This is a genomic window from Weissella minor, from assembly GCF_001437425.1.
In the GTDB taxonomy this organism is placed as follows: Bacteria; Bacillota; Bacilli; order Lactobacillales; family Lactobacillaceae; genus Weissella; species Weissella minor.
Map to the genome: position 1 here is coordinate 277,534 of NZ_JQCD01000024.1, position 57,671 is coordinate 335,204.

The window sequence follows — 57,671 nt, forward strand, 5'->3', positions numbered from 1 at the left end:
GCTGGTCTTCGAGTTAATGCGCGGGATGAATGTGCCATTCGAAGTCGCAAGTACGATGGCGGTAAATATTATTATCTTTGGTAAGATATTCTACCTATTTAACATCAGAACATCGAAGTTAGCGTTTGATAAAACGGTCTTGTTCTCAAATCCAATGGCGTATGTCTCAATTGGTTTGATGATCATTTTCCAATTAATCTTTACGTATGTACCGTTTATGAATGGTATTTTCTCAACTGCTGGCTTAGATTTGCCGCAATGGGGAATTGTTCTGATTGCAAGCCTGCCTGTGCTAATTGTGGCAGAGTTAAATAAAATGTACTTACAACGTAAACAACAAATAGCAACAAATTAAAAAAAGCAGCTATGATGTCAGACATCATGGCTGCTTTTTTAGCGGCATTATGGGGTAGTCACAATTAATTTTCCTTGTACATGGCCAGCGTCCAGTAAATGGTGTGCTGCCACAATATCAGCTAATTCAAAAGTTTGTCCAACAGGAAAACGTAAATGAGCTTGATTGATGAGACTGAACATCTCATCTAGCCAACTTTGATTAATATCGGTCGATTGAAAATTGGTTAAATAAGAACCCCAAGGAATATTGAACGCAGAAAAAGTATCAGTTTCCCAGGTATCGGCCAATTCACCAGTGACGACCATGTAGCCATCACCTTGCTTTAAGTGCGAAAGGGAGTCATTTAAAGTTTGATCTCCGACAAAATCGATAATTGCATCAAAGGTAGCCGCCGTTTGAAGCTCACCATTTTGATCCAGAATGGGTTCATCAGCACCTTGCGCCGTTAGGTAGTCGAAACTCTTTTCAGAACGCGTCGACGCGTAAACAGTTGTATCCATTGCCTTTAAGAGCTGAACAGCAGCGACACCGACATTGCTTGTCGCACCGCGTACCAAGACAGTTTGACCAGATTGCACCTTTGCCGTCTTGATGGAACCCATAGCCGTGTACCCACTTTCAGGAATGGTCGCTAGTTGTGCCCAGTCCGCTTCAACAGGTAATTGATAGATTTGCGCATTAGGGACGAGGGCATATTCTTCATAGCTACCATCGAATTGACGACCTAATTCACCCATTAAGGTCATGACTTTTTCGCCGACAACCAGTTCTGGAGTGGAAGATTCGTAGATTTCGCCGACAGCCTCAATGCCGATGACCCGAGGGAATTGAACGCTTGGCGAACCGCCTTGTCGTGTAATTGATTCAGCATGATTTAAGCCAAAGGCTTTGATATGAATGACACTCCAACCAGATGTTGCCTTTGGGAGTGCCCGTTCTTGGATAGATAATACGTCAGGACCACCAGCGTGGTCAATCACAGCAGCTTTCATAATAAGCCTCCTCTAATAGTAGGTGTAAATATATGTTAAAAGATACGCGTAATGGCTGGTGAATGCAATTTGTTCTTTTTAAAAGAATAACCGTTCATTTAAAATGGAAAGTGAATGTTTGTTCATAAAAAGAAATATTCTTTGAATTTGTCACTATTTTGTTGCCTTTAAAGCAGATAGACAGGTTACAATGAAGATAGCGTCAGTAAAATGGGAGGATGTAACAATGAATAATAATGAAATTACATTACCAGATGGATGGACATTGGTAATTTTAAACAAAACTGTCACCCAATCAGATATTACGAAATTATCAGATGATAACGCCTATGAGATTGGTATTCATACGGGTGATCCTTCGGAAGTACCGAACTTTAGCATTCAAATTAATGTCTGGCCGGATAATATTGAAATTATTAATATTAACTCAATTCAAAAAGTTAGTAAGTTAGCCATTAAGGCGCAACAACGAATTGAAATTACATTGGCTTAAGTTAAGTAGATTTTAAATAGTAATTACAAAAAGTAAGGAGTATACTAGAGCTATACTTTAGAAAAGAGGTAAACTGATGCGTATTTTAGTCATTGGTGGAAATGGTATGCTAGGGCACAGTGTCGTTGAAAAGCTACGTGCCTTAGGACATGAGGTTGTAGTTGGTGGCCGTCATAATGCTGATGTTGATGTCGATATTTCATCACCTGAAAGTATTCGTGAGATGTATGAAGCAGTTCCAAATTTGGATCATGTGATTTCGACGGCAGGTCAAACAACGGCAATGCCCCTTGCTGATATGAAACCAGAAGATAACGATTTGTCTGTTCAAAGTAAGTTACTTGGACAAGTTAATTTAGTATTAATTGGTCAACATTATTTGAAAGATAATGGTAGCTTTACGTTAACGACAGGCGTAAAGAAAGATGATCCGATTGCGGGTGGTGCTTCAGCGGCCATGGCAAATGGCGGTATCACTGCTTTTGTTAAGTCAGCTGCCATTGATTTAGAGCGTGGGTTACGGATTAACTCAATTAGTCCAAATATTGTTGAAGAGAGTTTTGAACAACAAAAAGAGATTTTTATGGGCTTTACCCCCGTTCCTTTGTCAAAAGTGTCAGATGCGTTTGTTAAGAGTGTCGTAGGCAAGCAAACTGGTCAAGAATATAAAATTTATTCATAATAATATAGAAAGCTTCTATCCATCCTTGATGAGATAGAAGCTTTTTTTGTTTTATATCGGGGGTTGAACGTTTCAAATGCGCCGAAACATACTGCTTAAAAAAAATTTAAAATGAAAGCGTTTTTAACGTGGACATTTTAAGTCCACGTATGTATAATTTTATTTTGAACTTAGAAATAATAAACAAAGGAAGCTCGAGCAAATGAAATTCAAAGAAAGTTTTGAAGGTGCTATCTGCATTGTGCTGTTACTAGCCAATGATCGTTACCCAGGCAAAATTAGTAGTAATGAAATTAGCACGATTATGCATAGTTCGAATGCTTATACGAAGAAAATATTAGCGAACTTGGTCCGAGGTAATGTGATTGCATCAGATACAGGTAAAAATGGTGGTTATTATCTATTGAAAGATATGGATCAACTATCATTACTTGATATCTATCATGCCACTGAAGGTAGTGATAAAAGTTATCATCCAAAGCATATGGCGGATAACTTTTTAGAAGGAGCGAATGATATCAGGGCTAAAGAGTACGAAGTAGCGCATTTTATGGAGGACGCTGAAAATGAGTATCTACAAATTTTGGATACTTATAAGTTAAGTCGATTAGTAAATGAAAAATCAGTGGAGGCGCTATTATGATTAAAGCAGAATTAGCAAAAATCAATAAAAATAAGCTCATCAAAATTGCGATGGTGATCATTATGCTGATTCCCGCAATTTATTCTGTGACTTTTTTGCGTTCAATGTGGGATCCATATGGGAACTTAGATAAACTACCAGTTGCGGTTGTTAATGAAGATAAAACCGTTAAAGTAAAAGATGATAAAGTCAATATTGGTAAAGATATGACGAAAAATCTTTTAAAGAATGATAGTTTGAAATTCGAAGAAGTTGATAGTGAACATGAAGCAAATCAAAAGTTAAATGATGGTAAGTATTATTTGGAAATTGTTATCCCAAAGAATTTCACAAAAGATTCAATGACTTTGATGGATGATAATCCAAAGAAAATGAACATTCAGTATAAAACAAGTGCTGGAAATAACTTTATCGGAGCTAAAGTTGGTGAAGGTGCCATTACTCAGGTGAAGGATGAGGTGCAAAGCCAAGTCACAAAGACTTATGCACAAACATTGTTGGGTGCTTTCAAAGATGCCGGAAAAGGTATGAAGGAAGCCTCAAAAGGTTCTGCAAAATTAGGTGACGGACTTGATTCGGCTTCAAAGGGTTCTAAAGATTTAGCAAATGGTGCTAATCAATTAGGCTCTGGTGCTGGTGAATTAGGTAATGGCCTTGGACAATATACCGGTGCTGTTGGTCAATTGAACCAAGGTGGTCAAGAACTAGCCGGTGGTCTTGGACAATATACTGGTGCGGTTGGTCAATTGAATCAAGGTGGTCAACAATTAGCTGGTGGCTTAGGGCAATATACTGGTGCGGTTGGTCAATTGAATCAAGGTGGTCAACAATTAGCCGGTGGCTTAGGACAATACACGGGTGCTGTTGGTCAATTGAATCAAGGTGGTCAAAAGGTAGCCGGTGGCTTGAATGAACTAGATGGTAAGAGTGGTCAATTACAGGCGGGTGCTAATCAATTAGCCGGTGGTTTATCAGAAATTAATGGTAAAGGTAGTGATCTACAAGGTGGTGCTAAACAAGTCGCTAATGGGGTTTCTTCATTAAATGAAGGTAGCCAGTCACTTGCTAGTGGTTTAGGTCAGTATACTAACGGTGTTTCAAAATTGGTTGATGGTAGCAACAGCTTGAATCAAGGCGTTCAAGATTATACCAAGGGTGTTAGCCAGGCCCAAGCAGGAAGTGCTGATCTTCAAAAGTCATTAAATGATTTGAATAGCGCGGTTAATGGTGATGATGCCAAAAGTCTTAAGAGCGCAGCGGCTGCATACAAAGAACAAGTTGATAAGTTATCACAAGCTGGTGGTGCAAATGCAGACGTCAGTGCTAACTTGAAGTCAATGGCTTCTCAAATTGAAAGTTTAGCTGGATTGGAATCAGCTGATAATTTGACAGACAGTCAAAAACAAACGTTATCGACAAATGTGAAAGGTTTGCAAGACAACTTGAATAGTGTGCAATCACAATTGTCAGGTGCATCTTCACAAAATTCAAACTTGTCACAATTGGCATCAGGATATGACCAATTATATGCAGGCATGACTTCTGCCTTTGGAAATGTTGCAGGATTAGCTGATGGTGCCGGTAAAGTGAATGGTGGTTTGACTGCATTACAACAAAAGAACGATTCTTTGACTTCTGGAAGCCAACAATTAGCAAGTGGATTATCTGACTTGGATACAAAGAGCAGCGATCTAAATGCTGGTGCCAACAATTTGGTTGGTGGTACATCTAAGTTGAATGAAGGTAGCCAATCACTTGTTAGTGGTCTTGGACAATATACAAATGGTGTCTCAAAGCTAAACCAAGGTGGGCAACAAGTTGCTAGTGGTCTTGGTTCATATACAGGTGCTGTTGGTCAATTGAACCAAGGTGGTCAGCAACTTGCTGGTGGCCTATCAGAATTAAATGGTAAGGGTGGCCAATTACAGTCAGGTGCTAACCAATTGACTGGTGGTTTGTCAGAATTAAATGGTAAGAGTGGCCAACTACAGTCAGGTGCTAACCAATTGACTGGTGGTTTGTCAGATTTGAATGGTAAGAGCGGTCAACTACAATCAGGTGCTAATCAACTTGCTGGTGGCCTAACTGAACTTAACAGTAAGGGTGCCGAAATCTATAATGCAGCTGAAATGTTAGCAAATGGTGGTAACCAGCTTAGTGCCGGGGCCCTAAAGTTGAATGTTGGCCTTGTTGATGCAACAAAGGGTGCTGATGAATTGTCAAAGAAGCTCGGCGATGGTGCTAATGAAACGAACCAAATTAAGGACAATAAGAAGACCTTTGATATGTTCGGAACACCAATCAAATTGCATGCTTCTGATAGTACGAACACCAAGACAAATGGATATGGTATGGCCCCATACATGTTATCAGTCTATCTTTACGTTGGAATGATTACATTGATGGCTGTGTTAGATATCTTTACACCAGCCATTGTCCCACCAAAGAATGGATTCTCATGGTGGATCAGTAAGATGATGATGCCATTGTTACTTTCAATTGGTGCGGCATTTGTTGTTTGGTTGTCTTCAATCTTCTTGATTGGAATTCACCCAACAGAACCAGGCAAGATGTTGTTTATCTTGATTCTGGCATCGATTACGGATATGGCAATCTTATTCTTGCTGACAGCCGTCTTAGGTAAGTTTGGAACCTTCATTGCGTTAATCTTGATGGTGCTACAATTGGCGGCATCAGGTGGAACGTATCCAATGGAGTTAACGACGCCATTCTATCGTGCAATTCATCCATTCATGCCAATGACTTACTCGATTGAAGGCTTACGTGCCACAATTTCAACGGGTAATAGCATTGTGCAACCAGCGATTGTGTTAATTAGTATTACACTTGTACTATTTGGCTTAACATGGTTATTCTTTGAATCACAAATGAAGAAGCGTTTTAGCTTTAAACACACTGAAAATTAATTAATTTTCGAATATCAGTTATGCAAAATTGCATGGCTGATATTTTTTTGCAATATTTCAGGTATGTTTTGATATTGAATTGAAATGATTATGGAATAAATGATATTTTAGTGACATTATTGGGTAGTTAAATTAATAATCTATGATATAATATATGCAATTAGTTCTAGTAATATAACTAATTAATACAATTAATGTGGAGGTTCTTTCGTTTATGAAGCCATTACTATTGGTAGGTAAGGAAAATGCGACAACGTTATTAACTAAGTATTATGGTGATGCGATTACTGAAAAGTCAGCACCCCGAGTTCGTGCCCGAGAAGTATTTGAGGCAATAGAGAAGATTCCAGATTATTCGATTGTGTTGGTATATCAAGATGACAACGGTGATTATAAGACCGTTGTTAAGAATATTACTGAAAAATTTGACCGTTTGATTAAAACGGCATTTTCAGGAAATTCAAATGAATTTGTGAATAACCTCATTGGTGTTGGAAAATTACTTGATCCTGACAATGCAGATATTTACGAGTTGTTTAAATTAGAAGTATAAATTACGTTATTTATTAGGAGGGTTTTATGTATCCAGATCTTAAAGGAAAGACAGCTGTCGTTACTGGTGGTACGACAGGTCTTGGTTTAGCAATTGTTGGTCGTTATCTAGAAGAAGGTATGAATGTTGTTGCTGATTACGTCGGTGAATTAAAAGTCACTGATGATCTTAAAGCTTTGCAAGATAAGTATGAAAATACATTGATTGTTTTCCAAGCTGACGTAACTAGTGAGGAAGAAATTGATGCTTTATCTAAGGAAGCCACAGATAAGTTTGGTGGACTTGATGTTTGGGTTAATAATGCCGGAATTGAAAAACCATTCCCAACTGCTGAAATGCCTTACGACGAATGGCAAAAAGTGATTAATGTTAACTTGAACGGAACTTTCTTGGGAACACGTGCTGCTTTGCGTGCCTTTGAAAAGAACTTCAATAAGGGAAGCATTATCAACATGTCATCTGTTCACCAACAAATTCCATGGCCAACATTTGCCCACTATGCTGCAAGTAAGGGTGCTTCAAAGCTATTTACTGAAACAGTTGCGTTGGAATATGCTGAAAAGGGTATTCGTGTGAATAACATCTGTCCAGGTGCCATTGACACACCAATTAATGCTGAAAAGTTTGCTGATCCAATTCAACGCATGCAAACGCAAAGCATGGTACCAATGGGTGAAATTGGGGAACCTAGCTATGTGTCTGATGCTGCAGCTTTCTTGGCTTCAGAGCAAGCACATTACATTACTGGAAGTTCACTCTTCGTGGATGGTGGTATGAAGCTATACCCATCATTCCAACACGGTGCTGGTTAAACAAAATATTGAAAAAGCAGACACTTTTGTGTCTGCTTTTTTTGTTTTTAAGCGGATTGAACGCGAAATTCAAAAAAAAATTAAGGCACGAATGCTTAATTTATACGGAAAGGTAACGCTTTCATGGTTTTACTAACCAAAATAAAGTAACACTATAGCAATAAACGGTGTTATAATTGTTATAATTTTGAAACATTAAAGATAAAAATGATTGCTTTTGAATATGAGAGGGATAAAAATTGAAAAAACATCGACAGTTTTGGATGTTTATCGGACAGACATTATTTTATTTTGCTGTTCTGTTAATTTTATTATACCTATATGGGTATTCTAGCCACGGCCAAGGTGGCTTCATTTATAACGAATTTTAAACGTACCGAGGAAATTGGGGATTTATGAGAATGAAAATTGAAAATATGATTGCGACAGTTGATAACTATGCCACAACCCAAGGAGATCACATTGTTTATGATGTACAGGGGGTACAGCATACTTATCGTGACTTAAAGCATGATTCAGATGCACTGGCTGCAGCAATTGATGCGCTCGACTTACCGGAGAAGGCACCAATTATGGTCTTCACAGGTCAAGATTATGAAGCTTTAGCAACTTTTGTTGGTGCTGTTAAATCAGGACATGCGTACATTCCGGTTGATATTAATTCAGCTGATGAGCGTCTAACGTCTATTTTGGAGATTGCTAAACCAGCAGCGGTCATTGCAGTTGATCCATTGCCAATTACGATTGATGCCGTCCCAGTTATTACACCTGAACAATTACGTACGATTATGCAAGATGATGTTGATTATGAATTGACGCATCCTGTGTTAGATGATGATAATTATTATATTATTTTTACATCAGGTACAACTGGTAAGCCTAAGGGAGTTCAGATTTCACATCGAAATCTATTATCTTATACAAATTGGATGCTTTCAGCTGAAGCCTTTGATGTACCAAATCAACCTAAAATGTTAGCACAACCACCATATTCATTCGATTTATCAGTCATGTATTGGGCACCAACGCTTGCCTTGGGTGGAACATTATATGCGTTGCCTCGTCCGGTTGTTGAGAATTTTAAGGCCTTGTTTGAAGTGCTACCAACCTTAGATATTGAAGTTTGGACGTCAACACCATCATTTGCTGATATGGCGATGCTTTCAGATGAGTTTGATGAAGCGCATATGCCAACATTAAAGTATTTCTACTTTGATGGTGAAGAGCTAACGGTCTCAACGGCCCAAAAATTACATGCGCGTTTTCCACACGCTCGCATTGTGAATGCGTACGGACCAACGGAAGCGACAGTTGCTCTATCAGCTGTTGCGATTACAGATGAAATGCTGGAAAATGCAGAACGGCTACCAATTGGCTATCCAAAGCCAGATTCACCAACCTATGTCATTGATGAAGATCAAAATATTGTGCCAACGGGTGAAGCAGGAGAAATTATCGTATCTGGACCTGGTGTTTCTAAGGGGTATTTGAATAATCCAGAGAAAACTGAAGCAGCATTCTTTGAATTTAATGGATTACCTGCATACCACACGGGTGATTTTGGATCGATGGATGAAGATTCACTCTTACATTATGGTGGCCGGATGGATTTCCAAATTAAATTCAATGGATACCGCATTGAATTAGAAGAAGTTTCACATATCTTGAGCTTATCAGACATGGTTGAAACAGCAGTAGCGGTACCGCGTTACAATGACCAACATAAAGTGCAACAATTGTTGGCGTTTGTGGTACCTAAAGCTGGCTTACTTGACACATATGAGAAGCCTTTGCTATTAACAAAGGCCATTAAAGAAACTCTGAAGAATGATATGATGCCGTATATGATGCCTTCACGTTTTCTTTATCGTGAAGACTTGCCGATGACACCAAATGGAAAGATTGATATTAAAGCGCTCATTGCTGAGGTGAACCCAGCATGACGCAATGGTTAGAAAATTTGCCGAATTGGCAACCGTATGGTGATCCAACTTATTTTGGATATCTATTATTAGGATTAATACCTATTGTGATTGGCTTATTATACGGAAGACGCTTTCAAGTATATGAGGCGCTGTTCTCATTTACTTTTATCTTATTAATGTTCTCAGGCTCAAAATGGGTGCAGTTTTATGCATTAATTGGCTATATTGTTTGGCAGCTCATGCTAATTTTTGGTTATCAACATTACCGAAAAAAAGCTGATCAAGGTTGGGTCTTTTACAGCGCCATTTTCTTATCAATTTTGCCCTTGATTTTGGTTAAAATTCATCCAGTATTTAATCATGGGAAAATGTCAATTATTGGATTTTTAGGGATTTCGTACCTAACCTTCAAGGTTGTTGCGATGTTAATGGAAATGCGCGATGATGTGCTAAAAGATTTACGCGTTTGGCCAGTTACGCGCTTCTTGCTCTTTATGCCAACTTTGTCTTCAGGACCAATTGATCGGTATCGTCGATTTGAAGCAGACTATACCACAGCACCTGAACGCTCGGTCTATTTAGATTATTTGCAGAGCGCCACATGGAATATCATGTTGGGATTTTTCTACAAATTTATTGTTGCTTATTATATTAATTTATATTTATTGATACCGTTTAAACATGCTGCATTGAGTCAAGGTGGGTTGTTCAATCTACCAACTATTGGTGTTATGTATGCTTATGGTTTCTATTTATTCTTTGATTTTGCGGGCTATTCATTATTTGCGATTGCCATTTCGAAGTTTATGGGAATTAATACACCAATCAACTTTAATAAGCCATTCTTGGCAAAGAACTTAAAAGAGTTCTGGAATCGTTGGCATATGACTTTGAGTTTCTGGTTCCGAGACTATGTCTTCATGCGCTTCGTGCTTATGATGACGCGACATAAGGTTTTTAAGAATCGAAATGTTACTGCTGGTGTTGCCTATATGGTTAATATGCTATTGATGGGATTCTGGCATGGTTTGACTTGGTTCTATATTTTATATGGATTCTTGCATGCACTCGGATTGATTGTTAATGATTGGTGGCTCCGTCAAAAGAAACAGAAAAATCGTGCGCGTAAGAAGGCTGGATTAGAGCCGTTGCCAAGCAATTGGTTTACGAACGCGGTCGCAATATTTATTACTTTTAATTTCACAATGTTCACCTTCCTAGTATTTTCAGGATTCTTGAATCAATTGTGGCATCACTAAATGAACTTATGTAACTTATTGAAATGAAAGAGGAAGATAAAATGACTGAAGATATGAACGTACAAGCAGAAGTAATTGCAATTATTGATGATTTATTCATGGAAGATGTTTCTGACATGATGGATGAAGACTTATTCGATGCCGGCGTACTAGACTCAATGGCTGTTGTTGAGTTAGTTGTGGCACTAGAAAATAAGTTTGCTATTAAAGTTCCAGTATCAGAAATGGGACGTGATGATTGGAATACAGCGGACAAGATTGTTGAAGGGGTAAAGGAATTACGGAATGCGTAAGCGACTATGGTTAATATTTGGGCCGGTTATTTGTGCGGTGGCCTTGATATTGATCACAATTTTGTTGGCTAATCCAAATCCAAAATCTAACTATGATGTTGAAAAGAAGGCGGCAGTGGCAACGACACCGCAGGTATTCAAGAGTGGTGTGTTGAAACGCCAGGCTCTGTCTGATTCAGACCATCGCTTTGTGCCATTTTTTGGTTCAAGTGAGTGGAAACGAATGGACAGTATGCATCCATCGGTTTTAGCTGAGGGCTATCAACGAAGTTATCGACCATTTTTAATTGGTCAAGCGGGTGCAACATCGCTAGCTCAATATTTTGGTATGCAACAGATTACTGACCAATTACAAGACAAACAGGCCGTTTTTGTGATTTCACCACAATGGTTTGTAAAAGATGCGCAAAAGCAAAAAGCACTACCTATGTTTTATAGTAAGGCGCAAGGCTTAGATTTCTTACAAAATCAAACGGGAACGGATGCTGATCGCTATGTTGCACGACGCTTTGTTCAGGTTAACCCAAAAGATTCATTAACAGGTATGATGACTAAGGTGGCCGATGGTAAAACACTAAGCAAAACGGATAACGCGAAAATAAAGTCATATTTGCATGTCAGCAATAAAGAAGATGCATTTTTTAGTACATGGAAAACTGCTGATACCTATGACAAGAAAATCGCACCTAAAGCTGAAAAATTACCACAACCTTATAATCAAAAAGTCTTATCACAGCTAGCAACTAAGACGGCACAGAAGGATACCAGTAATAATCCGTATCATATTAAAAATTCATTTTATACGAAGCGAATTAAAAGCCACGAAGCTAAGCTAGCCGGTTCGCAAAAGAATTTTAATTATGTGCAATCACGTGAATATAATGATTTCCAAGCGGTATTGAATCAATTTGCTGAATCAAATACAGATGTGATGTTCGTGATTCCACCGGTTAATAAAAAATGGGCTGAGTACACTGGTTTGAATGAACAAATGTATCAAAAGTCAGTTGAAAAAATGAAATTCCAATTGTCGTCACAAGGCTTTAATCAGGTGGCAGATTTGTCTAAAAATGGGAATAAGCCCTATTATATGGAGGATACTGTCCATCTAGGTTGGAATGGTTGGCTGAATTTTGATCAACATGTAAATCGTTTTCTAACGACCAAGCAAAAGGCACCTAATTATAAAATTAATAATCAATTTTTAGATAACCAATGGGCGATGTATGAACCAAAGGCTAAAGATGATTTTAGTAAGTTTAAATAAGTAGATGAGCACGGTAAACTGAATAGTTTTACCGTGCTTTTTTAGGAGGCAGATATGGCTATTTCAAATGAAGCAACAATACTCCATGAAAAATTACAGGCAATGCATTATCGTGAACAACTCATGCAGACTTTTAGTAATAATTTAGAATTACCTGAAAATCAACGTGCTAAATCTACAAACTTTCCAAGGAGAGTGCAACAACGCATGTACCAAGAGGATGGTTATGATGTTTTAACAGTTTGGTTGGACGATAAACCGGTTAAAGGTGATTTAATGGTGCTTCACGGCGGAGCTTTTATTATGCCAATATCACCTGCTTTCAATCAATTAGTCGTGCAATTTTTAAAATGTGGTTATCGCGTGTGCTTACCAGAGTATCCATTAGCCCCAACTGCTCTAAGTCATTCTCGAGCGTGGCTACTAAAGGTATACCGGAAGTGGTTTAAACAAAGCGAGGGGGCTCATTTTCTGTTTGGGGAATCGGCTGGTGCTAATTTGGCACTCAGATTATTGCTTGACCTTGAGCGATCAGAGCAGCCTTGTGCCACAGAACTGTTATCTATTTGTCCTGATTTGAGTTTTACGGCTAGTCCTGAAGCGATTGCGAACGATCTAATTTTAGATGCAAACATTATGCGCACATTACAAGGACATGCTGCTGTAGCTGATTTTGATTTTAAAACGCTTGATGAAAGCCAATTTGTCGGTTCAGTTCACTTTGATACTGGCGGTAATGAATGTAATGTTCCTGCGGTGAAACAACTAACGCAGCAATTAGCGTATAATGAAAAAAACGACATCACGGTAACAATCTCTGAAGGGATGATTCATGATTTTATGCTATGGCAAATGTTGCCAGAAGCAAAAGCAGCAATTAAAGCTGTTGATGTTTTTTTTCAAAAAAATCAAACTGACAAGTAAGTGATTGATGTTGGAAATAAGAGGCATAGGTGATGAAAGAAAAATTATTTGAATTTTCCTACAAAATTCGCAGCTGGACATTTACCGAATTAGTTCGTGAAACCGTTGAACGTCTATTCCCATTTGCCTTAATCGGTAGTGTGTTAACAGCATTTAGAAAAACGGTGCTGGATGATTACGGCTTTATTAATAATGTATTTGATGTCCCGAGCTGGTGGAAAAATTATGAGTTTGTGGATCAGTATATGAAAAGCTTTAGTCATTTGACACTGGGCATTTTAGGGGTTTTGGCAGCATTTTTTATGGCTGAATTAACGCTCAAAGCGACAAAGCATCCGGATTATCTGGCTGGCTTAACAGCTGCAATTGGTTATCTGTTACTATTTACGCCACAAGGTTTTACGAATGGAAAGGTACAGTTGTCGGCCTTGTCGAAATATACAGGGATGAGTGGTTTATTACTGGGTATCTTATTTGGTTATTTGATTGGGCGTTTATTCTTACGTTTTGTTGTACCTAAGTATGAAGGTAACCAAAAAAATATTGGCATATCAGTGATGGGGATTGTATTAGCCCTGGCCTTGCTCGTTAATATTGGGATAAGTCAACTCTATCAATCAACACTGACAACTGATTTTTTGACTAATATCAGTGACATGGTTAGTACCGGTAGTCTTAAAATGACGGTACTAGGGACATTTCTGACCACAACATTGCGCTGGTTGGGCTTACGTGGTGTGTTTGAAGTTGATGGGGAATTTGCAAGTGTTGTTGATACAACGAATATGATGTATGCCTTAAAGCATCACTCAGTTTGGTCAGTTCCGTATCCATTTAGCGAACAAAGTCTCTATCATAGTTTTGGTGTGTTTGGTGGTGTTGGTGGTATATTGGCTCTTGCTGTGGCCATCTATTGGGTTTCACATAGTCGACATGATAAATCAGTGATTCGCTTATCGCTAATTCCGACATTATTTGGAAGTGGACAAGGTATGCTAGTTGGTCTGCCGGTATTATTTAATCCGATTTATGTGATTCCATTTATTTTAGTGCCAGTTGTGAACGTCTTGTTAGCAAGTTTCTTGATTATGCTTAAGGTCATGCCACCAGCGGTCTATCCAGTACCAATTGCCACACCTGGACCTTTAATTGGATTCATTGGCTCCGGTGGAAATTGGATTGAACTTGCATTCGGTGTTGGTATTTTTGCGCTGGATGTTTTAATTTATATGCCGTTTGTTAAGTTGGATAATCGGTTACAGGCTAAGCTAGGTGAAAGGGCGGATGTCATATGAAAAAATATATGCGAAAAGGCATCTTGATCATCAGTGTTTTTTTGACCCTTGGTCTAGTTTGGGCCTCTTATTCTTGGACGCAAAACAATATTAAAGAACTAGATAGTTTTTATAATTCTAAATTATCCCCTGTTATTCTAATTCCTGGTAGTAGTGCGACTGTGAATCGTTTCGATGGCATGGTGGCACAGGTTAATAAAAGTGCGCCTAAGCGACATAGTTTAATTAAGGTGAAAGTTTGGAATAATGGTCAAGTGACGATGTCTGGTAAAAAATTAAAAAATGATAATGAACCGTTTATCGTCGTTGGTTTTGAAAACAATAAAGATGGTTATAAGAATATCAAAGAGCAAGCGGCCATGTTTGATAAAGCGTTTGATGTGATTCAAAATAAATATGAATTTAATAATTATAAAGCCATTGGACATTCTAATGGCGGGCTCATCTATACACGATTTTTAGAACAGTATGCCGATAATTATCAGGATATTCGTATGAAAAAATTATTAACGCTAGGAACGCCTTATAATTTTGATGAGACCTCTGTTCATAATAAAACGCAAATGTTATCAGATTTTATTAAGCACAAGGACACGTTACCGGAGGATTTGACAGTTTATGCTTTAGCAGGAACGCAGACGTATAGCTCTGATGGGATTGTGCCAGAAGAATCAGTGCGTGCCGGAAAATATATTTACCAAGATCAGGTTAAAAATTTTACCGAAATCACGGTGACCGGAGATCAAGCACAGCATTCAGATTTACCAACCAATAAGGAAGTCTTAGGGATTATTACCCAACGTATGTTAGATCAACCGCAACCACCTAAGCCTAAAAAGGATGGTACAGAACAGCCCGGAGATGATAAATAAGCAAAGCATGGTCATTAGGCCATGCTTTTTTCGATGTTAAAAACAAATTGTTAGGTGCTTTAAAGTAAGTGAATTTATCAATAGCATAGTAAAAACATTGCAAAATTATGTGAAAAGAGTTAGTATAGTATTAGGTTACTTTGTGCTTGAACAAATTAGCTTGTAAACAACGTGACACTTGTTTGTGATAGACAAGCAAAAATTAGGAGGTAGTTATATGAGTGAACTGAGCATGATTGCAATTATATTGCTCTCAGCCTTACTTTCAGGAGCGCTTTTTAGAAAAATTGGTTTACCAGCTGTTGTTGGACAGTTGGTAGCCGGTGTGGTGATTGGACCGGGGATGTTGAATCTTGTTAAGCCAACTGATCACATTGAATTCTTGGCAGAAATTGGGGTAATGACCCTAATGTTTATTGCCGGTCTAGAAAGTGATTTACGATTATTAAAGAAATATTTTATTCCGGCTGTATCAGTCGCATTTTTCGGAGCATTATTGCCAATCCTAACCTTTTTCTGGTTCGGACGCGGAATCTTAAATGAATCTGTTCAATTGGCAATATTTTTTGGAATCGTCTTTGCGGCGATGTCAACTTCGATTACAGTCGATGTGTTAAAAGAATACCGGCGACTAAAAACAAAGAATGGACAAACAATCTTGGGAGCAGCCATCTTTGATGATGTCTTTGCGATTAGTTTATTGTCAATTTTCTTGGTTATTGCCACAAAAGGTAGTGCAAATGGACCAACCCAAAGTATCGGTGTAACGTTACTTTTGCAATTAGTCTTCTTCATTATTGCCTTTTCATTAATTCGTTGGATTGCAACACCAGTGATGAATTTCTTTGAAAAGCTAGATTTTCCATTTAGTGATATCTTGGGAGCCTTCATTATGCTATTCACACTAGCTGGGTTGGCTGAACTATTTGGACTTTCAGCGATTATTGGAACGTTCATGTCTGGGGTCGCAATTGCCGAAAGTGATGCTGCACCACGCGTTGAAAAAGCGTCAAATGTGGTGTCGTATACCTTCTTTATTCCAATTTTCTTAATCTCGGTTGGCTTACATGTTCACTTGGACAAGGTTATGGATTTCTTACCAATGATTATTATTGGAACGATTTTGGCAGTTATTTCTAAGTTTGTTGGTAGTGGTTTTGGTGCCAAGATTACTGGATATTCATGGACTGAATCAGCAATTATTGGTGCTGGAACGGTACCGCGTGGTGAGTTCTCAATTGTTATTGCCCAAATGGGACTAGCAGCAGGTGTTATTAATTCTGATCAGCAAGGGATGTTGTTAATCATTATTATCTTAGCAACCATTATTGGGCCACTTTTGTTACGTTATCTCTTTAAGTACGATAATGTGACCGATGACGATGTTGTTGAGACTGCAATCACTTCAGAATCATAAATTTAATATAAAACGTCGAAGCCTTGGCCTCGACGTTTTTTAATGCTTAAAAATTAAGTAGATTGCGTAATGTTATAGCTCGTTTAAGGCTAGGCATGTTACGATAGATACACGTATACTGTAAGCGTTATCATTATTTTTGAGGGGGAGCCAGATGTTACGAGAAATAGCCCTTGGCGATGAAAAAACGGTGGATTTAGCGTTAGCACATGATGTTGATCGAATTGAATTAAATACGAATTTATCGGTAGGTGGCTTGACGCCGCCAGAACAGTTAATTACTTATGCCTTGGATGCAGCACGTGATCGGGGGATTCCAGTTGTTGTGATGGTGCGTCCCAGAGCGGGTGACTTCGTTTATTCCTATGCCGAAGTGGAAGAAATGCTACAAACTTTAAAGAAGTTACGTGGTCTTGGTGTGAAATATGTTACCTTTGGTGCCGTTACGGCAGAGGGACGCCTGGATCGTGAGACCATGTTAAAGTTAATTGAGGCCGCGCAGCCGATGCAGGTTATTTTTCACATGGCTTTTGATGATATTATAACTGAATGTCAAGAACAGGCAATGCAGTGGTTGTCCAACTACCATGTTATGCGCATTTTGACGCATGGTGGGCCGATAACAGCAGATATTGAGGACACATTGCCACATTTAAAGTGGCTTTGTGAGATGGCACCAGATGGATTGACGATTTTACCTGGGGGTGGTGTGAATTATCAAAATGCAGAGGCCATCAGTCAAGTATTAGCAGTGGATGAATTACACGGTTCTAAAATTATTGATACGACTAATACCATATTGGCTTAGTTCAAGCATAGCAATGAAAAAAAGCATTTACGTCGCTGACGTAGATGCTTTTTATTTTAAAGACCTTACTTACTTTTTGTCATTGTGATATGATAGAGTAAGTTAAGTTGCCAACTCGCTCGAATGTAGAAAGATGGGGAATTTTATGTTAAATATTGGCTATGTTGGTTTTGGGAAAAGTACAAACCGCTATCATTTACCTTACATCAAGCAACGTTTGGATCGCATTAGTGTGAAGCGCATTTATGCGCGTCATTTAGGAAAGCGGCCAGAGGATGAAGCCTTTTGGTCAAAGCAGGGGACAAAATTTTCTGAAGATTTTGATGACGTTTTAGAGGATGAAAGTTTAGATTTAGTCGTGGTTGTAACGCCAGCGCCTTCACATTTCACAATGGTCAAGCAACTCTTGGAACGCGGGCATAATGTGCTAGTTGATAAGCCAATGACGAATACCTTAGCTGAAGCGGAAGAATTAGTTGCGTTAGCACGTGAAAAACAATTGTTTGTAATGCCTTTCCAGAACCGTCGCTTCGATAGTGACTTTTTGACCCTAAAACAGGTGTTAGCAGCGGGTTATGTTGGTCGTCCAATTGATTTAGAAGTGCATATGGATCATTATCGTCCTAACGATGGCGGTGTGACCGGAGACCCAATGAATGGCGACTGGTATGGCCATGGTGTGCATTTAGTTGATCAAATGATTAGTTTATTCGGTGTACCGAATAAAGCCAATTTTGATGTCCGTTCGACGCGCGAATTGGGGGATTATATTGATGACCAGTTTGAAGCGCAATTATTCTATCCTGATGCCTTTAAGGCGACCGTTCAAGCAACTGAAAGTGCAGCTGTTGCATACCCAAAGTGGATCTTGCATGGGACTAAAGGAACGTATATTAAGCATAATATTGACCAACAAGAATATGACTTAAAGACGGGGATTATGCCTGGATCACCTAATTTCGGTCTTGATGCGCCACAAGATTATGGTCAAGTGGTGTACTACAATCAAAATGGTGATCGTATCGAAAAAACGATTCCTAGTTTGCCAGGTGATTATGGTGGTGTGTATGATGCCGTATATGAAACACTCGTTAATGGCAGTGAAAAGTTAGTATCAGATACAGAAATGCTAGGTGTGATTAAAGTTTTGGAAGCTGGTCTTGCAGATTCAGAACCACATACAACAAAATTTAATTAAAACAAAAGCTGATCAGTTATTTTAAACTGGTCAGCTTTTTAGTTATGCAGAGTTGTGTCACCTAATTGTAATTCCGGTGTTAAAACAATATGCGGATTTGTACGCACTTGTTGTTCAATTTGTTCGAGTAATTGGGAGACCATCGCTTCTGCAATGCGTTCAAGCGGCTGGGCAATCGTGGTTAGCGTAAGTGGCCCCATTTGGTGAATGAAAATGCCATCAAACCCAATAATTCCCACATCTTGTGGCACTGCTTGTTGGTCAATTAAGCAAGCATAGAGCGCACCAAGGGCAAGCCGATCAGTGGCTGCAACGATACCGGTCTTAGGTGCTAATTGAAGTGTTTGAACTAAACTACGGGCAATGTGGTCATCATTAGCAATACGGTAAATATTATTTTGATCGACTGGAATTTCAGAATCCAGAAAACCATCAAGACGGGCCTGTGCAAATTGCTCATCTAAATCTAAACCAAGATAGATGAGTTGCTCATAGCCTGCGTCAACTAGGTGTTGTTTGGCCAATTTAATCCCAGCAGCATTGTCGACATCGACAGAGGCTGCGCCTGCTTGTTCACCATAAGTTACAAGTGGGTAGGTTAGTGCATTAAGTTGTGCGTCGTCACTTTCACGAGCGCCACTGACTAGAATGCCATCAATCGCATGGAAGTCATTATCTAAACTGCGATGCAATTCCATTGTATAACCAGCTTGGTTGAGAATATCAGCAATATACGTTACTAATTGCCCAAAATAAGGGTCCACAGCTGCGACTTCATCTAACATCACAAAAGCAATGGTATAGCTTTTGTTCGTTGCTAAAGCACGTCCAGCTCGATTTTGGACATAACCTAATTCGTTAATAGCTGTTTGAACAGTATCGAAAATTTCTTTTGATACTTGTTCGGGATGATTGAGAACCCTGGAAACAGTCATTTTTGATACGTGGGCTTGCTTTGCCACGTCTGAAATCGAAACCATGTTTACACGACCTCCTTTAAATGTGTAAGCCTTTTCATTACTATATTGTAGCATGTTTTCTTGTTACCGGTAACATGCATCGTACCTATTGTAAGCGTTTTCGCCATCGGTTATATTAAAGGTACAGCTAGTTGATTGATCACTTATTTATAAAACAGGAGTAAGGTAATGACAGAAGCACATAAGAAAAGTTTACCGGAGTTAGCGAAAAAGACAATTATGTTAATGACCTTTGGAAACTTAGGGGTTTCAATGGCATTCTCATTGCAAAGTTCGAGCATGGGACGTATTTTTCAAACAATTGGAGCTGATCCGACAAAGTTAGGATTCTTCTTCATTTTGCCACCTTTGGTGGGAATGTTTATCCAACCATTAGTTGGTTATTTTTCAGACCGGACATGGATGCCACGCTTAGGTGGCCGACGTATGCCATATTTGTTAATTGGTGCAATCGTATCAGTTGTCATGATGATTTTATTGCCTAATGCAGGATCATTTGGCTTTGGATTTGGATCAGTCGCCGCTTTGGCTTTTGGAGCTTTTGCCATTTTATTTATGGACTTATCATCAAACATGGCAATGCAACCATTTAAGATGATTATCGGTGATATGGTTCCCGATGATCAAAAGAATTATGCTTGGTCTTATCAAACAATTTGGGGAAATATTGGTGGTATTCTTGCCACGTTGCTACCATTTATCTTGACAGCCATTGGTGTATCGAATGTTGCTGCTAAAGGCCAATTACCAAACTCAGTTATCTGGGCCTTCTATATTGGCGCTGCAATCTTAGTTGTGAGTGCAATTTTCTCTGTTACATCAATTAAAGAATATGATCCAGAAGAATATGCAAAGTATCATGAAGTTGAAGAACGTGAAGCAGGTGATAACCCAGGCTTATTTACATTATTGAAGCGTGCACCAAAGGTGTTCTGGACCTTAGCGGTTGTACAATTCTTTGCATGGGCTGCTTTCCAATATCTATGGACGTATGGTTCAGGTGCGATTGCACAAAACGTCTGGAATACAACTGATCCTTCATCTGCTGCTTATCAATCAGCTGGAAATTGGTTTGGAATTCTTTCAGCCGTGCAAGCTGTCGCATCTGTGCTTTGGGGAATGGTTCTTTCACACACAACCATTAGCCAACGTTCAATTGCTTACGCAGGTGGTTTGTTGCTAGGTGGTGCTGGATTCGCATCAGTCTTCTTTATTCATTCACAATTTGCACTAATCTTGTCATTTATCTTGATTGGAATTGGTTGGGTCACAATGAACTCAATTCCATTCATGTACTTAACAAGTGAATTAGATGGTAAGAATGATGGAACTTATATGGGATTGTTCAACAGTACAATCTGTGTCCCACAAATTGTTGCTTCAATCGCATCATTTGCGATTTTCCCAATGTTGGGTCAAAGTATGCCAATGATGTTGTTGATTGCCGGTATCTTCATGGTATTTGGTGCCGTTGCAACACGTTTAGTCAAGTAACGCTTAATTAAAGTCGTTAATCAGAAATAAAGGAAGGTTTAAAATTATGGCACATACACGTTGGTGGAAAGATGAAGTCGTTTATCAAGTTTATCCCCGCTCATTCCAAGATACGAATAATGATGGAATCGGGGATTTGCCCGGAGTGATTAGTCATTTGGACTATTTGAAAGACTTGGGCGTGACCATGATTTGGCTGTCTCCAATTTATAAGTCACCAATGGTTGACATGGGATATGATATTGCAGATTATCAAGCCATTGATCCACAATTTGGAACTATGGACGATTTTGATGAATTGTTGGCAGAAGCTAAGAAGCGCGACATCAAGATTGTTATGGATCTAGTTGTGAACCATACATCTGATCAACATGAGTGGTTCCAAAAGGCCTTAGCAGATAAAAATAGTCCTTACCGTGATTATTATATTTTCAAGACAACTGAAGATGGTGAAGTGCCTAATAACTGGCGTGCAATCTTTGGTGGGTCAACTTGGACTGAAGTCCCCGGTGAACCAGGAACTTATTATTTCCATACTTTTGCGCCACAACAACCTGAATTAAATTGGGAAAACCCTGCTTTACGTGAAGAAATTTACGACATGATTAACTGGTGGTTGGATAAGGGCGTCGCTGGTTGGCGTGTTGATGCGATTACTCATTTGAAGAAAGATCTTGACTGGGCAAGCATTCCAGCTGATGGCGATGACGGTTTGGCCAATGTTGTTAAGAAGGGGCAAAATCGTCCAGGCATTAACGTCTTCTTGGATGAATTGAAAGAAAAGACCTTTGATAAATATGATGCAATTACCATTGGTGAAGCATACGGTGTGCCTGAAGCAGACTTGCCAAGTTATATTGGGCCAGATGGTTATTTTTCAATGATTTTTGACTTCTCATACATGAATATTGAAGTTGCTGATGTAAATGAATGGTATTTGGGTGCTTCAAAATGGACGACCAAAGACTTGAAGGATATCTTGTTTAATAGCCAAAAAGATATTTCTGAGATTGATGGTTGGAGTGGAAATGTTTTGGAAAACCACGATCAACCACGTGTCCTATCAAAATTGGTGCCGGATAAAGCAAATCAAACGCCGACTGCGGCTAAGGCATTGGCAACGATGTATTACTTCTTACCAGGTGTACCATTCATTTATCAAGGTCAAGAAATTGGTATGAAGAACTTTGAACGTCAATCAATTGAAGAGTTCAATGATGTTTCTTCAATTAATAACTATGAAGTTGCCATGCGTAAGGGGTATTCAAAGACTGACGCCTTAGAAACAGTGAATAAGAAGTCACGTGATAATGCACGTACACCAATGCAATGGAATGATTCTGAATTTGGTGGTTTCTCTGATAGCGAACCATGGTTGGCGATGGGAACTGATTTAGAACATATTAATGTGGCTGAAGAGCAAACCGATGAACAGTCAGTTTTGCGTTATTATCAAGCGATGGCACAATTACGCCAAGATGCGCGATATCATGCGAACTTTATTGATGGTGCATTGACTGAATTGAAGGATGTACCTGATAATGTAATTGCTTATCAACGCGAGTTAGATGGACAAATTATTTCAGTCTATGTGAACTTAGGTGCTGATACGGAAACAGTTAGTTATCCAAATGGTTCACAAACAATTGTTTTGCAAAATCGTGATGATATTGTTGTAGATAATGGTGAACTTAAGTTACCTGCTTATAGTGCAATCGTGTTAGCCCAATAGTTTAAAAAATAAGACTTGTCGGCGCATAAAAAATAAGGTATGATACTTTTGTAGCAGAGCTACAGACTTAAAATTAAAAAAGACTTCTGGGGACTTGTCCCGAGGATAAAAATCAAATCCACTATTGATAGACGTATCAATGGTGGATTTCTTTTTTTCAATTGAAGTCGAAAAGATGCAGAGGGAGCGTGAATGGATAAGCAAAATAATCCGTTATATCAGCAGACAACTGAGTCGGTTGTGACTGATTTAACAACTGATCTGTCCAATGGACTAGATCCAGATGTCGTCGACCAACGTTTGGCAGAATATGGTGAAAATGCTTTAGCTGGACAAAAGAAGACGACATTATTGCAAAAGTTTTTAAATCAATTTAAAGACTTAATGATTGGTGTGTTGTTGGGTGCGGCGTTAATTTCAGCTTTTGTGGGAGAAGGCGTGGATGCCATTATTATTTTGGCAGTGGTTATTTTAAATGCTGTCTTTGGTGTCTTTCAAGAATCCAAAGCAGAGGAAGCCATTGATTCTTTACAAAAAATGTCAGCACCAAATGCGAATGTGCGACGTGACGGAAAAATCGTTACGGTTCCAGCTTCGCAATTAGTCCCCGGCGATATTGTCTTGCTTGAGGCTGGTGATGTGATTCCAGCTGATATGCGTTTGGCAGTTGCTGCAAACTTGCAGATTGAAGAATCAGCATTAACGGGTGAATCAGTTCCTGTCAATAAACAAGCGGGACAATTAACTGATAATGATTTGCCATTAGGTGATCGGACTAATTTGGCCTACATGAATTCAAATGTCACCCATGGTCGTGGTGAAGGAATTGTGACAGGCACAGGAATGGACACTGAAGTTGGTAAAATTGCGGGTATGTTAGATAATGCTCAGACAACTAAAACACCTTTGCAAGAAAGCTTGGCCCAATTGGGTAAAATTTTAACTGTTTTAATTTTAATCATTGCTGTCATTGTCTTTGTGGTGGGATTATTCCGAGCGCCTGAAACAGCCGGTGGTAATCACATTGTTGACATGTTACTAACAGCAATATCATTAGCGGTGGCGGCAATTCCAGAAGGATTACCAGCAATCGTGACGGTTACATTGGCATTGGGAACGACCCGCTTAGCTAAGCGCCATGCCTTGATGCGTAAGTTACCAGCTGTCGAAACGTTGGGAGCGACTCAAGTGATTGGGTCTGACAAGACTGGAACTTTAACTCAAAATAAGATGACCGTCGAAAAGTATTATGCTGATGGCGCTTTACAAGATGCAACAACGCAAATTGAAGGTGCAGCAGAAACATTAGCCCAAGTAATGGCGTTGAATAATGATACGCAAATTACAGCGGATGGCGAAAAGTTAGGTGATCCGACTGAAACAGCCTTAATTACCTTTAATGAAACACAAGGTAAAGATGTCACACAATTATTGGCCGAGTATCCACGTGTCGATGAAATTCCATTTGATTCTGAACGTAAATTAATGACAACCATTCATATGATGAATGGTCAGAAAACAGCCACAGTTAAAGGAGCACCAGATGAATTAATCGAGCGTGCTAGTCATCAATTACGTGATGGGCAAGTGGTTGCATTAACAGCAGATGATAAAGCAGCAGTGCTTGCAACTAATGAACAACTCGCTAAGCAAGCATTACGTGTCTTAGCATTCGCAGTTCGTGATTTGGCGGGCGTTTCGAGTCCCTTTACTTCTGAAAATACGGAAACTGATTTAACCTTTGTTGGATTAGTTGGTATGATTGATCCAGAACGTGAAGGCGTGGCGCAAGCTGTTGCTGAAGCGCATGATGCTGGTATTAAGACACTTATGATTACGGGAGATCATAAGATTACTGCTGAAGCAATTGCACGTCGACTGGGAATTTTGGATGACACGCAAGGTGCTGAAGCAATTATTACTGGTGCTGAGTTGGATGAATTATCAGAATCAGATTATCAAGCACAAGTTAAGAACTATTCTGTTTATGCGCGTGTGGCACCAGAACATAAGGTGCGCATTGTGCAAGCATGGCAAAAAGAAAATAAAGTGGTTGCAATGACTGGGGATGGTGTCAATGATGCACCGGCATTGAAGACTGCTGATATTGGAATTGCCATGGGAATCACAGGGACTGAAGTTTCTAAGGGGGCTTCAGACATGGTTCTAGCTGATGATAATTTTTCAACAATTGTCCATGCGGTTGATGAAGGGCGTAAAGTATTTTCTAACATTCAAAAAGCCATTCAATATCTATTGTCAGCTAATTTGGGAGAAGTGTTGACGTTATTTATGATGACTGTTTTGGGTTGGAATTTGTTAGCGCCGGTTCATATTTTATGGATTAATTTGGTAACTGATACTTTACCAGCGATTGCCTTAGGTGTTGAACCGGGTGAACCGGGGATTATGAAGCAAAAGCCACGTGGTCGTTCGACGAACTTTATGTCTGGTGGACTGGGAACCGCCATTATCTATCAAGGTTTGTTGGAGGGCGCACTTACATTGTTTGTTTATTGGATTGGATTAACATACCCAATTCATAGTGGTTATGAAGCAATTCATGCGGATGCCCTAACAATGGCCTTTGTGACATTGGGATTGATTCAATTATTCCATGCCTTTAATACAAAGAGTATCTATCAGTCAGTATTTACGATTAAGCCATTTAGCAATCGGACGTTCAATATCAGTATTGCCATTTCGGCTTTGATGTTGGCCGGAACGATCTTAATACCTGGATTAAATACAATTTTCCATGTAACGAGTTTGGATTGGCATCAATGGTTAACGGTTTTGTTGGCATCAGCTTCAATTATTCCAATTGTTGAAATTGTGAAGTTTTTCCAGCGCCGTGCATTAAAAAATAAATAAGTGACTAAAACAAAAGCTCAAATTAGTTAGGTTTATCTAACTAATTTGAGCTTTTTTATTAACGAGCAATTATTTTAAAAATAGATAATCAAAATTTATTACGCAATGATGTTTGATTATGAATCAAATATTATTGATAATGATATAAAAGGTGTTTTCATGTTTCCTAAAGAAATATTATTTGCTTAAAGGAGACAGCAAGGGCAACTCAAAGGGGAGCAAATACCCATTTTTTAAATATTGATGAAAATGTAGAATGATGTATCGAGATAAGGAGATAATTATTCATGAACTATATAAATCCAACCTGGTTAGGTGACTCTATAACAGAAAAAAATGACCTTGCTATGATTCATTATCATGAAATACTAGCTAGAAAGTGGCATTCGAAAAATTCATATAACTTAGGGGTTAGTGGATCAACAATAAGTAGCGCCAGGGATTCCATGGTAAAGAGATACATAGAGATACCTGACTCGACTGATTTCATTTGTGTTTATGGTGGTATCAATGATTTTGGTCAAAATGTTTTGTTGGGAAGTAGGGATGATGATACTTACGAAACATTTTACGGTGCTTTAAATGTATTATTTACAGGATTAAAGACTCGGTTTCCAAATACTGATATGTTATTTGTGTCGCATGGTCATATTGGAGATAGTTTTATCAGTAGTGATAGTAGTCATCGTTATTCAAGCAATCAAAATAATTTAAATTACAACCAAGCCGAGTATGAGGGCATAATTGCTGAAAAAACTCGAGAATTCGGGATACCTCATTTAAGTTTGTATGAGGAGCCGGAGATGGATTTTTCAAATTCTAAACAAGCTAGTTTATATTCAGTAGATACACTACATCCAAATGATTCAGGACATGAAGTAATAGCATCAAAAATCGATGATTTTCTTAATGAAAACTGAGATATATAATAATACGATTAGAAAAAGTTAGTATTTGAATGGATGAAAGTTTATAATATGTGAGAGCATGTATAGGTACAGGCGATTAAAAATGGCAACATTAAAGCGCTTGCCATTGAAAAATTAAATACAATGAGCATGATTTACTCAGACGGAAAAAGGCATGCGAGAAAGTTTTTTTCATGTGTCTTGATTTAAATATAAGGTCAATTATCTATACAAATTTTAACGTCCTAAGGTCTGGTTAGAAAAACAAAAACATAGGAGGTGCTAGAAATGCTTAAAGGGCTTGATAAAAACATTCGTTTACGAGCGTTAACATTATTTCTAACACAACTTATTAGTTTTTCTGTGGTACCCAACATGACGGTTTATTACAATCAACATTTTGGTGCATTTTGGACAGGTTTGCTGTTGTTTATTACATCTGCAGGAACATTAGCTGGTGCCTTATATGGTGGACATACCTCAGATGTATTGGGAAGAAAAAAGACAATTAATTTAGGTCAACTCGGAATGGCAATTGGGGCGTCAATTGCTGTAATAGCTAATATTCCAGGACATGTAAATCCACTTATGGCTTTTCTTGGAATCTTTGTGACGGGAATTTTTTCTGCAAATGTCATGCCCGCCGAACAAGCAATGCTAATTGATTTAACTGACGATGAAAATCGAAGAATGGTCTTTGCGGTCATGTACTGGGTATCTAACTTGGGCATGTTAATAGGTGCATCAATCGGGGCATGGTTCTTTAGAGATTATCTATTTGAACTATTATTAATGATGGTTGGATTGATTTTGATTAACTTTATGATTGTGTATTTTGGAATGCATGAGACCTATGTGAAATCTAATAGTCAGACATCCTCATCGTCAGTAAAAATGATGTTAACGGGTTATTACAGTGTTTTAAAAGATAAAAGATATGCATTGTTGATTGCATCTGCGGTGTTGTTTGCGGTGACACCGGCTAGTTTAGATTTTTATCTACCGGTCCACCTAACGGAGTCTTTTCAGGTGATTGAAATATTTGGACAAGAAATCTATGGACAACGTATGTTTTCGATTGTTGGAATGATTAATACAATAATCGTTATTACTTTGACAGCAGTAATCACAAAAGCGGTAAAAAAAATGCAACTTTTTAATGTTTTTGCGACAGGGCTTCTTCTGGAAGGGACAGGAATTGCGATGTCATTTATTTTGAACAGCTTTTGGCCCATTGTTATCACAACATTGGTGTTTTCAATTGGGGAGATTATTGAATCTCCGGCGCAAGAAACAATCCAGGCTAGTATGATGGATCCAAATCGAATTGGCGCTTATTCAGGATTGAATTCAATAACATTTCCAATATCATTTTTAATTGCCAGCTTGTTAGTTAGTGCGTCAACATTTACAAGCAATGTTGTAATTGCGATTGTTGTCTTCACTATGGCACTCATTTCTATGATATTGGCATATGTTGCTTATAAAATGCCTGAAACTAATCGGAGCGAAGGAGATTAGTTATGATAATGATAATTACCTATACATACCAGTGTCATCAGAGATAACGAAGCTTAATCCTTTGAATTTAGCGTGGCTAAATTCTTTAAAAAATTGGATTTAAATCAGCCAGTTACATTTTTTGTTAGAGAGAATGTTGTGGTCAAATCGTCGTTGCTTTGAGATGTTACATTAAGAAATGATTGTTAGCGAGGGTAAATATGGAAATTGATTTGGTAGTTCAAGCATTAGTTGGCAATCGCATCAAGCATATTGAACATGAATCACTTAATCGTATTTATGCGGGATATTCACAAAAATATGGCAAAAATGTTTTTATAAAGGCATATAAGCAAGGACAACAGAATAAATTTTTAGTGGAAATGGCTGTTAATCGCCAATTAAATAACAGATACCTAGGACAAAAAAGATTAACCACGATGATCGACGATTTTTCATATATCCTTATTTTGGAAGATTTAAGCCTCAAAGATTTGGATTGGCCAAACAACGAGGAAAAACTTGCTCATGAAATGGGACGACAAGTTGCTTTGTTTCATACAACAGTGCAGCCAGTACAAGGGATGCCAAATACCACGGATTTAGTTAAAATCGTTGAAGCATCGATAATGATGGTGGTGTCAAAAGAGACCAGAGATGCATTGTTGCATATAAATGAGAAATTTCATGATAATCGTCATTTTTGGAACGATTTGAAAATGACGGAATCGGCTGTACTGCATGGCGATGTTGGCGTTCGAAATTTTAAAATAATAGAGAATGAAGTTGCCTTAATCGATTTTGAACGGGCAAGAGTGGGCATAAAATATGTCGACTTCGTAAAATTATTTTATCAAGATTTTAGACTGGATCCTAAGCTAATTGATGCCTTTAAAGCGGGTTATTTGAAAATTGGTACTTTAGAGGAGATTTCCGAAAATATAAAGTGGTATGCTATTTTTTATACAGCAATCGGCATCTATAAATATACTGAGAAAATAGATGATCAGAACTTTAAGTTAATCGGTGAGCAGATGCTTGATGATTGTTGCCGTTTTTTGGCATTAACATGAAAAAATGAATGAAGGTATTTTAAAATGACAAGTGAGAAAATGGCTGAATTGATTTTAAATCATACGGGCGGTTATGAAAAAAATAATTTCCCCCAAACAAAAGGAATGGATGCGATGCAAGTCCTTAGGAATCAACATAGTGATAAAATTTTCGCAATTATTTTTGAACAGGCCCAACAGCTATTGATTAACCTAAAATTAACACCGGAGCACGTAAGCGAGCTGAGACAAGAAGTGGGGATTTACCCAGGTTACCATATGTCAAAAAAACATTGGATTACCATTAATTATGAAGAAGCTGCATTGTCAGAGCACGAGTTTTTAGCGATGGCTTCGGAAAGTGTACAATTAACCCAGAAATAACCCACATTTAGAACAGCAAAAAAGCTTTAAGTCACAATGTTGACTTAAAGCTTTTTTATTAGTTACCAAATTCGTCTGAAATATCCAACTGATCATCGTCTGTGATTTCACGAAGCACACGACATGGATTTCCAACGGCAATTACATTGTCTGGAATATCTTTCGTTACAACGCTCCCAGCGCCAATAACACTTCCAGAACCGATTGTGACGCCACCAAGGACCGTAACATCACCAGCAATCCAGTAATTGTCCCCAATGGTAATCGGCGCACCATATTCATAATTATATAAAGTACCGTCGGCTGCTTTACGCACATTCCGTTCTTGTGGACGAAGGGGATGTAGTGGTGTTAGCAAGGAAACGTTGGGGCCAATCATAACAGAATCCCCAATGGTTACTGGACAACAATCTAGAACTGTAAAGTTAAAGTTGGCATAGAATTGCTTTCCGACCGTTGTATTGACACCATAGTCAAATGAAATTGGACCTTGAAAAAATGCATCTGTATCAGGTTGATTCAAGATTTTTTTCGTAATGTCGTCACGTTCTTCAGCGCTTTCATCTAATGCATTAAAGCGCTGATTTAAACGATGGGCTTCGTGACGCATCGCGCTTAGTTCATCAACGGCAGGACAATAAAGTTTTCCGGCAATCATTTTTTCATATTCGCTGGGCATAAAACACCACTTTCTTTAATGAGTTTAGAATGGTTAACACCTTTAATTATACCATGTAACAGTTGTTGTAAACCTTGATACTAAAAGGTTGTTAGCGTTATCATTACCGAGCTACGGCAAGGGTTTGTCATCGAATTTAAACGTATTACGTCCTCCTGATTTAGCCTCGTAAAGACAGCGGTCAGCAGCTTCGAAAGCTTGCAATGAATGATATTGATAGACCTTAGTGTAACTGATGCCGGCTGAATAAGTTAAAGGTTGTTGGAGTTTAAAGGTGCTTTGTTGTAACAAATTTTGTTGAAATGTCGTAAGCATATTGGTTAATGCTGTTTGTTCATTATTAAATTGTTTTGGATTAGAACTCACTAGTAAAACAAACTCTTCACCGCCGTATCGGTAAATTCGATGTATATGTGAACTCAATGCTTCTTGATATGAGGTTTCTAATGTGTCAGCGAAAAGTTTTAAAGCAATATTGCCTTCCTGGTGACCGTAGGTATCATTGATATGCTTAAAATAATCAATATCAAAGACGATAATCCAAGCGTTTTTATTGTCAATCGGTGGTTTTCTGAATAAATCTTCGGTTAGCTGATGATAATTATAAACACCAGTTAATGTATCATTATGGATATCATAAAGGAGAGACTCTCGACGTTTTTGATATAAATCATCAATATAACAAATTAGCCAACTAAAAAAAGCATAGCCGATGAAGACAAAACCAAATGTTACTAAGTTTTTAGGCGTAATAATTTCCAGAAATTGATAGCTTTGCCAATATTCAAGTAGGGCAAAGAAGAGGGCTAGGGCAAAACCTAATACATGTCGATTTTTCACTAAGGCTTTTAAACTTGCTAAAACAACTAGTAATAGTAGCTCACTGATTAATAATACATGTGCCTGATTAGGTGTGACTTGATAATAACGACCGATATAGAGGGCGAGTAGCCAAGGGTGAATTGATGCGCAAAAAATGACTTTCCATAAGGCTGTATTCAAAGTAATGAAAAGTAGTGGAACAAAATATAATACGAGACGGTTAATTAAATTGGTATCCATAGCCATAATCATGTAAGTAAAACCAATATACAAGAAAATGGTAAGAATCTTTGGTAAGGCGTGATCACTGTAAATTAGCGTGCTTTGATAGACGTATAAAAGGGCAACTAACATGAGCGATATAAAGAAAAAAACACTCACATGGGAAATGAAAAAAATCATATAGTAAGATTACCTGTCCTTAATAAGTTTTAATTGGTTAAACTAATAAAAAATAAGTTATTAACCAATGCGTTGGCATAAGTATATAGATTTTAAAAGCTAAACACAACAAAGGTATAGTTAAATATGAACATAACTGGTGTATTTGTCTATTGACATCTAAATCATGGTAAACTGAATATATGTAGATGATTTTACCAGCTGTACCAATTGTGGTAATATAATGAATTAGTCTATTACGAGTCTGTCCACCAAGGGGAGTGACAGTTATTTGGACAAATAAAAACATTAATTAATAAAGATAAGGAGTCATTTTCATGGGGGAATTTGGCGTATTGATTCCGGCTTTGAATCCGGATGAAAAATTGTTGCACTTACTGGAGGAGATCTTTTCTGAACAACAAATCGCACAATATGTTGTGTTGGTTGATGATGGATCAGATGACATGCACAGTGAAATTTTTCAGGAAATTCAAAAAACTTTTGGACAAAAAGTGATTGTATTACGGAACCTATCTAATTTAGGCAAGGGGGCTGCCCTTAAGCGAGGGCTCGCCTATTTTGAAAAATGGTTTCCAATGGTTCAAGGCGTTATTACGCTTGACGCTGATGGGCAGCATGCTGTTTCGGATGTTGTGCGTTTAATGGATAAATTTGAGCCACAAGCGTTAGTTTTAGGATGTCGGACTTTTTCAGAAGATATACCATTCCGTAGTCGTTTTGGGAATGTCTTAACAAATCGTTTAACGAGATTATTCACTGGGTTAAACATTTCAGACACTCAGACCGGCTTACGAATTATTCCAATGTCCTATGTGCCAACACTGTTAACTTTCAGTGAGGATCATTTTGAATTTGAATTTAAAATGTTATTAGAGGCGAAAGCAGCAGATCTAAAGATCATTGAAGTGCCAATTGAAACCATTTATATCGATGATAATGCATCTTCTCATTTCCGTGTGATTCATGATTCATTCGCAATTTATGCGCAATCTTTGAAATTTGCGATGACCGGGATTGTGTCATTTTTGTTGGATGTCGGGTTATTTGCGTTTTTCTTATTTCTATTGGGACGCGAAAACTTACAAAACGTCATGTGGGCCACTGTTGGTGCCCGTTTAACGTCAGGAATCGTCAATTATGGTCTTAATCGACAACTTGTGTTCGGGCATGAAGGCCAGCAAACATTAATTAAATATGCAATTCTGATGTTTGTGCAGATGCTTGCATCAGGCGCGCTAACATATTTGATTGCACATACAATTAGTCAATCTGGTAATGTCGGTCTGGTCACGATTGCAAAACTAATTGGTGATTTCATTCTATTTTTGATTAGTTTTCAAATTCAAAAGCACATTGTTTTTAAGGCGGTAGCGGCATGATTAGTTCAAAGAAAAAAATCGCCTATTTATTTGCGTGTACTTTGACTTTACTCTATCTACTCTGGCGTGTATTTTTTACAATTCCTTGGCACACATCATTTTGGTTGGTAGCGTTTGCGCTCTTGCTGGTGCTTTGTGAAATCATTTCAAATATTACTGCTTATATTGTGATTTTCTTCCGCTTGCGTGTGTCAAAAAAGCAACTAAGTCAAAATTTGGAAGATGTCCCATATCCGGTAAATGAAACAGCTCCAGCGGTTGATGTTGTTATTGTGACGCATGATGAACCAATAGATTTATTGCAAAAGACAGTGAATGCTGCCAAAAAGATGCACTATCCCAATCAACAGGTCACCATTTGTTTAGCGGATGATGGGAATCGGCCTGAAGTATCGCAATTAGCTGCAAATTATGGCGTCACTTATGCGGGTTTTGAAAATAATCATGAGGCAAAATCTGGTAATATCAACCATGCATTGGAACAATTATCGGCGCCACTATTAGCTATTTTTGATGCCGATATGATTCCATATTCTGGTTTTCTAAATGCGACAGTGCCGATTTTTATGCAAAATTGGCAAACACAGCATGAAACGGAAAATGTCCCACGCTTAGGATTTGTGCAAACGCCACAAAGTTTTTATAATGCGGATATTTTTCAATTTAATTTGTTTTCAGAAAATATTGTGCCAAATGAGCAAGACTACTTTTCAAGAGACATTAATGTATTGAATAGTGCCAACGGCGCTGCCATTTTCACCGGTTCAAATACGCTCTTTTTACGAGAAGCCGTGGATGCAGCTGGTGGGTTTCCGACCGATACGGTGACGGAAGATTTCGAATTGGGTGGTTTAATTAATGCAGCGGGTTATGTCAGTTATTCTACGCAAACGCCACAAGCTAGTGGGGTGACACCGCTTGATATTAAAGGCGTCATCAAACAGCGACGCCGTTGGGCAAGAGGCGTGATTCAATCCTGCCAAAATATGCATGTGTTCACAAATCGAAAGTTTAATTTCGTTAACAAATTGGTTTTCATTAATAGCTATTTTTATTGGTGGTCATTTTTACGACGCTTAGTTTTTATTATTGCGCCAATTTTATTTGCCTTATTTAATCAACCAGTTGTGCTAGCCAATTTTTGGTTATTAATGTGCTTTTGGGCACCCGGTTATTTTATGCAACATTGGGTGCTAGGTGATGCAGCCGGGCCGATTCGAAATGAGCGTTGGGGGGAAGTACAAGAAACTTTCTTTGCACCTTTCATTGTGATGCCAGTTATTCTAGAAACATTACGCATTAAGCAAAAGAAGTTTACAGTGACCGAAAAGGAATCAACCTACAGTTGGCGTGATCGCATTTATATGGTGCCATTTTTAATTTTATGGTTACTAACGTTAGCAGCTTTGATTAAATTTAACTATGGTAAATTTGGTTCAGAAATCTTGATGGGAAGTGTGATTACGTTCTGGTTGTTGACCCATTTTGTGAATCTGACTTTCTGTCTATTTATTGCAAGTGGTCGTCCCTTTTTGCGAAATGCTGAAAGATTTGGACGACAAGTCAAAGGGCAACTTGAAGTGGGACGTTTAGTCGTTCCTTTAGAAACAGTTGATATGGCTGATCATGGCGTAAAGTTTATAACGCCAACGATGAAAAGCAAAGTGGTTGAAGCCGGACAGCATATTGCGTTAGATTTGACAGGTACAGATGGCGTGCCGATTCAGGTACATGGCTTAGTGGTGCGGGTGATTGAGTTGAAAGGTCAATTCAATTATGCTGTGCGTTTAACCGATACAGGCCGAAATGTTGATGAGCAAAATGAATATTTGCATTTAATCTACGATGGCTTTAATGGTACTTTATCGGTTGAGCAAGATCGTTGGATTACGCCATTAGATGAATTATGGATGAACATTGCATTGCGTTTTGAGCAGTGGCAAAAGTCCTTTAATCGTCGTCATGAAACGTTAAAGCAGCGAGGTTCTTCAAAATGAGTTTAATCGGATGGTTAATTTTTCTGAGTTCGCTGATTGGCTATCAACGAACTTTACGCCGTAGTGGTGTGTCGCCATATCTTACCTGGATCACGATTTTTTGGATGCAAACCTTAGTGCTGTATATTGGCGCGATGGTAAATCTACTACCGGCATTCATGATTGGTGTCAGTGGTCTTGGAATTACGTTGTTGCTAGTAGATATCATCTTAATTGGTATGAAACGCTGGGTGCCGCTCGGAATTGAATTGCACTTATTTGACGTGTGGATGGCTAGCATGGGGCTATTGTTAGGAATTGCTATTTATCATAGCTTAATGGTTCATTATGACAATTTCTCACATTGGGCAACCATGGTGAAGTTCCTGTATACAAATGGGCAATTACCTACAGCCGGTGGTGCGGATCAAATTATTTCATTTACCTCATATCCACCAGCAATGGCTTTATTTATCAATTATTTTGTCCACTTAGTTGGTTTTAGCGAAGGGTCAATGTTGCTTGGACAATTTATCTACATTTGGGCCGCGCTATATAGTGTATTTGCCTTTCTAAAAGATAAAACACGGTCGCTATTAGCAGCAATCCTCGTCTTAACGATTGCAGTCACGATGATTTTTAATGTTGAAATTCGATTTAATAATCTGTTAGTTGATTACGTTTTGGCAGTGGTGGCCCTGGCAGGTTTGACGGGCGTTTATGTCTACCAAAAAAGGCCAACATTACAGATGATACATGTCATGTTAGCTGCTAGTAATTTATTGCTTATCAAAAATTCAGGTGCCTTTTTTGTGGCTTTAATTTTTGTGTATTATGCATATACCTTATTTGTAAATCGGACGCGTCGTGCTCCCATGCGACAAAAAGTGATGGCAGGGTTTCAGAACTTTCTACGTTGGTTGATGGGACTAGGTATCAGCTACTTACCATTTTATTTGTGGTCACGTCATGTCAAACAAAGTTTCACGACATCCAAGCATGAAATTAGTGCGGCTGCGTATGGTCAACAATTGCAGCAAGAAAGTGGCCAATATTTTAGTGAAATTGCACATAAAATGCTTCAAGCCAATGCACACTTGTCTTCGTTGTCAACGCGCGGCTTTATCTTGTTTAATGTGGTTTTGCTGGTGACATGGATTGTGCTTAAAATGCTAGGGCATCGTAATCGCTTGTTGAAAATGGCGTTGCTATTTGATGGTATTTTCGTGATTTATTACTTTAGCATGTACGTTATGTATATCGTATCAATGCCATATGCGGAAGCGATTCAATTGGCTGGATTTGAACGATACATGTCGACGATTGTCATTTTATTGTTGCTACTAAGTGCAGCGACGTTGGTGATTACTCTAGATGAGTCGTTTTATGAGCAGGATTTTGAAAAACGCAATTTGCGATCATTTAGTTCATTGACTGCTAAAAAGGCTTATCAGATGGGCGCAATGTTCTGTTTCTTTTTCTCGGTCATTGGGATTAATTCAGAAATTGGTGGCATGCATTTTAACGATAAATTTAATCAAAATGCGTTGCCTTTAAAACTAAAAGCGTTAAGTCATGATGAAATGCAACTCAATCAATGCCATATTTTAGTCGTTGATGCAAGGCAATCAGAAGTGGATAGTTATTATGCCGCTTTTGTTGGAAAATATTATTTCTTCTCACCAAATGTTGAGGCACGTGAAGCGTTTGATATGTCGCCACAGGAATTAAAAGAACTCAATGATTCTTATGATTATGTGGTGATTCCAAATGAACATGAAACTTACAGTAAATTGATGGATAAAGCTTATCATCAAAAGGTTAAAACGGGATTGTTTAAGACTGAGAAAAATGGTTTGAAACCAGTTAGTCAGTTAACATTTTAAAAAAAGCAGACGGCTCCAAGTAAAGGGGGCTGTCTGCTTTTTTATACTATACCAATGATTATTTAGGCGAAGAATTGTTCATAAACAATCTGAGTTGCTTCATCAATTTTATGGGTATCAATGCCTAACATTAAACTAATTTCTGAGGCACCCATATTAATCATGGAAACGCCAATTTCTGCTTGGCTTAGTGCACTTAGAATTATTGTTGGGGTATTTGGATTACTATGCATCCCTTCACCAACGACCATCATTAGGGCAAATTCTGGAATTAAACTAATTTCATTGGGATGCACAGTTTGTTCAATTTCTGAGCAAACTTGGTCGATTTGCGCTTGCGTGACCAATGACTTATCAAAGATGATGGTCATGTCATCGATACCAGATGGCATATGCTCATAGCTGACACCATGCTTGGCTAAGATTTGCAAAACCTTCAAAGTAAACCCAACTTCCTTATTTAAAAGATAACGATGGATATAGATGGCTGCAAAACGTGCATCGGTTGCGATACCAGTAATTGGTGTAATTGTTTGCGTATCGACAGCGCTCGTGGGGACAATCATGGTCCCTGGAGCTGTCGGATCATTGGTGTTTTTGACGTTAATTTTTACATTGGTTTCAATGACGGGCAAAATCGCTTCATCATGGAAAACTGAGAAACCAGCATAAGAAAGTTCGCGCATTTCTCTAAATGACATGGTTTGAATTTCAACGGGGCTAGGAACAATTGTGGGATTAACCGTGTAAATAGCTGATACATCAGTGAAATTTTCATACAGGTCAGCTTGGAGACCACGTGCTAAAATGGCACCAGTGATGTCTGAACCACCACGTGAAAAGGTAACCATGGCCCCATCGTGGTCAAACGCACAAAAACCTGGAACAACTGTAATCTTATCAGCTGACACTTTGTAATTGTTCATTTGCGGATAGCAGAAAGGGTTGATAATGGCTGCACGTGGTGTGCCGTCAACAACTATACCAATTTCATCAGGGCGCACGAATTCAGCGGGGTAACCTAAGTGATTTAATACGGTTGTTAGCAGTTGGGCATTTAAATATTCACCATGTCCAGTAAAGGCTGCATAGAGATAATCAAATGTTGGGTAATGGACACGGGCAAGTTGATCGAGTGTCTCGGTCAAAGTTTTTACAAAGGGTGCATCAGTAATTTCAAAGTAGTCTAAAATTGCTGTGTATCGTTCGATAATTTGCTTTTTGATTTCAGATAAATCAGCACCAGCGATGGTTTTGTCGGCAAAAGCAATTAATAAATCGGTCACTTTGATATCGCCTTTAAAGCGTTTACCCGGGGCTGATGGAACCACCACGCGGCGTTGCTCATCACTTGTAATAATATTAATAACCTTTTCAAACTGTGCACCATCGGCGAGTGAGGACCCACCAAACTTTACGACCTTCATCGAACGAACCTCCAAAATTTGTTTGAACCTAGTAAACATGTGAATTTGATGAAAGTCAAGGGGGTTGACGTAGAATGCTTTGTCATGTATTCTAATTGTAATTTAATAAATAGATAGAGGTCGCAACTGACATGAGTAGCTAACAGAGTTTGCCAAAAACGGGGAAGTTAGTGAAGGGGGAAAGTTGCCGAGGTGTTATATTGGGCGAATATAATGCCGGGCTAGTAATTAACAGTTGCTAGACTGTCATTGCGTTTTACGTAGTGGGGAGCTGTCGTTCATTATCGAGATAAGTGTCTTTTACTGAATCCGAATTACTGGGCGTATTTTCCCGGTGATTCGGATTTTTTTATATTTTGGAGGAAATTAAAAATGGTAGTTGCGGTTACACGACCAACAAGAATTATCGTTTCAAAATCTGCGGTTAAGCACAATTTGGATGAGACAAGAAAATCTGCCAATGCCGAATTTATGTGGTTGGCGGTTAAATCAAATGCCTATGGTTTTGGTTTAATTCCAATGAGTCAAGCAGCAGTAGAAGCTGGCGTTGACGGTTTGGCAGTGGCCATTCTAGATGAAGCGCTAGCCATCCGCCAAGTTGGTATTACCATTCCAATTTTAGTTTTAGGGATTACACCGGCTGAGTATGCACCTCTTGCAGCTGAGTACGATGTGATGTTAACAGTTGCCAATCAAACATGGTTAGATCAGGCGACGACAACTTTAGCGAAGTCAGATAAGGCGTTGCAAATTAATTTTGGGGTTGATACTGGGATGAACCGAATTGGTTTTACGGACCGGGAAGCTTTAGCAAATGCATTAGCATTTGCGGACAACCAAAAGGTGTTTGATGTCGTTGGCATTATGACCCATTTTGCGGAATCTGATTCACCACATGTTGATTATTTTCATGGTCAAATTGCACGTTGGCATGAATTAACGGATGGACTACCATTACCACGGATGGTTCATTTAGCGAATTCAGCAGCAGCTTTGTATCATGCAGATGAAATTCCAACAGAAGTGATTCGTGCCGGAACCATCGCATACGGAATTGAACCTTCACAAGGTGAATTGCGTGATCGGAGTTATGTTGAGCCAGTTTTGACATTAGAGACTGAATTGAACTTTGTGAAACAGTGTCATGAAGGCGACGGTGTTAGCTATGGGCATACGTATTACACATCTGAAAACGAATGGATTGGTACGATTCCATTAGGTTATGGGGATGGATTGAGCCGAAAAGTACAAGGCTTTGAAGTGATTATTGAAGGTGAACGTTGTCCCTTGATTGGTAAACCTGCAATGGACCAAATGATGGTGGCATTGCCACATGAATTCCCAGTGGGTACGAAAGTGACGATTATTGGAAAAAATAATGGTTTAGAAAATACGCTTGAAGATGTTGGTGCCCACGTCGGCATTACACCTTGGGAAGTTGGTATTCATTTACAAGAACGTATCACACGTGTATTGGGAGCATAATAACAGATAAGGAGTTAAACACATGACAGAACGAGTTGAGATTGGTGGCGTTGCGGCAACGGAACTTGCACAACAATTTGGTACACCATTATATGTATATGATGTGGCGCAAATGCGTCAGCAGATGCGTGATTTCAAATCTGAATTTGAAGCCAGGGGTGTTGATTACGCCGTATCATATGCTTCTAAAGCTTTTGCAACCGTCGCAATGTACGAAGTTGTTAAGCAAGAAGGAATCCATATTGACGTTGTTTCCGGCGGGGAACTTTATACGGCTAAGCAAGCTGATTTTCCAATGGCCCATGTATCTTTCAATGGAAATAATAAGTCTGTTGACGAGCTAGAAATGGCACTAGATTACGGTGTTGGCACGATTATTGTTGATAATTTTTATGAATTAGCATTATTAGAAGACTTGCTAGCAGAACGTGATCAGCATCAAGATATTTTACTACGTGTATCACCAGGTATCTCAGCGCATACGCATGAATACATTTCAACTGGACAAGTTGATAGTAAATTTGGTTTTGATGTTGATAGTGGTCAAATGTTGACGGCTGTTAAGCAAGCTTTGGCAAGTGAACACTTGAATCTACTCGGTTTACATGCGCATATTGGTTCACAAATTTTTGATGAAGCTGGTTTTAGAGGCGTTGCAGAACGCTTAGTTGAATTGGCCGCTGAAGCTGAATTTGTGCCACAAGTGTTGAACGTCGGGGGTGGTTTTGGTATTCGTTATACTCAGGAAGACCAACCATTGCCCGCAACAACATTCATTGATGACATTATTACAAGTATCGAGCAAGCAACTCAAGCTCATGAGATGCCAATGCCAGCCATTTGGGTTGAGCCAGGACGTTCGATTGCTGGTCCAGCTGGATATAATTTGTACACGGTTGGTTCACGTAAGGATCTACCAGGTTTGCGCCATTATGTCGCAGTTGATGGTGGAATGGGTGACAATATCCGTCCGGCATTGTATCAAGCGGCTTATGAAGCGCAATTAGCTGAACCCGCTGATGACCGACCAACTGAAGCCGTTCGAATAGTGGGGAAGTATTGTGAATCAGGGGACATTTTAATTGATGAACAAAACTTGCCAAAGTTGGAGGCTGGTGATGTTCTGGTCTTAAACGCAACTGGGGCTTATGGTTATTCAATGGCATCAAACTATAACCGCAATCCACGTCCGAGTGTGGTGTTCGTTGAAGATGGACAAGAACAAGAAGTGGTTAAGCGTGAGACATATCAAGACCTTGTCCGTCTAGATCAACATTATGATTTGGCCTAATCCAACATTTTAATAAGTATGATTAAAGACAATTTTTTTAACAATTAAGGAGAATAGACATGACTGAATTATCTGCAGAAGACATTATTAACACAATTGCTAGTGCCCCTAAGTTAACACCGGTTCGCGTTGACCTTGCTGGTTCAAACCTACAAAGTTTAAGTTTCCCAGCCTCAGTCGAAACTTTCTTGAATGACCAAAATGGGGTCGTTTATGGTGATTGGGAAGTCATTAAGCCAGTTCTAGCAGAAAATGAAGCCCAAATTGAACGTCAACACGTTGAAATTATGGCACGCAATTCAGGTGTGCCTTTGCTAAATTATGAAAACATCCCAGCCCGCATCGAACCTGGTGCCATTATTCGTGACCAAGTAGTTGTCGGAAAGAATGCCGTCATTATGATGGGGGCAACCATTAATATTGGTGCTGAAATTGGTGAAGGATCAATGATTGATATGGGGGCTGTCTTAGGTGGACGTGCCCTTGTCGGTAAGCATTCACATATTGGCGCAAATGCTGTTTTGGCGGGTGTTGTTGAACCAGCTTCAGCCCAACCAGTGCGTATCGGTGATGATGTCTTAGTTGGTGCGGGTGCCGTGATTATTGAAGGTGTCCAAGTTGGTGATAACGCGGTTGTTGCTGCTGGTGCGATTGTGACGGATGATGTACCAGCTAATACAGTTGTTGCTGGTGTACCGGCTAAGGTGATTAAAACGTTAGATGAAAAGACAAAGAGTAAGACGGCTTTGGTTGATGCTTTACGTCAATTAGATTAAAAGGAATGAGGCGAAATAATGAGTGAAACAGCTTTATCACAAGCAGACTTACAACAGATTCGCCGTGATTTACATCAAATCCCCGAGTTGGCGTTAGAGGAAACTAAAACCCATGCTTATTTGAAAGCATTGATTGTACAATGGCAAACCCCTTGGGTGGAAATTCGTGAAGTACCAGAGTTGCCAACGGCTTTGCTTGTACGTGTACAAGGAACCCAGCCACAGCGAACGTTAGGTTATCGAACGGATATTGATGCTTTACCAATTGAAGAACAAACCGGTTTACCGTTTGCTTCAAAACATCCAGGGAAAATGCATGCTTGTGGCCATGATATGCATATGACTGTTGCTTTAGGTGTCTTACATCATTTTTGTATGACCCAGCCTAAAGATAATCTTGTCTTTTTGTTCCAACCAGCTGAAGAAGAAGAGTTTGGTGGCAAGAAATTATATGATTTGGGCGTATTTAAAGATGAGTGGCGTCCAGATGAATTCTATGGTTTGCACGATAATCCCGCTTTGCCAGCTGGTCAAATTGCAACACGTCAAGGTACGTTGTTTGCAGGTTCATGTGTCGTACGGATTGTCTTTTCAGGAGCTGGCGGACATGCGGCGATGCCACATTTAACAAATGATGCTTTGCTAGCAGCTGCAAGTTTTGTCACGAGCGTCCAATCAATCGTGTCACGAAATTTGAATCCAGTTGATGCTGGTGTTGTAACCTTTGGAAGTTTACATGCTGGCGGTTCGGTCGGTAACATCATTGCAGATGAAGCAAAATTAATTGGAACGATGCGTGGACTAACGCAGGTTAATCTAGAAATGATGATGGATCGGATTCAACGCATTGCGCGTGGCACAGCTGAGACGTTTAACGTTGATGTTGATATTGAACTTGAGCAAGGTGGTTATCAACCTGTAGAGAATGATCCGGATACAACAGCGCGCTTTATCGACTTTATGGAGCAAGATGAAGCCAGCGATTTCACGATTGTTGATTCAGCAATGACTGCCGAAGATTTTGGTTATCTATTACATCAAATTCCAGGCACGATGTTTTGGTTGGGGGTTAATGACCCAAGTCACAATTTACATCAAGCTGTCTTCAGTCCAGATGAAGCCGCATTACTTCCCGGTATTCAGTCAATTACAAGATTTTTGACTTGGCGCATGGCACAAAATTAAGGAGAAACTCATGTACGAAAATGCAAATTTAATTACAGCAATTATTACGCCATTTACAGCTGATGGTAGTGCAATTGACTACCCAGCACTAGATGCGTTAACAGATCGTTTATTTGATGAAGGTACGCAAGGTTATGTGATTGGTGGGACGACTGGTGAAGCACCAACGCTAACCCATGCTGAAAAGATTGAATTATATACGCATTTTGCAAAATATGTTGATGGACGCGGTGTTGTGATTGCTAACGTTGGTGATAACAATACACAAAATTCGGTTGCATTGGCCCAAGCAGTGAGTGCAATTGAAGGTGTAGATGCAGTATTGGCGGTAACGCCTTATTACAATAAACCAAGCCAAGCTGGCATGATTGCGCACTTTACAGCTATTGCCGATGCATCATCAGTACCAGTGATGCTTTATAACATTCCTGGTCGTTCAGCGGTTGGTCTTACAAACGAAAGTGTCTTGACTTTAGCTGAACATGAAAATATTAATGCGATTAAGCAGGTTACGAGTTTAAATGATCTTGGTTTCTTGGTTGAGAATACACCAGATGATTTTGCAGTTTATACCGGTGAAGACGCACAAACACTTGCTGCGAAGGCATTGGGCGCACAAGGAACAATTTCAGTAACTTCACATATTTACGGACCTGAAATGGCAGCGCTATTTACAGCTTTGGAAGCCGGTGACTTGGAAACAGCTGGAAACTTGCAACGTTGGTTAACCCCAAAGATGAATGCGCTATTTGCATACCCATCACCAGCACCAGTTAAAGCAATTTTGGGTGAACGTGGTCTTGTTGAAAACACCACGCGTTTACCAATTTTGCCATTAACAGCAGATGAGACAGCACATCTACATGAATTGTTAGGTGATACTGAAGGGGACGAGGAGACCGAATAGATGAAACGTGTTTTATTAGCGGGTGGTTTTGGAAAAATGGGACAAGCTATTCAAGCCCAATTGGCCCAGACTGAAGATTTAGAACTAGTTGGTATTTTAGCACCACATCCACAAGCAGCCGATGTGCCTGTGTTTGAAAAACTTGTCGAAATTGATGTGGCGGCGGATGTCTGGATTGATGTCACAACACCATCGACTGTGTTTGAAAATGTTGAATTTGCACTAGCCCATGGTATGGATGCAGTGATTGGGACCAGTGGTCTGGCTGAGGATGAATTAGAAGCATTAAAGCAACGTGCTAAACAGTATACGCAACATGTGTTAGTTGTCCCAAATTTTTCAATTTCAGCAGTATTGTTAATGCATTTTGCAGAGCAAGCTGCGCGCTATATGCCAGATGCTGAAGTGCTAGAGATTCATCATCAGGCTAAGTTGGATTCACCTTCTGGGACAGCTAAAGCGACTGCGCAACGAATTGCCAAAGGACGTGCAGCGCAACCAAACCTAGTCGGAATCGGTCAAGCTTCACGTGGTGAAGCGATCGAGGATGTGCCTGTCCACGCCATGCGTTTGCCGGGCTATATTGCCCATGAAGAAGTGATTTTTGGTGCGACAGGCGAATCGTTACATATTAGCCAAGATTCAATTTCTCGTGATTCATTTATGGCGGGAGTTGTGTTGGCGTTGCGTGAAGTTGATCAAGTACCAGATTTAGCGGTTGGATTAGATACAATTATGGATTTTTAAGGAGAGATAAACCATGTCAGAAGCAGGATATACAGTTGCTGTTTTAGGTGCAACTGGAGCAGTTGGAAATCGCATTATTGAACAATTGGAGCAATCAACCGTACCAGTTAAGGCTTTGAAGTTACTGGCTTCTGAAAAATCAGTTGGTAAGACATTGTCTTTCAATGGTGAGTCCGTTGCAGTTGAGCTAGCAGAACCAGACGCATTTGAAGGTGTTGATATTGTGTTGGCATCGGCGGGTGGCTCAGTTTCTGCCGAATTGGCACCTGAAGCAGTTAAGCGTGGGGCCGTTGTGGTTGATAACTCATCTCACTGGCGGATGGATGAACGCGTACCTTTGGTTGTTCCTGAAGTGAATCCAGATGCGTTGAAGCAACATCGTGGGATTATTGCCAATCCAAACTGTTCAACGACACAAATGGTTGTTGCTTTACAACCGATTAAAGAACAATTTGGTTTGAAGCAGATTATTGTCTCAACTTACCAAGCTGCATCTGGTGCAGGTCAAAAAGCGATTGATGAGGTTTTGGATCAAGCTCAAGCCTTCATTGATGGGCAACGTGAAGCGATGCAAGCAAATGTCCTACCTGTTAAAGGGGATGAAAAGCATTTCCCACTTGCATTTAATCTACTACCACAAATTGATGTATTCGAAGAAGCCGGTTATACCCACGAAGAATACAAGATGATTGATGAGACTAAGAAAATCATGCTGGGCGATGCTCATGCTAAGGATATTAAAGTGACCGGAACAGCTGTGCGTGTACCTGTTATGATTGGTCATGGGGAGAGTGTCTATTTTGAAGTTGCTGATCATTCAGCAACACGAAGTGATATTCAACAAGCTTTTGCCAATGGAGCGGGTGTTACCTTACAAGATGATCCTGATCGACAATTGTATCCACAACCGTTGAATGCTGAAGGTTCACGTGAGACTTTTGTTGGACGTGTTCGTCCTGATTTGGAAAATGAAGGGGCGTTCCACGCTTGGATTGTATCAGATAATTTGCTAAAGGGTGCTGCATGGAATACGGTTGAAATTGCAGAACAATTAGTTAAAGATGATTTGGTACGCGTACCAGAAGGCGTAAATTGGGATTAAAATAAAAAAGAGACCTGATGGTCTCTTTTTTATTTATTTTTTAGCTAAAATTTCGATACTGGCTTGATCGAGTACGTTTTGATTTAACTTTGTCCGAAGCTCATTGAGATAAAAGCCGTTTTGTAATGCCAGTTTAGTATCCAATGCATAGACAGTTAAAGTATAATGATGATCTTTATCGGGTGGCGTTGGACCAACATAATGCTCTACAAGTTTATCATCTGCAGGCTCCAAAAAAGGTGACCCAAAACTGTTTTTACCACGAACCGATTGGGTATCAGTTTGACTGAAATTTTCAGGAATGTGTTCTGTTACTGGAATGTTAGTGACGACCCAGTGGATCCAAGGAAAGCCACAGACGGGGATGGCATCATAATCAACGAGCGTTAAGGCTAAGAACTGTGTCTCATTTGGCAAATCGGCAAGTTCGATTGGGAATGAAACGATTGGCTGATTTGAAAATGTAAAAGTTTTATCCGCATATTTTGAGTATTTGTCTGGTAAATAACCGGCTATTTTTTTAATTTGCATGAAAATCTCCTTTTCAATTTAGAAGTCATTTTCAGAAAAACGGGGACTAGTGCGCAACGATATGCGAAAATATGTCAACATTACGATAACCATCTAAAGTTAAGATGTTGTCATGCAATGTCGCTTCATGGGTGAACCCAGCGCGGCGGGCAACGGCTTGACTGCGATGATTACTATCAGCAGCCTCAATTCTAATTTTATGAAAACTCAGTTCATTGTGAGCAATGAGGGTTAGACGCTTAACGGCTGTCGTCATAATACCATGACCTTCGTTTTTCGAATCCATCCAATAACCAATATCGGCACTGTGATTTTCGGCATCAATATTGTGAAGATCGATAAATCCAATGGGCTCATCATTCAATAAGATGGTTAGGGCTAATAATTCGTAGTTCGCATTGCTGACACGGGCACTATTAATAAATGCTAATTCATCATTAACGGTGTTCGTTTTATCAGTCCATGGAAACCATTTTTTAAACTCGTCTCGATTTTCTTCAACAATTTCAAATAATTTTGGGGCATGCGAGTGCTCAGGTAAAACTAATTGAATTAAGCCGACATCTGTTTTGAATTCGTCGAAAATAAACATATACATGTACATCCTTAATCACAGATTTTGCAGTAATTATAGCATTTTTTAATGATTTATGATAGTAATCTCATTTTAGGAGTGATTGACAGGGTTTGCTTACAAAAAAGAAGTGTGATAAAGTATGTTTACTGATAAAAAGTTAGGAGATTGATGATGGATTTACAGTTAACGGGAAAAGTAGCACTAGTTACAGGATCAACTAAAGGGATTGGTCGTGCGATTGCAATGAGTTTAGCAGGGGAAGGTGCCGACGTAATTATTAACGGGCGTTCAGCGGAAATAGTTGCAAAGGTACAAGCTGAGCTCCAAGCAAATTATCCAAATGTCACGATTTATGCGGCACCATTTGACCTAAGTGATGAAACGCAACGCGAACAGCTGTATGAAAAGTTTGCTGATATTGATATTTTGATTAATAATTTAGCAGTATTTGAAGATGCGCGCTTTGAAGATTTGTCATTAGATGAATGGCGTCGTTATTTTGAAATTAATACGATTGTTGGCATCGATTTAGCAAAATTCTATTTGCCAAAATTGTTAGAGAAAAATGTGGATGGCCGAATTATCTTTATTGCCAGTGAAGCGGCGATTATGCCAAGTCCTGAAATGCCACACTATTCAATGACAAAGACAATGAATTTGAGTTTGGCAAAGTCATTGAGTCGTGAGACCGCGGGAACCACTGTGACGGTAAATACAGTGATGCCAGGTTCAACCTTGACGGAAGGGGTTGAAAAATTATTAGCATCACTTTATCCAGACATCGCAGATGTAGCGGAACGTGAACGATTATTTATGGAAAATAACCGTGCAACATCAACGATTCAACGCTTAATTAAGCCGCAAGAAATTGGGGATTTTGTAACTTATGTATCAAGTCCCCGTGCAGGTGCTTTTTCAGGAGAGGCATTGCGTATGGACGGCGGAATCGTACCAACGATTATTTAAATATATATAATCGAAAAGACCACTTAGAACATTCAAAAATGTTCTAAGTGGTCTTTTTTTATTTGTTATATTGACGAATCATAGGGGGCTCATAACTATCCATAAAGTTATAAATGTCTTCTAAATTCTCAATGAAACCAAGTTTATCGAAGTCGGTTTGGGTTAAGAAGTCTTTATTGACCATATCCTGGAACATTTGTTGGATTGGATTGTAGAAGCCGTCAACATTGTAAAAAACACAAGGATTTTCATTGTCACCGATGCGGGCCCATGAAAATGCTTCAGCAATTTCTTCTAATGTACCGGGACCACCAGGTAAGGCGATGCAACCGTCTGATAATTCAAGCATACGTTGTTTACGAATTGACATATTTGGAACAACTTCAAAATCGGTTAAACCTGGATGACCAGCACCACGATCATATAAATTTTGCGGCATGATACCATGGACAACGCCACCTGCATCGAGTACAGTTTGCGCTAATAAGCCCATTAGGCCGACGCCACCACCACCATAGACGAGCTCTAAATCATGTTTAACAAGCCATTGTGCTAAATCAATGGTTGCTTGTTCAAATTGTGGATCATTTCCAGTGCTGGCACCACAATATACGGCAATTTTCTTCATACGAAACATCCTCCAGATTTAAAATATACTCTTCATGATAGCGCAAATACCGAATCAAAACAAAAAGATTACTGAATTTGAATTCCTAATAAATGCAACATAATTGCAGCTTGACCAGCATTAATACTGCAGCCACGCATTAATTCAGTAGAAAAAAGTAATTGTTCAAATTCTGAGTTTGCTAAATTGATGCCATCTAGATTTGTCTGTGTGAAGTCGGCGCCTTCTAAATCACAAGTATCGAAGATGAGGTCTTTGTGATGCGTCATTTGTTGTAAAAGACTTTCCGATAAATTGGTATTTTCAAATGTGAAATGAGTTGTTTTGGAAAAACTAAAAGTTGCATAGCGGGCATCGCAAGCATCGATTAAGCTGTCTTTAAATCTGCATTCTGAAAAATTGGTTCCGGTTAAACGACATTTTTTAAATTTTGACCGATAAATAGCACTCTCTTCAAAAGAACAATTAGCAAAGTCACAATTTGTAAAATGACAGTCGAGCAAGTCACTATGGCTAAAGTCGGTTTGTTCAAACGTACAGTTAATAAATGTCAGGTTATCAAAGTGTAGGGGTAAAAAACTATCTGCGATAATACTATCGTGATAAGTTTCGCCATAAATGAGGTCGTTTGGTTGAATTGATTCCATATTTAACTCCAAATCGTTTTTAATTAAGTTATCTTTTAGATTATCATAATTTAGAATAAAAGTTATTTTTATAAAATGGTATAGTTTTGTTATTGAGGAGAAATCACGCATGGATGACTGGTGCAAAATTTTAGAATATTTTTTGAAAACGATAAACACCCATTAAGACAGGATTGGGAATATACAAGACATTAATTAGGTATGCATTTTCATGAGTTTGCTAGTATCCTATTAAAGTGTTTTTTTATCTGTAAGGTTTTACAGTTTGTTTTGGTATAGCTTTATTTTGAGAAGGTGTTATGCTAATTACAATGTTTGATTGAAGCAAAAGCAGTATTAACGCAATCAATATAGAAAACGAGGGGATTATATAATGATTACAAATGGTTTTGATATGTTAAAGAAAGCTAGAGCTGAGCATTATGCGGTACCAGCTTTTAATGTGAATAATTTAGAATGGGCAAAAGCAATTTTGTTGGCGTGTGAAGAAATGCAGTCACCTGTCATCATGCAAGTAACCGGTGGAGCTGCAAAGTATATGGGGAATTTTAAAGTGGCCCACGATTTAATTAAGGATATGCACGATGCATTAGGCATTACAGTACCTGTGGCCATTCATTTGGACCATGGAAATTACCAAGACGTGCAAGATGCTGTGGCAGCTGGGTTTACATCAATTATGTTTGATGGGTCAGCATTACCACTTGATGAAAATGTGCAAAAAGTTAAAGCAATTGCGAACTTTGTTCATGATGATCACTTACAACTTGAAGGTGAAATTGGGACAATTGGCGGTGAAGAAGATGGCGTCATTGCTGATGGGGAAGTTGCTTCGTTAGGCGATACCTTGCGCTTAGCGCAGGCGGGGGTTGACTCATTGGCGGTCGGAATTGGTAATATTCACGGAAAATATCCAAGCAATTGGACTGGCTTGAAATTGGATCATTTAAAAGCCATTGCCGAAATGATTTCTGATGAAATGGGCATTGAGATGCCGTTGGTTTTGCATGGAGGATCTGGTATACCGGATGACCAGATTCAAGCGGCCATTCAATTAGGCATTGCTAAAGTGAATGTGAATACGGAAGGTCAACTGGCCTTTCATCAAGCAATTCGTGACTTTGTATTGTCGAATAAAGACTTAGAAGGAAAGAATTATGATCCACGTAAGTTCTTACAGCCGGGTACTGACGCGATTCAAGCAATGTGTGTGGATCGAATTACCGTTTTTGGATCATTAAATCGCGCTTAAGCAAAAGGCTACATGTACATGTAGCCTTTTTTTGTTTCATTTTAGATGCAATTGATTTTATAAAAATTCAATTTTGTTGTATGGGTTTAATCATAAAAAATTGCTTAAATGCTGATGAAATCGATTTTGTGATTCATATAAGTAAAAATGGTGATTGAATTTAGTAAAACGTTTATCGTGTTGATGGAAAGCGGTTTCTTTGCCTTTGTGACAATATGTGGAAAAATGTAAACGCTTTTGAAAATGAATGAAAACGCTATGAAAACGACTTGCAAAAACCAGTGATAACGCTTACAATATAGAGTGTAGACAGGTAGTTAGAAACTACAATTTAAATAGAATGATGAAGGTGATTTCATGCGGTATATTTCATATTTTGACGGTAACGATGCCCCAACTAACATTGCGACGGATGCATGGTTACTCAGTAACTTACATGCAGATGAACCGGTTTTTGCGCTTTGGCAAAATAAGAATGCGGTAATCATTGGACGTAATCAAGATACGTATGAAGAAATTAATCAAGATTTTGTTGATGAAAAGGACATTCAAGTTGTTCGAAGAGTAACGGGTGGTGGTGCTGTCTATCACGATATGGGAAATATCTGTTTTAGCTTGTTCGTTCCAGTTACATCAGAGACAGGTGATATTAACTTTGGAACATTTATTAAGCCCGTCTTGAAGGCTTTGCAAGATATGGGAATTGATGCCGAATTGACAGGCCGTAACGATATTGTTGTTGACGGTAAGAAGATTTCAGGTAACGCCCAACGTATGGAACGTGGCTACGTTTTGCATCATGGAACTTTGATGTATGACGTTGATATTGACACAATGGTGCGTTCATTGAATGTTTCAGATGATAAGTTCATTTCAAAGGCTGCTAAGTCAGTGCGTAGTCGTGTTGCTATGATTCATGATATTAAGCCTGATTTGTCATATGATGACTTGGTTGCTGGATTAATGGATGAATTAACAAATCACGGTGAGGATGGCGAGTATGTTTTGACTGATGAACAACGTCAAAGCATTTTGGACTTACGCGATAACCAATTTGCAACTTGGGATTGGACATTTGGTGAGTCACCAGCTTCTGACTTCCATAATGAACAACGCTTTGATGGCGGAACACTTGGGATTTCAGTTCAACTTGAAAACGGTGTGATTAAGGGAATTGATTTCAATGGAGACTTCCTAGGATTAGAGGAATGGCGTGACATTGAAGATAAATTCATTGGTATTCCATTCAAGAGCGACGCTTTGCTTGAAGTGTTAAATGAAAATAATCCAAATCAACAGTATTTCGGAACTGTAACCAATGAAGAAATTGCTGGATTAGTAAATGTTGAAAAGGATGATAACAAAGACTTTGTATAATATTTGATCAAAGTCTTAATGCTTTGAAAGAAAGGAATTTTACATGGCAACTATTAGTGATTCAAATAAGAAAGTCTTGGACTTTAATTACCAATTGCAAGCACAAGATGAGGCGTTTCCAACATTAAGTGTTTTGGATAATGATGGAAATATTGTCGATGAAGACGCTTTGCAACGTGCCGAATTGACTGATGAACAACTTGTTGAATTGATGAAGCGCATGGTGTTTAGTCGTGAGCTTGGAATTCGTTCAACTAAGTTGGCTAAGCAAGGTCGTTTTGGATTCTTTGCGCCAACTGCTGGTCAAGAAGCTTCACAAATGGCTTCATCTTTTGCATTTAATGATGAAGACTGGTTGTTCCCTGGATATCGTGATATTCCAGAAATTATCGTTAAGGGTTGGCCAATCTGGCGTGCCTTTTTGTGGTCACGTGGACACGTTGAAGGAAATAAGTTGCTAGATAAGGACTTAAATGATGTGCATGCTTGGATTCCACAAATTATCATTGGTGCGCAATACGTTGAAGCTGCCGGTGTTGCTGTTGGATTGAAGAAGCGTCAAAAGGATGCAGTTGCTTATACTTACACTGGTGATGGTGGAACATCGCAAGGTGACTTCTACGAAGGCATGAATTTTGCGGCTGCTTACAAGGCAAATGCGGTCTTCATCGTTCAAAATAATGGTTACGCGATTTCAACACCACGTCACGTTCAAACTGCAGCACCTCATTTGGCTGCAAAGGGTTGGGGTGTTGGAATTCCAAGCTTAGTTGTTGATGGAAATGATGCAATTGCCGTTTACCTAGCTGCAAAGGAAGCACGTGCATGGGCTGCCAACGGTAATGGACCTGTTTTGATTGAAACATTGACTGACCGTTTGGGACCACACTCAACTGCTGGTGATGATCCATTGCGTTATCGTACACAAGACGATATCGACGAATGGTGGAAGAAAGAGCCATTGTTGCGTATGCGTACATTCTTGACAAACAAGGGTATTTGGAACGAAGACATTGAACAAGCTTACATCGATGAAGTGAATGCCGATATTGATGAAAACATCAAGATTGCTGATAACATCGAGAAACAAAAGATTAGTGACTTTATCAAGAATACATTTGAACAACCTAGTCAAGCAATGGAAGAACAAATTGCACGTTTTGAAAGTGAGGGTAAATAGATGGCTGTTAAAACTTACTTAGCCGCGATTAACGAAGCACTTGATTTAGCTTTGGATCACGATGAAAATACATTGATTTTTGGTGAAGACGTTGGTAAGAACGGTGGGGTTTTCCGTGCTACTGATGGCTTACAAGCTAAGCATGGTGAGGACCGTGTCTTCAATACGCCACTTGCTGAATCAGGAATTGGTGGTATGGCAATCGGTTTGACGACACAAGGATATCGTCCAATTATGGAAATTCAATTCTTTGGATTCTTATTTGAAGTGATTGATTCAATTGCTGGACAAATGTCACGTAACCGTTTCCGTTCAGGTGCAACACGTACACAGCCTATTGTTGTTCGCGCACCATATGGTGGTGGAACAAAGACACCTGAAATGCACGCGGATAACTTAGAAGGTATTGTTTCACAAATTCCAGGTATTCGTGTTGTTATGCCTGCTAACCCAGAAGATGCTAAAGGACTTCTTTTGAGCTCAATTGAGTCAAATGACCCTGTTGTCTTCTTGGAGAACTTGCATTTGTATCGTTCATTGAAGGGTGAAGTACCAGAAGGATACTACACAACACCATTGGATAAGGCCGCCATTGCCCGTGAAGGTGAAGATGTATCAATCATCAGTTACGGAGGTGGTGTACCTGTTTCCCTTAAGGCTGCTGATGAGCTTGAAAAAGAAGGTATTAAAGCAGAAGTTGTTGATTTGCGGACAGTGTCACCTTTGGACATTGAAACAATTGGTGAATCAGTTAAGAAGACTGGACGTGTCGTTGTTGTTCAAGAAGCACAACGTATGGCTGGAGTTGGGGCTGATGTCATGGCTGAAATTTCAGAACGCTTTATTTTAAGTTTGAAAGCACCAATCGGTCGTGTTGCTGCTCCAGATACAGTGTATCCTTTTGCGCAAGCAGAAAATGACTGGATGATTAAGGCGGATGACGTCATTGAAAAGACGAAGGAGGTTGTCAACTATGACTGAAATCTTTAAAATGCCCGATATCGGGGAAGGCATGACGGAAGGTGAAATTACCAATTGGTTGGTTAAAGTTGGTGATGACGTCAAGGCTGATGATTCCGTTGCGGAAGTACAAAATGACAAGTTGATGCAAGAAATTCTTTCACCTTATTCTGGTAAGGTTACAAAGCTGTTTGTTGAGCCAAATACAATGGTCACAGTTGGTGATTCTTTGATTGAGTTTGACGGCGATGGTGCCGGTGAAGCAAGTGAACCCGCAGCACCAGCTGCGACTGAAGCACCTGCAGTACCTGCAAACGAGCCTGCTTCAGCACCTGCAGAAGCGCCAGCTGGTCAAGCAGCGCCTGTTGTTGCATCCAATGGACAAATTTTGGCGATGCCATCAGTTCGTCATTACGCTGCACAACATGATATTGATTTGACACAGGTTAGTGCAACTGGACGTCATGGTCATATTACATTGGCTGACGTTGAAGGATTTACAGGTGCAGCTCCTGCTGCCCCTGCAAATGAAGCAACGCCTGCAGCAGAACCAGCACCAGTTGCTGCTGCCGCTGCAGCAACTGAAGCTCCAGCAGCAGAAGCCGCTAAGCCTGTTGCACCAGCACACGTTACTGAAGGTCGTCAACCAATGACACCAACACGTCGTGCAATTGCTGGTGCCATGACTAAGCAAAATGCCACAATTCCAACTGTAACAAACTTCGATAGTGTTGAAGTTTCAAAGTTGGTTGATCACCGTAAGTCATTTAAGGCTGCCGCCGCTGATCAAGGTATCCGCTTAACTTACTTGGCATATGCTGTTAAGGCTTTAGCTGCAACAGGTAAGAAGTTCCCAGAATTGAATGCTTCTGTTGACATGGATAGCAATGAAATTGTTTACCATGATGAAGTAAATATGGGAATTGCTGTTAACGCTCCAAGTGGTTTGTATGTGCCTGTGATTGCTGATGCTGATCGTAAGTCAATCTTGACAATTGCGCAAGAAATTGGTGATTTAGCAGAAGCGGTACGTAATGGTACGATTAAGCCATCACAAATGAAGGGTGCAACAATGACCATTTCAAACCTAGGTTCTGCACGTGGAACTTGGTTCACACCAATTATTAATGGTAGTGAATCAATTATCCTAGGATTGGGATCAATTTTGAAGGAACCAATCGTGGATGCAGATGGTGAATTAGCAGTTGGACAAAACATGAAGCTATCATTGTCATATGACCACCGTTTGATCGATGGTATGTTGGGTCAAGAGGCTTTGAACTACTTGAAGCAATTGTTGGCTGATCCAGCTTACATGTTGATGGAGGTATAAGAGTATGGTTGTAGGAGCACAAGCAACAGAATTAGACACAATCGTGATTGGTTCAGGCCCTGGAGGCTATGTTGCGGCAATTCGTGCGGCCGAATTAGGTCAACAAGTTACCGTTATTGAACGTGGCAACATCGGTGGTGTATGTTTAAATATTGGATGTATCCCATCAAAAGCTTTGATTAATGTTGGGCACCACTATCAAGCCACACAACAAGAAAATCCATTTGGACTTTCTGTTGAAGGGGCTAGTATTGATTGGTCAAAGACACAAGATTGGAAGCAACACAGTGTTGTTGATCAATTGACATCTGGTGTGTCAATGCTATTCAAAAAGCATAAGATTGATGTGATTCAAGGTGATGCATCATTTATTGATAATGAAACGATTAATGTTATTCAAGAAGATGGACATCAATTGTTGCAATTTAATAATGCGATTATTGCGACTGGATCACGTCCAGTTGAAATTCCAGGCTTTAAATTCAAGGGACGTGTTGTTGATTCAACTGGTGCCTTGAGCTTACCTGAAATTCCAAAAAGCTTGATTGTTGTCGGTGGTGGTGTCATTGGTTCTGAATTGGGTGGTGCATATGCCAACTTTGGAACAAATGTCACGATTGTTGAAGGTTTGGACCATACTTTAAATGGTTTTGACAAGGAAATGACAAAGCCTGTCTTGGATGATTTCAAGAAGAAGGGTGGCGAAATTTTCACATCAGCAATGGCCAAGTCAGTTGATCAAACGGATGATGATGTTACTTTGACATTTGAAGTTGACGGTAAGGAACAAACTGTGACGGGTGATTACTTGCTTGTTTCAGTAGGTCGTCGACCAAATACAGATGAGCTAGGGTTGAATAATACAGATGTTAAGGTTTCCGATCGTGGTTTAATTGAAATTGATGATCAAATGCAAACATCAACGCATCACATTTATGCCATTGGTGACGTCACTGCTGGACCTGCCTTAGCACATAAGGCTAGTTTCCAAGCTAAGATTGCTGCTGCAGCAATTACTGGTGACCCAACCGCACATGATATTCATTATTCATTGCCTTCAGTTGCTTATACGAATTACGAAATGGCAACTACTGGTGAAACACCCGAGTCAGTGAAAGAGAACAAGTTGAATGCAAAGGTAACTAAGTTCCCATTTGCAGCCAATGGACGTGCGTTGTCAATGAATGAAGGTGTTGGATTTATTCGTTTGATTACGGATAAAGAAACAAATGCTGTGCTAGGAGGCCAAATTGTTGGACCTGGTGCTTCAGATTTGATTTCAGAGATTTCATTAGCGATTGAAAGTGGCTTGACCACAAATGATATTTCATTAACAATCCATCCACATCCAACTTTGGGTGAAGGAATTATGGATGCTGCTGAAGTAGCAGATGGTCTTGGAATTCATATCTAGTATGATTTGAAAAAATAAAAAGGGCGGGCAGCTAAAGCCCACTCTTTTTATTTTTTAATATAGGAGAAAGGTGGGGAACGTATGACATTTTTTAAAACAAATGATAATGTACGGCTTAATTATCAATTGCAAGGGCCCTATGATGGTCCCGTTATCGTGTTTTCAACGGGATATTCAGGTGATCAAGCAACATGGAATATGCAAATCCCCTATTTTTTAGAAAAAGGGTATCGTATTTTAACGTGGGATTATCGGGCGCATGGACATAGCGATCAGGTTGATTACGGATTACGAATTGCCAGATTAGCGAGTGATTTGAATGAATTGTTGACGCAGTTACACTTGGACCAAGTTATTTTAGTTGGTCACTCCATGGGGACGATGGTTCATTATGCCTATGTGTCACTATTTGGGCAAAAGCGAATTCGCGCAATTGTGTCTGAAGATCAACCACCTAAAATGTTAACGGATGAAAATTGGTTTTATGGGCGCTATGATTTAACCTATGCCAATTTAGAGCAAATGGCTGAAGACTTCCCAAAAACGCCACTTATTCGCAAACGAATTTCAGATGATGTTAAACGAGCAATTAGTGATAGCCATCCTAAATTTGATTTTAAGGCAACCCGCCCGTTAATTGTGGATGGTATGGAACAAGATTTTACAGATGTCGTCCGAATTGAAACGTGTCCACATTTGTTTATTGCTGGCGGAAAATCACCATTATATGATGCACATCAGGCTGAAGCAGCACGTTCATTACATCAAAATGCCTTGTCACAAGCGGTGGTGTTAGATGAGTGTGGGCACATTCCACATTTAGAGGATGTGGAAAAATTTAATCGAACGCTCGAAGCTTTCTTTATAACTGTCCGTGCGTCAGAGGAGGAATAGAGACTATGTGTACTTCTTTATTGATGACGGCAACTGACGGATCACATTTGTTTTCTAGAACCATGGATTGGCATACTGAAGCCTCACGTCCCATTTTTTTACCACGACATTATGCGTGGCAGTCGCTTTATAATGGTAAATCACATGTGGGGCCTTATGCCGTTCTTGGCGTTGGGGAACCACACCGATACCATGAAGATGTG

At 39.3% G+C, this 57,671-nt stretch carries 53 protein-coding genes and 1 riboswitch (2 of these 54 only partly in view); of the genes, 44 read left to right on the forward strand and 9 right to left on the reverse strand.

Translation table 11 applies throughout. The annotated features are described in order from the left end of the window. Nucleotides 1-355: the final stretch of an HAD-IC family P-type ATPase gene (locus IV67_RS04810; protein WP_057787665.1), read on the forward strand. The gene continues 2,339 nt to the left of window position 1, outside the view; 355 of the gene's 2,694 nt are visible here — the last part of the coding sequence; the start codon falls outside the window, past its left edge; its stop codon occupies nucleotides 353-355. Nucleotides 356-402: 47 nt separating this feature from the next. Here the strand turns inward: IV67_RS04810 and IV67_RS04815 are convergent, their stop codons facing one another. Beyond that, a complete protein-coding gene (locus IV67_RS04815; RefSeq protein WP_057787667.1) occupies nucleotides 403-1,350 on the reverse strand; it encodes a zinc-binding dehydrogenase in 948 nt (315 codons plus the stop codon). A 226-nt stretch (nucleotides 1,351-1,576) separates the two neighbouring features. Between IV67_RS04815 and IV67_RS04820 the strand changes: the two genes are divergently transcribed. The 17 genes from IV67_RS04820 to IV67_RS04895 all read left to right on the forward strand — a co-directional run bounded on the left by IV67_RS04820 (nucleotide 1,577) and on the right by IV67_RS04895 (nucleotide 18,718). Beyond that, a complete protein-coding gene (locus IV67_RS04820; protein WP_057787669.1) occupies nucleotides 1,577-1,843 on the forward strand; it encodes a hypothetical protein in 267 nt (88 codons plus the stop codon). A gap of 76 nt (nucleotides 1,844-1,919) precedes the next feature. Continuing rightward, nucleotides 1,920-2,525, forward strand: a complete 606-nt coding sequence (locus tag IV67_RS04825) for a short chain dehydrogenase (protein ID WP_057787671.1) — start codon at nucleotides 1,920-1,922, stop codon at nucleotides 2,523-2,525. A gap of 202 nt (nucleotides 2,526-2,727) precedes the next feature. Further along, nucleotides 2,728-3,168, forward strand: coding sequence for an RrF2 family transcriptional regulator (locus IV67_RS04830; RefSeq protein WP_057787673.1), 441 nt, complete (start codon nucleotides 2,728-2,730; stop codon nucleotides 3,166-3,168). After that, nucleotides 3,165-6,095, forward strand: coding sequence for a YhgE/Pip domain-containing protein (locus IV67_RS04835; protein ID WP_057787675.1), 2,931 nt, complete (start codon nucleotides 3,165-3,167; stop codon nucleotides 6,093-6,095). The genes IV67_RS04830 and IV67_RS04835 overlap by 4 nt, the downstream gene beginning before the upstream one ends. Nucleotides 6,096-6,309: 214 nt before the next feature. After that, on the forward strand, nucleotides 6,310-6,648 hold the full coding sequence (locus tag IV67_RS04840; protein WP_057787677.1) for a hypothetical protein: 339 nt from the start codon (nucleotides 6,310-6,312) through the stop codon (nucleotides 6,646-6,648). A gap of 26 nt (nucleotides 6,649-6,674) precedes the next feature. After that, the gene (locus tag IV67_RS04845; protein ID WP_057787679.1) at nucleotides 6,675-7,460 is read left to right on the forward strand and encodes a glucose 1-dehydrogenase; all 786 of its coding nucleotides are present in this window, start codon (nucleotides 6,675-6,677) and stop codon (nucleotides 7,458-7,460) included. A gap of 239 nt (nucleotides 7,461-7,699) precedes the next feature. After that, nucleotides 7,700-7,831: a teichoic acid D-Ala incorporation-associated protein DltX gene (locus tag IV67_RS09130; RefSeq protein WP_083486674.1), complete on the forward strand. Its 132-nt coding sequence runs from the start codon at nucleotides 7,700-7,702 to the stop codon at nucleotides 7,829-7,831. A 30-nt stretch (nucleotides 7,832-7,861) separates the two neighbouring features. Continuing rightward, the gene (gene dltA / locus IV67_RS04850; protein ID WP_057787681.1) at nucleotides 7,862-9,403 is read left to right on the forward strand and encodes a D-alanine--poly(phosphoribitol) ligase subunit DltA; all 1,542 of its coding nucleotides are present in this window, start codon (nucleotides 7,862-7,864) and stop codon (nucleotides 9,401-9,403) included. Continuing rightward, nucleotides 9,400-10,644, forward strand: a complete 1,245-nt coding sequence (gene dltB, locus IV67_RS04855; protein ID WP_057787683.1) for a D-alanyl-lipoteichoic acid biosynthesis protein DltB — start codon at nucleotides 9,400-9,402, stop codon at nucleotides 10,642-10,644. Before dltA ends, dltB begins: the two co-directional genes overlap by 4 nt. A 53-nt stretch (nucleotides 10,645-10,697) precedes the next feature. Continuing rightward, nucleotides 10,698-10,937 carry a D-alanine--poly(phosphoribitol) ligase subunit DltC gene (gene dltC, locus IV67_RS04860; RefSeq protein ID WP_057788249.1) on the forward strand — a complete coding sequence of 80 codons (240 nt, stop codon included), beginning with the start codon at nucleotides 10,698-10,700 and terminating at the stop codon, nucleotides 10,935-10,937. After that, nucleotides 10,930-12,204, forward strand: coding sequence for a D-alanyl-lipoteichoic acid biosynthesis protein DltD (gene dltD / locus IV67_RS04865; protein WP_057787685.1), 1,275 nt, complete (start codon nucleotides 10,930-10,932; stop codon nucleotides 12,202-12,204). Before dltC ends, dltD begins: the two co-directional genes overlap by 8 nt. Nucleotides 12,205-12,258: 54 nt before the next feature. Next, the gene (locus IV67_RS04870; protein WP_057787687.1) at nucleotides 12,259-13,128 is read left to right on the forward strand and encodes an alpha/beta hydrolase; all 870 of its coding nucleotides are present in this window, start codon (nucleotides 12,259-12,261) and stop codon (nucleotides 13,126-13,128) included. Nucleotides 13,129-13,160: 32 nt separating this feature from the next. After that, entirely contained in the window at nucleotides 13,161-14,423 is a 1,263-nt protein-coding gene (locus IV67_RS04875) for a PTS transporter subunit EIIC (RefSeq protein WP_057787689.1), read from the forward strand. Then, complete coding sequence (locus IV67_RS04880) at nucleotides 14,420-15,295, forward strand: alpha/beta hydrolase (protein WP_057787691.1); 876 nt, start codon at nucleotides 14,420-14,422, stop codon at nucleotides 15,293-15,295. The genes IV67_RS04875 and IV67_RS04880 overlap by 4 nt, the downstream gene beginning before the upstream one ends. A 217-nt stretch (nucleotides 15,296-15,512) precedes the next feature. Next, on the forward strand, nucleotides 15,513-16,712 hold the full coding sequence (locus tag IV67_RS04885; RefSeq protein ID WP_057787693.1) for a cation:proton antiporter: 1,200 nt from the start codon (nucleotides 15,513-15,515) through the stop codon (nucleotides 16,710-16,712). Nucleotides 16,713-16,866: 154 nt separating this feature from the next. Then, the gene (locus IV67_RS04890; RefSeq protein ID WP_057787695.1) at nucleotides 16,867-17,520 is read left to right on the forward strand and encodes a copper homeostasis protein CutC; all 654 of its coding nucleotides are present in this window, start codon (nucleotides 16,867-16,869) and stop codon (nucleotides 17,518-17,520) included. A 145-nt stretch (nucleotides 17,521-17,665) separates the two neighbouring features. After that, nucleotides 17,666-18,718, forward strand: coding sequence for an oxidoreductase (locus tag IV67_RS04895; RefSeq protein WP_057787697.1), 1,053 nt, complete (start codon nucleotides 17,666-17,668; stop codon nucleotides 18,716-18,718). Nucleotides 18,719-18,756: 38 nt separating this feature from the next. On the opposite strand, the gene IV67_RS04900 is transcribed toward IV67_RS04895, so the two are convergent. Beyond that, nucleotides 18,757-19,698, reverse strand: a complete 942-nt coding sequence (locus IV67_RS04900; RefSeq protein WP_057787699.1) for a LacI family DNA-binding transcriptional regulator — start codon at nucleotides 19,696-19,698, stop codon at nucleotides 18,757-18,759. Between the two features lie 168 nt (nucleotides 19,699-19,866). Here IV67_RS04900 and IV67_RS04905 point away from each other — a divergent pair, with 168 nt between their 5' ends. The 7 genes from IV67_RS04905 (at nucleotide 19,867) to IV67_RS04935 (ending at nucleotide 29,642) form a co-directional block, all read left to right on the forward strand. Then, on the forward strand, nucleotides 19,867-21,192 hold the full coding sequence (locus tag IV67_RS04905) for an SLC45 family MFS transporter (protein ID WP_057787701.1): 1,326 nt from the start codon (nucleotides 19,867-19,869) through the stop codon (nucleotides 21,190-21,192). A 46-nt stretch (nucleotides 21,193-21,238) separates the two neighbouring features. Then, complete coding sequence (locus tag IV67_RS04910; RefSeq protein WP_057787703.1) at nucleotides 21,239-22,924, forward strand: glycoside hydrolase family 13 protein; 1,686 nt, start codon at nucleotides 21,239-21,241, stop codon at nucleotides 22,922-22,924. A 192-nt stretch (nucleotides 22,925-23,116) separates the two neighbouring features. Continuing rightward, on the forward strand, nucleotides 23,117-25,798 hold the full coding sequence (locus IV67_RS04915) for a cation-translocating P-type ATPase (protein ID WP_057787705.1): 2,682 nt from the start codon (nucleotides 23,117-23,119) through the stop codon (nucleotides 25,796-25,798). A gap of 287 nt (nucleotides 25,799-26,085) precedes the next feature. Continuing rightward, on the forward strand, nucleotides 26,086-26,718 hold the full coding sequence (locus IV67_RS04920; protein ID WP_057787707.1) for an SGNH/GDSL hydrolase family protein: 633 nt from the start codon (nucleotides 26,086-26,088) through the stop codon (nucleotides 26,716-26,718). A gap of 276 nt (nucleotides 26,719-26,994) precedes the next feature. After that, nucleotides 26,995-28,227, forward strand: coding sequence for an MFS transporter (locus tag IV67_RS04925; protein ID WP_057787709.1), 1,233 nt, complete (start codon nucleotides 26,995-26,997; stop codon nucleotides 28,225-28,227). 200 nt (nucleotides 28,228-28,427) lie between these two features. Then, a complete protein-coding gene (locus IV67_RS04930) occupies nucleotides 28,428-29,279 on the forward strand; it encodes a phosphotransferase (protein ID WP_057787711.1) in 852 nt (283 codons plus the stop codon). Between the two features lie 24 nt (nucleotides 29,280-29,303). Then, nucleotides 29,304-29,642 carry an MmcQ/YjbR family DNA-binding protein gene (locus IV67_RS04935; protein ID WP_057787713.1) on the forward strand — a complete coding sequence of 113 codons (339 nt, stop codon included), beginning with the start codon at nucleotides 29,304-29,306 and terminating at the stop codon, nucleotides 29,640-29,642. A 58-nt stretch (nucleotides 29,643-29,700) separates the two neighbouring features. Here the strand turns inward: IV67_RS04935 and IV67_RS04940 are convergent, their stop codons facing one another. Then, entirely contained in the window at nucleotides 29,701-30,321 is a 621-nt protein-coding gene (locus IV67_RS04940; protein ID WP_057787716.1) for a sugar O-acetyltransferase, read from the reverse strand. Nucleotides 30,322-30,432: 111 nt separating this feature from the next. After that, nucleotides 30,433-31,389, reverse strand: coding sequence for a GGDEF domain-containing protein (locus tag IV67_RS04945; protein ID WP_162261076.1), 957 nt, complete (start codon nucleotides 31,387-31,389; stop codon nucleotides 30,433-30,435). A gap of 473 nt (nucleotides 31,390-31,862) precedes the next feature. Here IV67_RS04945 and IV67_RS04950 point away from each other — a divergent pair, with 473 nt between their 5' ends. Genes IV67_RS04950 through IV67_RS04960 form a run of 3 tightly spaced genes read left to right on the forward strand, consistent with a single transcriptional unit; the run spans nucleotide 31,863 to nucleotide 36,789 of the window. Beyond that, entirely contained in the window at nucleotides 31,863-32,927 is a 1,065-nt protein-coding gene (locus IV67_RS04950) for a bifunctional glycosyltransferase family 2/GtrA family protein (protein ID WP_057787720.1), read from the forward strand. Beyond that, the gene (locus IV67_RS04955) at nucleotides 32,924-34,924 is read left to right on the forward strand and encodes a glycosyltransferase family 2 protein (protein ID WP_057787722.1); all 2,001 of its coding nucleotides are present in this window, start codon (nucleotides 32,924-32,926) and stop codon (nucleotides 34,922-34,924) included. Before IV67_RS04950 ends, IV67_RS04955 begins: the two co-directional genes overlap by 4 nt. Next, entirely contained in the window at nucleotides 34,921-36,789 is a 1,869-nt protein-coding gene (locus tag IV67_RS04960; RefSeq protein ID WP_057787724.1) for a hypothetical protein, read from the forward strand. The genes IV67_RS04955 and IV67_RS04960 overlap by 4 nt, the downstream gene beginning before the upstream one ends. Nucleotides 36,790-36,851: 62 nt before the next feature. On the opposite strand, the gene IV67_RS04965 is transcribed toward IV67_RS04960, so the two are convergent. Further along, complete coding sequence (locus IV67_RS04965; RefSeq protein WP_057787726.1) at nucleotides 36,852-38,216, reverse strand: aspartate kinase; 1,365 nt, start codon at nucleotides 38,214-38,216, stop codon at nucleotides 36,852-36,854. A 106-nt stretch (nucleotides 38,217-38,322) separates the two neighbouring features. Continuing rightward, a riboswitch (Lysine riboswitch) is annotated at nucleotides 38,323-38,498 on the forward strand. A 90-nt stretch (nucleotides 38,499-38,588) separates the two neighbouring features. On the opposite strand from IV67_RS04965, the gene alr reads away from it, so the two are divergent. From alr to IV67_RS05000, 7 genes are read left to right on the forward strand one after another with little or no spacing between them, the layout of a single operon-like run. Further along, nucleotides 38,589-39,701, forward strand: a complete 1,113-nt coding sequence (alr, locus tag IV67_RS04970; RefSeq protein ID WP_057787728.1) for an alanine racemase — start codon at nucleotides 38,589-38,591, stop codon at nucleotides 39,699-39,701. A gap of 22 nt (nucleotides 39,702-39,723) precedes the next feature. Then, on the forward strand, nucleotides 39,724-40,992 hold the full coding sequence (gene lysA / locus IV67_RS04975) for a diaminopimelate decarboxylase (RefSeq protein ID WP_057787730.1): 1,269 nt from the start codon (nucleotides 39,724-39,726) through the stop codon (nucleotides 40,990-40,992). A gap of 59 nt (nucleotides 40,993-41,051) precedes the next feature. Further along, the gene (dapD, locus tag IV67_RS04980; RefSeq protein WP_057787732.1) at nucleotides 41,052-41,768 is read left to right on the forward strand and encodes a 2,3,4,5-tetrahydropyridine-2,6-dicarboxylate N-acetyltransferase; all 717 of its coding nucleotides are present in this window, start codon (nucleotides 41,052-41,054) and stop codon (nucleotides 41,766-41,768) included. A gap of 18 nt (nucleotides 41,769-41,786) precedes the next feature. Next, nucleotides 41,787-42,953: an N-acetyldiaminopimelate deacetylase gene (locus IV67_RS04985; RefSeq protein WP_057787734.1), complete on the forward strand. Its 1,167-nt coding sequence runs from the start codon at nucleotides 41,787-41,789 to the stop codon at nucleotides 42,951-42,953. A gap of 10 nt (nucleotides 42,954-42,963) precedes the next feature. Continuing rightward, nucleotides 42,964-43,860 carry a 4-hydroxy-tetrahydrodipicolinate synthase gene (dapA, locus tag IV67_RS04990; protein ID WP_057787736.1) on the forward strand — a complete coding sequence of 299 codons (897 nt, stop codon included), beginning with the start codon at nucleotides 42,964-42,966 and terminating at the stop codon, nucleotides 43,858-43,860. Next, complete coding sequence (dapB, locus tag IV67_RS04995) at nucleotides 43,861-44,607, forward strand: 4-hydroxy-tetrahydrodipicolinate reductase (protein ID WP_057787738.1); 747 nt, start codon at nucleotides 43,861-43,863, stop codon at nucleotides 44,605-44,607. A gap of 13 nt (nucleotides 44,608-44,620) precedes the next feature. Next, nucleotides 44,621-45,709, forward strand: coding sequence for an aspartate-semialdehyde dehydrogenase (locus IV67_RS05000; protein WP_057787740.1), 1,089 nt, complete (start codon nucleotides 44,621-44,623; stop codon nucleotides 45,707-45,709). Between the two features lie 33 nt (nucleotides 45,710-45,742). Here the strand turns inward: IV67_RS05000 and IV67_RS05005 are convergent, their stop codons facing one another. Together IV67_RS05005 and IV67_RS05010 are read right to left on the reverse strand one after the other, a co-directional pair. After that, nucleotides 45,743-46,240 carry a YbhB/YbcL family Raf kinase inhibitor-like protein gene (locus IV67_RS05005; RefSeq protein WP_057787742.1) on the reverse strand — a complete coding sequence of 166 codons (498 nt, stop codon included), beginning with the start codon at nucleotides 46,238-46,240 and terminating at the stop codon, nucleotides 45,743-45,745. A 46-nt stretch (nucleotides 46,241-46,286) separates the two neighbouring features. Next, nucleotides 46,287-46,832, reverse strand: coding sequence for a GNAT family N-acetyltransferase (locus tag IV67_RS05010; protein WP_057787743.1), 546 nt, complete (start codon nucleotides 46,830-46,832; stop codon nucleotides 46,287-46,289). Between the two features lie 156 nt (nucleotides 46,833-46,988). On the opposite strand from IV67_RS05010, the gene IV67_RS05015 reads away from it, so the two are divergent. Beyond that, nucleotides 46,989-47,783, forward strand: coding sequence for an SDR family NAD(P)-dependent oxidoreductase (locus tag IV67_RS05015; RefSeq protein ID WP_057787745.1), 795 nt, complete (start codon nucleotides 46,989-46,991; stop codon nucleotides 47,781-47,783). Nucleotides 47,784-47,841: 58 nt separating this feature from the next. On the opposite strand, the gene IV67_RS05020 is transcribed toward IV67_RS05015, so the two are convergent. Continuing rightward, nucleotides 47,842-48,411: an LOG family protein gene (locus IV67_RS05020; RefSeq protein ID WP_057787747.1), complete on the reverse strand. Its 570-nt coding sequence runs from the start codon at nucleotides 48,409-48,411 to the stop codon at nucleotides 47,842-47,844. 68 nt (nucleotides 48,412-48,479) lie between these two features. Beyond that, nucleotides 48,480-49,058: a pentapeptide repeat-containing protein gene (locus IV67_RS05025; protein WP_057787749.1), complete on the reverse strand. Its 579-nt coding sequence runs from the start codon at nucleotides 49,056-49,058 to the stop codon at nucleotides 48,480-48,482. A 370-nt stretch (nucleotides 49,059-49,428) separates the two neighbouring features. Here IV67_RS05025 and IV67_RS05030 point away from each other — a divergent pair, with 370 nt between their 5' ends. From IV67_RS05030 to IV67_RS05065, 8 genes are all read left to right on the forward strand, one after another. Next, on the forward strand, nucleotides 49,429-50,310 hold the full coding sequence (locus IV67_RS05030) for a class II fructose-bisphosphate aldolase (protein ID WP_057787751.1): 882 nt from the start codon (nucleotides 49,429-49,431) through the stop codon (nucleotides 50,308-50,310). A gap of 357 nt (nucleotides 50,311-50,667) precedes the next feature. Next, complete coding sequence (locus IV67_RS05035) at nucleotides 50,668-51,687, forward strand: lipoate--protein ligase (protein ID WP_057787753.1); 1,020 nt, start codon at nucleotides 50,668-50,670, stop codon at nucleotides 51,685-51,687. Nucleotides 51,688-51,730: 43 nt separating this feature from the next. Beyond that, complete coding sequence (locus IV67_RS05040; RefSeq protein ID WP_057787755.1) at nucleotides 51,731-52,867, forward strand: thiamine pyrophosphate-dependent dehydrogenase E1 component subunit alpha; 1,137 nt, start codon at nucleotides 51,731-51,733, stop codon at nucleotides 52,865-52,867. Beyond that, entirely contained in the window at nucleotides 52,868-53,848 is a 981-nt protein-coding gene (locus IV67_RS05045) for an alpha-ketoacid dehydrogenase subunit beta (protein WP_057787757.1), read from the forward strand. Beyond that, a complete protein-coding gene (locus tag IV67_RS05050) occupies nucleotides 53,841-55,160 on the forward strand; it encodes a dihydrolipoamide acetyltransferase family protein (protein WP_057787759.1) in 1,320 nt (439 codons plus the stop codon). The genes IV67_RS05045 and IV67_RS05050 overlap by 8 nt, the downstream gene beginning before the upstream one ends. Before the next feature lie 4 nt (nucleotides 55,161-55,164). Then, a complete protein-coding gene (gene lpdA / locus IV67_RS05055; protein ID WP_057787761.1) occupies nucleotides 55,165-56,574 on the forward strand; it encodes a dihydrolipoyl dehydrogenase in 1,410 nt (469 codons plus the stop codon). An 81-nt stretch (nucleotides 56,575-56,655) separates the two neighbouring features. Beyond that, entirely contained in the window at nucleotides 56,656-57,468 is an 813-nt protein-coding gene (locus tag IV67_RS05060; protein WP_057787763.1) for an alpha/beta fold hydrolase, read from the forward strand. Nucleotides 57,469-57,473: 5 nt separating this feature from the next. Continuing rightward, nucleotides 57,474-57,671 carry the start of a linear amide C-N hydrolase gene (locus IV67_RS05065; RefSeq protein ID WP_057787765.1) on the forward strand. Its footprint extends 801 nt past the window's final position, so only the first 198 of its 999 coding nucleotides appear in the window; its start codon is at nucleotides 57,474-57,476; its stop codon lies off the right edge, out of view.

Excerpts from the sequence above, each read along its gene's own strand:
- IV67_RS04815 (WP_057787667.1), bottom strand. The coding sequence starts at position 1,350 with ATGAAAGCTGCTGTGATTGACCACGCTGGTGGTCCTGACGTATTATCT.
- IV67_RS04820 (WP_057787669.1), top strand. The coding sequence starts at position 1,577 with ATGAATAATAATGAAATTACATTACCAGATGGATGGACATTGGTAATT.
- IV67_RS04825 (WP_057787671.1), top strand. The coding sequence starts at position 1,920 with ATGCGTATTTTAGTCATTGGTGGAAATGGTATGCTAGGGCACAGTGTC.
- IV67_RS04830 (WP_057787673.1), top strand. The coding sequence starts at position 2,728 with ATGAAATTCAAAGAAAGTTTTGAAGGTGCTATCTGCATTGTGCTGTTA.
- IV67_RS04835 (WP_057787675.1), top strand. The coding sequence starts at position 3,165 with ATGATTAAAGCAGAATTAGCAAAAATCAATAAAAATAAGCTCATCAAA.
- IV67_RS04840 (WP_057787677.1), top strand. The coding sequence starts at position 6,310 with ATGAAGCCATTACTATTGGTAGGTAAGGAAAATGCGACAACGTTATTA.
- IV67_RS04845 (WP_057787679.1), top strand. The coding sequence starts at position 6,675 with ATGTATCCAGATCTTAAAGGAAAGACAGCTGTCGTTACTGGTGGTACG.
- dltA (WP_057787681.1), top strand. The coding sequence starts at position 7,862 with ATGAAAATTGAAAATATGATTGCGACAGTTGATAACTATGCCACAACC.
- dltB (WP_057787683.1), top strand. The coding sequence starts at position 9,400 with ATGACGCAATGGTTAGAAAATTTGCCGAATTGGCAACCGTATGGTGAT.
- dltC (WP_057788249.1), top strand. The coding sequence starts at position 10,698 with ATGAACGTACAAGCAGAAGTAATTGCAATTATTGATGATTTATTCATG.
- dltD (WP_057787685.1), top strand. The coding sequence starts at position 10,930 with ATGCGTAAGCGACTATGGTTAATATTTGGGCCGGTTATTTGTGCGGTG.
- IV67_RS04870 (WP_057787687.1), top strand. The coding sequence starts at position 12,259 with ATGGCTATTTCAAATGAAGCAACAATACTCCATGAAAAATTACAGGCA.
- IV67_RS04875 (WP_057787689.1), top strand. The coding sequence starts at position 13,161 with ATGAAAGAAAAATTATTTGAATTTTCCTACAAAATTCGCAGCTGGACA.
- IV67_RS04880 (WP_057787691.1), top strand. The coding sequence starts at position 14,420 with ATGAAAAAATATATGCGAAAAGGCATCTTGATCATCAGTGTTTTTTTG.
- IV67_RS04885 (WP_057787693.1), top strand. The coding sequence starts at position 15,513 with ATGAGTGAACTGAGCATGATTGCAATTATATTGCTCTCAGCCTTACTT.
- IV67_RS04890 (WP_057787695.1), top strand. The coding sequence starts at position 16,867 with ATGTTACGAGAAATAGCCCTTGGCGATGAAAAAACGGTGGATTTAGCG.
- IV67_RS04895 (WP_057787697.1), top strand. The coding sequence starts at position 17,666 with ATGTTAAATATTGGCTATGTTGGTTTTGGGAAAAGTACAAACCGCTAT.
- IV67_RS04900 (WP_057787699.1), bottom strand. The coding sequence starts at position 19,698 with ATGGTTTCGATTTCAGACGTGGCAAAGCAAGCCCACGTATCAAAAATG.
- IV67_RS04905 (WP_057787701.1), top strand. The coding sequence starts at position 19,867 with ATGACAGAAGCACATAAGAAAAGTTTACCGGAGTTAGCGAAAAAGACA.
- IV67_RS04910 (WP_057787703.1), top strand. The coding sequence starts at position 21,239 with ATGGCACATACACGTTGGTGGAAAGATGAAGTCGTTTATCAAGTTTAT.
- IV67_RS04915 (WP_057787705.1), top strand. The coding sequence starts at position 23,117 with ATGGATAAGCAAAATAATCCGTTATATCAGCAGACAACTGAGTCGGTT.
- IV67_RS04920 (WP_057787707.1), top strand. The coding sequence starts at position 26,086 with ATGAACTATATAAATCCAACCTGGTTAGGTGACTCTATAACAGAAAAA.
- IV67_RS04925 (WP_057787709.1), top strand. The coding sequence starts at position 26,995 with ATGCTTAAAGGGCTTGATAAAAACATTCGTTTACGAGCGTTAACATTA.
- IV67_RS04930 (WP_057787711.1), top strand. The coding sequence starts at position 28,428 with ATGGAAATTGATTTGGTAGTTCAAGCATTAGTTGGCAATCGCATCAAG.
- IV67_RS04935 (WP_057787713.1), top strand. The coding sequence starts at position 29,304 with ATGACAAGTGAGAAAATGGCTGAATTGATTTTAAATCATACGGGCGGT.
- IV67_RS04940 (WP_057787716.1), bottom strand. The coding sequence starts at position 30,321 with ATGCCCAGCGAATATGAAAAAATGATTGCCGGAAAACTTTATTGTCCT.
- IV67_RS04945 (WP_162261076.1), bottom strand. The coding sequence starts at position 31,389 with ATGGCTATGGATACCAATTTAATTAACCGTCTCGTATTATATTTTGTT.
- IV67_RS04950 (WP_057787720.1), top strand. The coding sequence starts at position 31,863 with ATGGGGGAATTTGGCGTATTGATTCCGGCTTTGAATCCGGATGAAAAA.
- IV67_RS04955 (WP_057787722.1), top strand. The coding sequence starts at position 32,924 with ATGATTAGTTCAAAGAAAAAAATCGCCTATTTATTTGCGTGTACTTTG.
- IV67_RS04960 (WP_057787724.1), top strand. The coding sequence starts at position 34,921 with ATGAGTTTAATCGGATGGTTAATTTTTCTGAGTTCGCTGATTGGCTAT.
- IV67_RS04965 (WP_057787726.1), bottom strand. The coding sequence starts at position 38,216 with ATGAAGGTCGTAAAGTTTGGTGGGTCCTCACTCGCCGATGGTGCACAG.
- alr (WP_057787728.1), top strand. The coding sequence starts at position 38,589 with ATGGTAGTTGCGGTTACACGACCAACAAGAATTATCGTTTCAAAATCT.
- lysA (WP_057787730.1), top strand. The coding sequence starts at position 39,724 with ATGACAGAACGAGTTGAGATTGGTGGCGTTGCGGCAACGGAACTTGCA.
- dapD (WP_057787732.1), top strand. The coding sequence starts at position 41,052 with ATGACTGAATTATCTGCAGAAGACATTATTAACACAATTGCTAGTGCC.
- IV67_RS04985 (WP_057787734.1), top strand. The coding sequence starts at position 41,787 with ATGAGTGAAACAGCTTTATCACAAGCAGACTTACAACAGATTCGCCGT.
- dapA (WP_057787736.1), top strand. The coding sequence starts at position 42,964 with ATGTACGAAAATGCAAATTTAATTACAGCAATTATTACGCCATTTACA.
- dapB (WP_057787738.1), top strand. The coding sequence starts at position 43,861 with ATGAAACGTGTTTTATTAGCGGGTGGTTTTGGAAAAATGGGACAAGCT.
- IV67_RS05000 (WP_057787740.1), top strand. The coding sequence starts at position 44,621 with ATGTCAGAAGCAGGATATACAGTTGCTGTTTTAGGTGCAACTGGAGCA.
- IV67_RS05005 (WP_057787742.1), bottom strand. The coding sequence starts at position 46,240 with ATGCAAATTAAAAAAATAGCCGGTTATTTACCAGACAAATACTCAAAA.
- IV67_RS05010 (WP_057787743.1), bottom strand. The coding sequence starts at position 46,832 with ATGTTTATTTTCGACGAATTCAAAACAGATGTCGGCTTAATTCAATTA.
- IV67_RS05015 (WP_057787745.1), top strand. The coding sequence starts at position 46,989 with ATGGATTTACAGTTAACGGGAAAAGTAGCACTAGTTACAGGATCAACT.
- IV67_RS05020 (WP_057787747.1), bottom strand. The coding sequence starts at position 48,411 with ATGAAGAAAATTGCCGTATATTGTGGTGCCAGCACTGGAAATGATCCA.
- IV67_RS05025 (WP_057787749.1), bottom strand. The coding sequence starts at position 49,058 with ATGGAATCAATTCAACCAAACGACCTCATTTATGGCGAAACTTATCAC.
- IV67_RS05035 (WP_057787753.1), top strand. The coding sequence starts at position 50,668 with ATGCGGTATATTTCATATTTTGACGGTAACGATGCCCCAACTAACATT.
- IV67_RS05040 (WP_057787755.1), top strand. The coding sequence starts at position 51,731 with ATGGCAACTATTAGTGATTCAAATAAGAAAGTCTTGGACTTTAATTAC.
- IV67_RS05045 (WP_057787757.1), top strand. The coding sequence starts at position 52,868 with ATGGCTGTTAAAACTTACTTAGCCGCGATTAACGAAGCACTTGATTTA.
- IV67_RS05050 (WP_057787759.1), top strand. The coding sequence starts at position 53,841 with ATGACTGAAATCTTTAAAATGCCCGATATCGGGGAAGGCATGACGGAA.
- lpdA (WP_057787761.1), top strand. The coding sequence starts at position 55,165 with ATGGTTGTAGGAGCACAAGCAACAGAATTAGACACAATCGTGATTGGT.
- IV67_RS05060 (WP_057787763.1), top strand. The coding sequence starts at position 56,656 with ATGACATTTTTTAAAACAAATGATAATGTACGGCTTAATTATCAATTG.